52 protein-coding genes and 1 pseudogene are annotated in these 53162 nt (G+C 38.5%); 37 read left to right on the top strand and 16 right to left on the bottom strand.

Annotated elements, in window-relative coordinates; all coding sequences use genetic code 11:
* The 5 genes and pseudogenes from ABU914_RS10360 to ABU914_RS10340 form a co-directional block, all read left to right on the top strand.
* Positions 1-201 (top strand): annotated as a pseudogene (locus tag ABU914_RS10360) (hypothetical protein); the annotation flags it as partial.
* 9 nt (positions 202-210) lie between these two features.
* Complete coding sequence (locus ABU914_RS10355) at positions 211-438, top strand: TAXI family TRAP transporter solute-binding subunit (RefSeq protein WP_379669657.1); 228 nt, start codon at positions 211-213, stop codon at positions 436-438.
* 194 nt (positions 439-632) lie between these two features.
* Positions 633-1055: an AMP-binding protein gene (locus ABU914_RS10350; protein WP_379669656.1), complete on the top strand. Its 423-nt coding sequence runs from the start codon at positions 633-635 to the stop codon at positions 1053-1055.
* On the top strand, positions 1025-1780 hold the full coding sequence (locus tag ABU914_RS10345; RefSeq protein WP_379669655.1) for an AMP-binding protein: 756 nt from the start codon (positions 1025-1027) through the stop codon (positions 1778-1780). Before ABU914_RS10350 ends, ABU914_RS10345 begins: the two co-directional genes overlap by 31 nt.
* Before the next feature lie 32 nt (positions 1781-1812).
* Entirely contained in the window at positions 1813-2196 is a 384-nt protein-coding gene (locus tag ABU914_RS10340; RefSeq protein ID WP_379669652.1) for an AMP-binding enzyme, read from the top strand.
* 80 nt (positions 2197-2276) lie between these two features.
* Here ABU914_RS10340 and ABU914_RS10335 read toward each other — a convergent pair whose 3' ends face one another.
* Positions 2277-2441 (bottom strand): anti-repressor SinI family protein, encoded by a 165-nt coding sequence (locus tag ABU914_RS10335; protein ID WP_379669651.1) that lies wholly within the window; start codon positions 2439-2441, stop codon positions 2277-2279.
* 264 nt (positions 2442-2705) lie between these two features.
* Between ABU914_RS10335 and ABU914_RS10330 the strand changes: the two genes are divergently transcribed.
* Positions 2706-3170 (top strand): flavin reductase family protein, encoded by a 465-nt coding sequence (locus ABU914_RS10330; RefSeq protein ID WP_379669650.1) that lies wholly within the window; start codon positions 2706-2708, stop codon positions 3168-3170.
* A 73-nt stretch (positions 3171-3243) separates the two neighbouring features.
* On the opposite strand, the gene ABU914_RS10325 is transcribed toward ABU914_RS10330, so the two are convergent.
* Positions 3244-3765, bottom strand: coding sequence for a gamma carbonic anhydrase (locus ABU914_RS10325; RefSeq protein ID WP_379669649.1), 522 nt, complete (start codon positions 3763-3765; stop codon positions 3244-3246).
* Between the two features lie 98 nt (positions 3766-3863).
* Between ABU914_RS10325 and ABU914_RS10320 the strand changes: the two genes are divergently transcribed.
* Together ABU914_RS10320 and ABU914_RS10315 are read left to right on the top strand one after the other, a co-directional pair.
* A complete protein-coding gene (locus ABU914_RS10320) occupies positions 3864-4652 on the top strand; it encodes an alpha/beta hydrolase (protein WP_379669648.1) in 789 nt (262 codons plus the stop codon).
* A gap of 23 nt (positions 4653-4675) precedes the next feature.
* Positions 4676-5737 (top strand): tetraprenyl-beta-curcumene synthase family protein, encoded by a 1062-nt coding sequence (locus ABU914_RS10315; RefSeq protein WP_379669647.1) that lies wholly within the window; start codon positions 4676-4678, stop codon positions 5735-5737.
* A 639-nt stretch (positions 5738-6376) separates the two neighbouring features.
* Here ABU914_RS10315 and mnmM read toward each other — a convergent pair.
* Together mnmM and mnmL are read right to left on the bottom strand one after the other, a co-directional pair.
* Positions 6377-6949, bottom strand: a complete 573-nt coding sequence (gene mnmM / locus ABU914_RS10310) for a tRNA 5-(aminomethyl)-2-thiouridylate-methyltransferase MnmM (RefSeq protein WP_379669646.1) — start codon at positions 6947-6949, stop codon at positions 6377-6379.
* Positions 6946-7902, bottom strand: a complete 957-nt coding sequence (gene mnmL / locus ABU914_RS10305) for a tRNA modification radical SAM protein MnmL/YtqA (RefSeq protein WP_379669645.1) — start codon at positions 7900-7902, stop codon at positions 6946-6948. Before mnmL ends, mnmM begins: the two co-directional genes overlap by 4 nt.
* Before the next feature lie 280 nt (positions 7903-8182).
* Here mnmL and ABU914_RS10300 point away from each other — a divergent pair, with 280 nt between their 5' ends.
* From ABU914_RS10300 to ABU914_RS10260, 9 genes are all read left to right on the top strand, one after another.
* Entirely contained in the window at positions 8183-9358 is a 1176-nt protein-coding gene (locus ABU914_RS10300; protein ID WP_379669644.1) for a KamA family radical SAM protein, read from the top strand.
* Between the two features lie 337 nt (positions 9359-9695).
* Positions 9696-12113: a leucine--tRNA ligase gene (gene leuS / locus ABU914_RS10295; RefSeq protein WP_379669643.1), complete on the top strand. Its 2418-nt coding sequence runs from the start codon at positions 9696-9698 to the stop codon at positions 12111-12113.
* 218 nt (positions 12114-12331) lie between these two features.
* A complete protein-coding gene (locus tag ABU914_RS10290; RefSeq protein WP_379669642.1) occupies positions 12332-13342 on the top strand; it encodes an NAD(P)/FAD-dependent oxidoreductase in 1011 nt (336 codons plus the stop codon).
* 292 nt (positions 13343-13634) lie between these two features.
* On the top strand, positions 13635-14096 hold the full coding sequence (locus ABU914_RS10285; protein WP_379669641.1) for a MarR family winged helix-turn-helix transcriptional regulator: 462 nt from the start codon (positions 13635-13637) through the stop codon (positions 14094-14096).
* Positions 14083-17322, top strand: a complete 3240-nt coding sequence (locus tag ABU914_RS10280; RefSeq protein ID WP_379669640.1) for an efflux RND transporter permease subunit — start codon at positions 14083-14085, stop codon at positions 17320-17322. Before ABU914_RS10285 ends, ABU914_RS10280 begins: the two co-directional genes overlap by 14 nt.
* Before the next feature lie 25 nt (positions 17323-17347).
* A complete protein-coding gene (locus ABU914_RS10275) occupies positions 17348-17668 on the top strand; it encodes a rhodanese-like domain-containing protein (protein WP_379669654.1) in 321 nt (106 codons plus the stop codon).
* Positions 17669-17722: 54 nt separating this feature from the next.
* A complete protein-coding gene (locus ABU914_RS10270) occupies positions 17723-17908 on the top strand; it encodes a sporulation protein Cse60 (protein WP_379669639.1) in 186 nt (61 codons plus the stop codon).
* Positions 17909-17965: 57 nt separating this feature from the next.
* Positions 17966-19618, top strand: a complete 1653-nt coding sequence (locus ABU914_RS10265; protein ID WP_379669638.1) for a putative polysaccharide biosynthesis protein — start codon at positions 17966-17968, stop codon at positions 19616-19618.
* Between the two features lie 24 nt (positions 19619-19642).
* A complete protein-coding gene (locus ABU914_RS10260; RefSeq protein ID WP_379669637.1) occupies positions 19643-19819 on the top strand; it encodes a hypothetical protein in 177 nt (58 codons plus the stop codon).
* Between the two features lie 280 nt (positions 19820-20099).
* Here the strand turns inward: ABU914_RS10260 and cysK are convergent, their stop codons facing one another.
* On the bottom strand, positions 20100-21032 hold the full coding sequence (gene cysK / locus ABU914_RS10255; RefSeq protein ID WP_379669636.1) for a cysteine synthase A: 933 nt from the start codon (positions 21030-21032) through the stop codon (positions 20100-20102).
* Between the two features lie 430 nt (positions 21033-21462).
* On the opposite strand from cysK, the gene ABU914_RS10250 reads away from it, so the two are divergent.
* Genes ABU914_RS10250 through ABU914_RS10240 form a run of 3 tightly spaced genes read left to right on the top strand, consistent with a single transcriptional unit; the run spans position 21463 to position 23313 of the window.
* Positions 21463-21837, top strand: coding sequence for a CidA/LrgA family protein (locus ABU914_RS10250; RefSeq protein ID WP_379669635.1), 375 nt, complete (start codon positions 21463-21465; stop codon positions 21835-21837).
* On the top strand, positions 21834-22505 hold the full coding sequence (locus ABU914_RS10245) for an LrgB family protein (protein ID WP_379669634.1): 672 nt from the start codon (positions 21834-21836) through the stop codon (positions 22503-22505). Before ABU914_RS10250 ends, ABU914_RS10245 begins: the two co-directional genes overlap by 4 nt.
* A 19-nt stretch (positions 22506-22524) precedes the next feature.
* Positions 22525-23313 carry a hypothetical protein gene (locus ABU914_RS10240; protein ID WP_379669633.1) on the top strand — a complete coding sequence of 263 codons (789 nt, stop codon included), beginning with the start codon at positions 22525-22527 and terminating at the stop codon, positions 23311-23313.
* Here the strand turns inward: ABU914_RS10240 and ABU914_RS10235 are convergent.
* On the bottom strand, positions 23310-24011 hold the full coding sequence (locus tag ABU914_RS10235; RefSeq protein ID WP_379669632.1) for a DUF3891 family protein: 702 nt from the start codon (positions 24009-24011) through the stop codon (positions 23310-23312). The two genes, ABU914_RS10240 and ABU914_RS10235, sit on opposite strands and share 4 nt — an antisense overlap.
* An 88-nt stretch (positions 24012-24099) precedes the next feature.
* On the opposite strand from ABU914_RS10235, the gene trmB reads away from it, so the two are divergent.
* From trmB to ABU914_RS10220, 3 genes are all read left to right on the top strand, one after another.
* Positions 24100-24741: a tRNA (guanosine(46)-N7)-methyltransferase TrmB gene (trmB, locus tag ABU914_RS10230; protein WP_379669631.1), complete on the top strand. Its 642-nt coding sequence runs from the start codon at positions 24100-24102 to the stop codon at positions 24739-24741.
* A 116-nt stretch (positions 24742-24857) separates the two neighbouring features.
* Positions 24858-25397, top strand: a complete 540-nt coding sequence (locus ABU914_RS10225) for a hypothetical protein (protein WP_379669630.1) — start codon at positions 24858-24860, stop codon at positions 25395-25397.
* Between the two features lie 325 nt (positions 25398-25722).
* Positions 25723-27216, top strand: coding sequence for a carboxylesterase/lipase family protein (locus ABU914_RS10220; protein WP_379669629.1), 1494 nt, complete (start codon positions 25723-25725; stop codon positions 27214-27216).
* A 130-nt stretch (positions 27217-27346) separates the two neighbouring features.
* Here the strand turns inward: ABU914_RS10220 and ABU914_RS10215 are convergent, their stop codons facing one another.
* Positions 27347-27652 carry a PepSY domain-containing protein gene (locus tag ABU914_RS10215; RefSeq protein ID WP_379669628.1) on the bottom strand — a complete coding sequence of 102 codons (306 nt, stop codon included), beginning with the start codon at positions 27650-27652 and terminating at the stop codon, positions 27347-27349.
* 164 nt (positions 27653-27816) lie between these two features.
* Between ABU914_RS10215 and ABU914_RS10210 the strand changes: the two genes are divergently transcribed.
* Both ABU914_RS10210 and ABU914_RS10205 read left to right on the top strand, forming a co-directional pair.
* A complete protein-coding gene (locus ABU914_RS10210) occupies positions 27817-28881 on the top strand; it encodes a M42 family metallopeptidase (RefSeq protein WP_379669627.1) in 1065 nt (354 codons plus the stop codon).
* Positions 28882-28895: 14 nt separating this feature from the next.
* Positions 28896-29405 (top strand): DUF84 family protein, encoded by a 510-nt coding sequence (locus ABU914_RS10205; protein ID WP_379669626.1) that lies wholly within the window; start codon positions 28896-28898, stop codon positions 29403-29405.
* 27 nt (positions 29406-29432) lie between these two features.
* Here the strand turns inward: ABU914_RS10205 and ABU914_RS10200 are convergent, their stop codons facing one another.
* Complete coding sequence (locus ABU914_RS10200; RefSeq protein WP_379669625.1) at positions 29433-29882, bottom strand: YtoQ family protein; 450 nt, start codon at positions 29880-29882, stop codon at positions 29433-29435.
* Positions 29883-30344: 462 nt separating this feature from the next.
* On the opposite strand from ABU914_RS10200, the gene ABU914_RS10195 reads away from it, so the two are divergent.
* From ABU914_RS10195 to murC, 6 genes are all read left to right on the top strand, one after another.
* Positions 30345-30527, top strand: coding sequence for a hypothetical protein (locus ABU914_RS10195; protein WP_379669624.1), 183 nt, complete (start codon positions 30345-30347; stop codon positions 30525-30527).
* Between the two features lie 2 nt (positions 30528-30529).
* Complete coding sequence (locus tag ABU914_RS10190; RefSeq protein ID WP_379669623.1) at positions 30530-32011, top strand: sodium:solute symporter family protein; 1482 nt, start codon at positions 30530-30532, stop codon at positions 32009-32011.
* A 164-nt stretch (positions 32012-32175) separates the two neighbouring features.
* Complete coding sequence (locus ABU914_RS10185) at positions 32176-32973, top strand: DUF1444 domain-containing protein (RefSeq protein WP_379669653.1); 798 nt, start codon at positions 32176-32178, stop codon at positions 32971-32973.
* Positions 32974-33094: 121 nt separating this feature from the next.
* Entirely contained in the window at positions 33095-35218 is a 2124-nt protein-coding gene (locus ABU914_RS10180; protein WP_379669622.1) for a DNA translocase FtsK, read from the top strand.
* A gap of 515 nt (positions 35219-35733) precedes the next feature.
* Positions 35734-36852 (top strand): nicotinate phosphoribosyltransferase, encoded by a 1119-nt coding sequence (locus ABU914_RS10175; RefSeq protein WP_379669621.1) that lies wholly within the window; start codon positions 35734-35736, stop codon positions 36850-36852.
* Between the two features lie 238 nt (positions 36853-37090).
* Positions 37091-38389, top strand: a complete 1299-nt coding sequence (gene murC / locus ABU914_RS10170; protein ID WP_379669620.1) for a UDP-N-acetylmuramate--L-alanine ligase — start codon at positions 37091-37093, stop codon at positions 38387-38389.
* 51 nt (positions 38390-38440) lie between these two features.
* Here murC and ABU914_RS10165 read toward each other — a convergent pair whose 3' ends face one another.
* Positions 38441-39556, bottom strand: coding sequence for an aminopeptidase (locus ABU914_RS10165; protein WP_379669619.1), 1116 nt, complete (start codon positions 39554-39556; stop codon positions 38441-38443).
* A 177-nt stretch (positions 39557-39733) separates the two neighbouring features.
* Between ABU914_RS10165 and ABU914_RS10160 the strand changes: the two genes are divergently transcribed.
* The 3 genes from ABU914_RS10160 (at position 39734) to ABU914_RS10150 (ending at position 42176) form a co-directional block, all read left to right on the top strand.
* A complete protein-coding gene (locus ABU914_RS10160) occupies positions 39734-40177 on the top strand; it encodes a DUF948 domain-containing protein (RefSeq protein WP_379669618.1) in 444 nt (147 codons plus the stop codon).
* Positions 40178-40553: 376 nt separating this feature from the next.
* Positions 40554-40907 carry a YtxH domain-containing protein gene (locus ABU914_RS10155; protein ID WP_379669617.1) on the top strand — a complete coding sequence of 118 codons (354 nt, stop codon included), beginning with the start codon at positions 40554-40556 and terminating at the stop codon, positions 40905-40907.
* 177 nt (positions 40908-41084) lie between these two features.
* Positions 41085-42176, top strand: a complete 1092-nt coding sequence (locus ABU914_RS10150; protein WP_379669616.1) for a bifunctional 3-deoxy-7-phosphoheptulonate synthase/chorismate mutase — start codon at positions 41085-41087, stop codon at positions 42174-42176.
* Between the two features lie 101 nt (positions 42177-42277).
* Here the strand turns inward: ABU914_RS10150 and ABU914_RS10145 are convergent, their stop codons facing one another.
* From ABU914_RS10145 to ABU914_RS10135, 3 genes are all read right to left on the bottom strand, one after another.
* Positions 42278-42652 carry a hypothetical protein gene (locus ABU914_RS10145; RefSeq protein WP_379669615.1) on the bottom strand — a complete coding sequence of 125 codons (375 nt, stop codon included), beginning with the start codon at positions 42650-42652 and terminating at the stop codon, positions 42278-42280.
* 161 nt (positions 42653-42813) lie between these two features.
* Positions 42814-42960, bottom strand: coding sequence for an immunoglobulin-like domain-containing protein (locus tag ABU914_RS10140; RefSeq protein ID WP_379669614.1), 147 nt, complete (start codon positions 42958-42960; stop codon positions 42814-42816).
* 20 nt (positions 42961-42980) lie between these two features.
* A complete protein-coding gene (locus ABU914_RS10135; protein WP_379669613.1) occupies positions 42981-43241 on the bottom strand; it encodes a hypothetical protein in 261 nt (86 codons plus the stop codon).
* Between the two features lie 689 nt (positions 43242-43930).
* Between ABU914_RS10135 and ccpA the strand changes: the two genes are divergently transcribed.
* A complete protein-coding gene (gene ccpA, locus ABU914_RS10130; protein WP_379669612.1) occupies positions 43931-44929 on the top strand; it encodes a catabolite control protein A in 999 nt (332 codons plus the stop codon).
* Positions 44930-44994: 65 nt separating this feature from the next.
* Here the strand turns inward: ccpA and ABU914_RS10125 are convergent, their stop codons facing one another.
* From ABU914_RS10125 to ABU914_RS10115, 3 genes are all read right to left on the bottom strand, one after another.
* Positions 44995-46143 (bottom strand): acetoin utilization protein AcuC, encoded by a 1149-nt coding sequence (locus ABU914_RS10125; RefSeq protein ID WP_379669611.1) that lies wholly within the window; start codon positions 46141-46143, stop codon positions 44995-44997.
* Entirely contained in the window at positions 46140-46778 is a 639-nt protein-coding gene (locus ABU914_RS10120; protein WP_379669610.1) for a CBS and ACT domain-containing protein, read from the bottom strand. Before ABU914_RS10120 ends, ABU914_RS10125 begins: the two co-directional genes overlap by 4 nt.
* A 155-nt stretch (positions 46779-46933) precedes the next feature.
* Entirely contained in the window at positions 46934-47566 is a 633-nt protein-coding gene (locus ABU914_RS10115) for a GNAT family N-acetyltransferase (RefSeq protein ID WP_379669609.1), read from the bottom strand.
* A gap of 423 nt (positions 47567-47989) precedes the next feature.
* Here ABU914_RS10115 and acsA point away from each other — a divergent pair, with 423 nt between their 5' ends.
* Positions 47990-49702 carry an acetate--CoA ligase gene (gene acsA, locus ABU914_RS10110; RefSeq protein WP_379669608.1) on the top strand — a complete coding sequence of 571 codons (1713 nt, stop codon included), beginning with the start codon at positions 47990-47992 and terminating at the stop codon, positions 49700-49702.
* 50 nt (positions 49703-49752) lie between these two features.
* Here acsA and ABU914_RS10105 read toward each other — a convergent pair whose 3' ends face one another.
* Complete coding sequence (locus ABU914_RS10105; RefSeq protein WP_379669607.1) at positions 49753-52569, bottom strand: transglycosylase domain-containing protein; 2817 nt, start codon at positions 52567-52569, stop codon at positions 49753-49755.
* 149 nt (positions 52570-52718) lie between these two features.
* Here ABU914_RS10105 and ABU914_RS10100 point away from each other — a divergent pair.
* Positions 52719-53162, top strand: a 444-nt coding sequence (locus ABU914_RS10100) for a UPF0236 family transposase-like protein (protein WP_379669606.1), incomplete at its 3' end; no start/stop codon positions are given.

Raw genomic sequence — 53162 nt, 5'->3', positions numbered from 1 at the left:
GTTTTTTTCACAGATGTCAAAGATAGGTTCACATGCATAAAGACTGTCACCCAAAAGACAGATAGGCAGGCGTTTGAGGAAATTGATGTTACGAATCCGATAAGAATTCTTCCATTTGATGAAAACAAGCTTGAAAGTTTAGTCGAAAAAGGTTATGGAATTACAGCTGGATCGTTACCAGCAAATACGTATAAAAACTAAACAGAAGAAATCCCAACGTATGTCATGGTGACAATGGTAACGATGCGTAGTGACTTACCGGAAGATTACGCTTATAATTTAACGAAATTCTTATGGGAAGCTCACGATGAATTTGAAAGGCAAGTTCCGACTCGTGCTGCTGATATGACACTTGATACAGCATTAGAAGGTTTAGAAAAAGAATATTTACATCCTGGAGCATTGAAATGTTATGAAGAAGTTGGAGCTATAGAATAATAGTAAATGAAGACATAAAAGCGGGGTTTTTGGTGATTGCCCCGCTTTTCTTTTTCTTACATGCTTTGAATAATTAGTCACAATGAAAAGGGAGGTTTGATTCATTTGCATACAATAGAAAATCGTCCGTGGCTTAAATTTTGTAGTGAAAAAAATAAAGATTTACTCAAAATTCCAAACCGGTCTTTGTATTAATCTTAGAAAAAATATGCGATGAATACCCCGAATCAACGGCGATTATTTATGAGGAGAAGAAAACGACGTATCGTGAGTTAAAAGAGAAAGTTGATCGTCTAGAAAATGCATGGAAGAACATAGGGGTGAAGCAAGGAGACCGAATTGGTTTAATGCTCGCCAATCATCCTGATTACATTGTTTCTAATTATGCGGCGCAAATGTTAGGAGCTATCGTTGTTCAAGTACATCCGATGTATACGGTGAGAGAACTTCAAGAAATTGTTGCAGACGTAGAGATGCGGTTTATTGTTGTGTCTGATTCGAACCGCAGTTCAATTGAAGAGTTAGGTTCAGAATCACATTTTGATGCAGTCTTTCTTTCCGACGATCCTGAGTCGGGTCGGAAAATATTACACTATCTGCACCTGTTTATTCTCTAAAAGACTTAATCGACAATGCAACACCGCTTGAAAATTATGCCGAAATTGATGTTCATGATGATGTTGCGGTCATTCAGTATACTGGCGGGACAACGGGAAAAGTTAATGGTGTGATGCTCACTCACTACAATTTGTTAGCAAATGTTGTTCAAAGTTATGCTATGTACAGCGACCTCCTTGAAAATGGCAAAGAAGTGACCTTAGCAGCAACACCTTTTTATCACGTCTACGCGATGACTGCTGCGATGAACGTTTCTATTTTTTCTGCACAAGCGATTTTAATCGTACGTAAATTTGATGTTGATCACGTACTTGAATTAATTAAAAAGTACCAGCCTAGTTTTTTTCCTGGTGTACCGACGATGTATAATGCGTTTGTGAATCATCCGAACGTTGAAGACTTTGGTCTTGATAGCTTAAAAGTTTGTTCAAGCGGATCAGCTCCCTTACCATTAGAAATTTTGCGGCGATTTGAAAAAATTACAGGAGTGCCTATTTTAGAAGGATTTGGACTGTCTGAGACGTCACCTTCCACACATCGAAATCAGATTAACGCACCGAGAAAGATTGGAAGTATTGGTCTTCCAATCCCGTTGATTGATAGTAAAGTAGTGGATGATGACGGGAATGAAGTTGAGGTTGGAGAGATCGGGGAACTGATCATTAAAGGACCTCAAGTGATGAAAGGTTACCGAGAAAACCAGATGAAACAGTCCAAGCTTTAAAAGACGGTTGGCTCTATACAGGTGATATTTCTATGATGGATGAGGAAGGGTACTTTTATATTGTCGGTCGCAAAAAAGAATTAATCATTTCAGGTGGATTTAATATTTATCCCGAGGAAGTTGAAGGTGTACTTTACGATCATCCTGCTGTAAAAGAGGCAGCCGTTGTTGGCATTCCGCATGAATATAGTGGAGAGCGTGTGAAGGTATTTGTCGTTTTTAAGGATGGGCAATCAACTACAATCCAAGAACTTATTGATCATTGCTATCTTAACTTAACCCGTTATAAAGTGGCGAAAGAAATTGAAATTCGCGAAGAATTGCCAAGAAATACGGTAGGAAAGCTATTAAAAAGAATTGTTGTTGAAGAAGAAGTGAACAAGAGGAAAGATTATCTAGTATTTATATCTATGTAAGAGAAAGAAAATAAAAAGAAGGGCTTGACTTAAGGACAGATTAATAGATTAAGGTTAAAGCCCTTTTATGTTGTGAATTTTTATAGCCATCCGTTCTCTTGATTACGAATGGTTTTTTTCTTTGTTACAGAGTTTGATCCTTGGTGAATAAAGTGACGTATTTCTTCTGGTGTGATGTTCATTTTTTTTGCCGTAAGCATTAACGAGATCCATTCCTGATCAATTTCTTTTGTTTTTGCGTCCATAAAATCCCCCTTAAAATAACTTTCCGAACGTCAATCATACGGCTAAATACCTACAATATGTATGGTCGATCGGTCGCTAACTGATTTTGACTATGATTATAAGTCCAAACTTTTAAAAAGGTTGTCGCATCGTGACTATTGTGTAAATTTATTTTAATGTCAACGAATAACCAAAAGGTTTTATAAAAAGCAAATCAATCATTTGTCTTTGCGATAAAAAAAAGTCATAATGAAAATGTAGTGGATTATGTAGGAGGGATCCGATTGGATAATACAACGTTTCGTAATGCGATGAGCAAGTTTGCTACAGGGATCACCGTAGTAACGACAGAAATAGATGATCGTGCTCATGGAATGACGGTAAATGCGTTTATGTCCGTTTCACTTGACCCAAAGCTTGTCGTCGTATCGATAGATAAAAAAGCAGGAATGTTAAGTCTTTTACAAAAGGCAAAAAAATATGCCGTTAGTATTTTAAATAATGAACAACAAGAATATTCAATGATTTTTGCTGGACAAATGAAAGATAAGCAAGCTGTAGATTTTGAACGCATAAACGGTTTACCTGTTTTAAAAGATGCGGTCGTGACATTGACGTGTGATGTTTATGAAGAGCATGAAGTTGGTGACCATATTTTGTTTTTTGGGGAAGTGACTGGTGGAGAAGTAAAAGAACGAGAGCCTCTCGTATATTTCAATCGAAAGTATGGGGAATTTAGAGCAGAATAATAAAAAAGGACTTCCGGTCAGTTTTTCAAAAAATTAACCGAAAGTCCTTTTTTAATTAAGGCAATGCACACGTTTAATCTTTTTGTACTTGTAAAGACTTATAATATTGCCCTTTTTCGACATATTCCCGTCGAACCCGTTCCATTTCTTTTAAATCGTACTCATTGATTTCACGGATCACTTTCGCAGGGCTGCCAAAAGCGAGCGTATTCGGAGGGATTTTTTTCCCTTGGGGTACGAGGCTGCCTGCTCCGATAAAAGCGCCTTCGCCGATTTCAGCTTGGTCGAGAATGATCGCCCCCATGCCGATTAACGCATTTTTTTTAATGATACAACTATGCAAAATGACTTGATGACCGACCGTGACGTCATCTTCAATGATAAGTGGGTTGTTTGGGCTTTGATGCAAAACGGAATTGTCTTGAATGTTGACACGTTTCCCGATTTTTGTCGGTGCAACATCTCCACGGATCGTTGTATTAAACCAAATGCTTGACATTTCATCAATTGAGACATCACCCGTTATCGTACAATAGTCTGCAACGAAAACGGTTTCGTGTATGTTTGGTTTTGCGTTATGATAAGGATATATCATCTTGATGTTCCCTGCTTTCTATATCGTTGTACATTATAAAGTTTACCAAATGTATGCTAATTTTCATACTGAATTTGATTTATTTTGAGAGGTGCTTTATGGATATAAAGATGGCAAAAGGGGAGGCCTACGCAGTCATTGTAATGGTCCACGGGGCTGGTGAGCATTCCGGACGCTATGAATGGTTAACGGAAAAGTGGAATGAAAATGGCTGTCATGTCGTATTGGGAGATTTACCAGGCCAAGGCAAAACGAATGGGTTACGAGGATACATTAAGTCTTTTGATGATTATATACGCACGGTTGTAATATGGATAAATGAAGCGAAAAAGGCGGGACTGCCAATAATTCTGTTTGGACACAGTATGGGAGGTCTAGTCTTAATCCGGACGTTAATGATCCGAACGTTGCCTGTTAAAGCGGTGATTTTGTCTTCTCCGTGCTTAGGGTTAGTGAATAATCCGCCAAAGTTGTTAGAAGAGTTTTCAAAACTACTAAATTTATTCTCACCAAAGTTTAGACTGGACACAAATATTGCTCCGGGATTAGGAACACGTAACGAAGAGTTAAAGGCAAAGGATGCTATTGATCCGCTTTATAATCGAAAAGTGTCAATACGTTGGTACCGTGAACTTCGCAAAGCAATGAATATCGCCCACAAAGAACCAGAGCAATTCCCAAATGTGCCTCTTCTCGTATTACAAGGTGGTGACGACCGAATTGTAAATAAACACGATGTCAAAGCATGGTTCGATCGTTTGACCATTCATGAGAAAATATATAAAGAATGGGATGGGCTCTTTCATGAAGTGTTTAATGAGCCTGAACGGGAGCAAGTGTTTCAATTTGCATTACATTTTGTTCAAAAAAAATTAGTGAATGGGTGATAGTTATTGAAAGGAGTATATCATTGGCAGTTCCATCTTCAGCATTTTCACTAATGGGCCAAGTTTACAAACATGTTTTGCCAAAAGTTCATGAGGAATTGAATGAATGGAAGGCAATGGCTGAGGCTATTCCAGATAAAGAATTACGAACACAAGCGCTTGCAAGTATTTCAACAAAAACATTTCATTGTGAGGGAGGAGCGATCTTAGGTTTACTCGCGTTGGATAGAAGAGAAGAAGCGATTCGATTTATAGTCGCTTATCAAACGATAAGCGACTATTTAGATAATTTATGTGACCGAAGCACATCCCTTAATCCGAATGATTTTCGTTCGTTGCATGAAGCCATGTATCATGCACTGACACCAGAGGAATCCCCAATTAATTATTATCAATTTCGGACTGAGCAAGACGATGGTGGATATTTACAACAACTCGTCCAGACGTGTCAATCTATCATTCGAACTCTTCCATATCGGAAAAAAATCACTTCATTTACTCACGAACTTGCTACATATTACATTGATTTGCAAGTGCATAAGCATGTGAAAGTGGAAGAGCGCGTACCTCGATTAGTGGCATGGTTTGAACGATACAAAGGCAAGTTTCCCAACATGAGTTGGTACGAATTTTCTGCTTGCGCCGGTTCAACACTCGGGATTTTTTGTCTTATTTCGTATTCGTTGCGTAAACAATGTTCAGAAGATTTGTTTTCACAAGTTGTAAAAAGTTATTTCCCATGGGTTCAAGGTTTACATATTTTGCTTGATTATTTTATTGATCAGCAAGAAGATCGCGATGGTGGTGATTTAAATTTTTGCTTTTATTATGATGATGAGGAACAGCTTAAAAAACGGTTTGCCTTTTTTATAAGACAAGCGGATGAAAGTGTTCAGCAATTACCAGATGTCAAATTTCATCAAATGATTAATGATGGGATGCTCGGTATTTATTTAGCAGATCGAAAGGTAAGCGAGCAAAAAGACGTTGCCGAGGTTTCAAAGTATATTCGAAAGCAAGGGGGTCGTTGGACAAACTTTTTTTACATCAATGGATTAATTTATCGTCGTTTAAAAAGAAGATAACTTATTTTTTATTTCACGTTGTTGAAAAAATTTTACAAAAGAAATGTGTATAATGGTTGACTTTTATGGTATCATTAGCATACAAAGATAAATAGTGTATAAATTAATAAAGACCACTCTATCTAGAACATAGAATGGTCAATAGACTGAACCCCGTCAAGAGGGGTAGGCTGCTTAGGAAAATAATCCCTCACATACCTGTGCATGAGGGATTATTTTTTCTGGCTATGATTAGATACGATAAACGCTACTAACATCCCGAACGATATCATGAGCGTTAACGCACTAACAATATCCAAAGGCAACACCTCCCTCCCGGGAAGTCTCCAATAAAAGACTAACGGCAGATCGACAGTGCTACCCAACCCCTCATGCGAAGCCATTCTATTGAATTTATTATATCACAGTTTTCATTTTATAAAGAAAAGATTTACAAAATTCGAACAACTACAGTTAACGCGTATGACAGAGGAGTTAAAGAAATTTTAGGGTTACTTTTAAGTAGGGTTAAATTAAGTAAGTGAAAGGCTGTTAATTTGGTCATAAGCTACCAAAGTTAAGTTTAAGGACCCCCTTTAGGAAGTCCTTTTTATAATCAAAATAAAACAAATGGTGGAACTGTATTTCAACAGTCGGGGGTTATCTTTTTTCAATTGCAATCATAAAAGGAGGGTTATTTTTTTGGTTAATAAATTGATATTGAAGAACGTTTGCTGAGTGTTGGTCGATTTTCTTTACATAAGTTAAAAGTGCATCACGTTCCGTTTTACCTTCATCATGACCGTGATAAATAACGATAATGATAAGCCCTCTAGGTTGGAGAACAGTGAGGAGTTGTTTGATCGCTGAGATTGTTGTCGCTGCTTTCGTTACGATGCTTTTATTTCCACCAGGCAAATAGCCGAGGTTGAAGACTGCTGCTTTTACATGTCCATGAACGGAAGGTGGCAATGTTTCAAGTAGTGCGGAATGGCTGTTGTGCAGTAATGTGACACGTTCTAAAAGTTGTTCGTTAAGTAGCTTTTCCTTTGTGTTTTCAAGCGCTTTTGCTTGAATGTCGTAGCCAAACACTTTTCCCGATCTGCCAACTTGTTTTGCTAAAAAAACTGTATCATGACCGTTTCCAACCGTTGCATCAATTGCGATATCTCCATCAGTTAGAATAGAGCGAAGCAACGTTTTAGAAAATGGTAAAATACGTTGCAAAGTCATTTGATTGCCACTGCTTTTTTGTAATATTTTCCTTGCCAGCTGTTCCGTCTTTCTAATTCGGCTTCGATACGATTTAAAATGCTCCATTTTTTTGTACTCCACATCGGACCAATTAATAGCTCGATCGGACCGTCGCCCGTAAGTCGATGGATGACCATATTTGGAGGCAAGATTTCAAGCTGATCGACGACGAGATTGATATAAGTGTCGAAGTCCATAAATTCAAGCAGTCCTTTTTCGTACTGTTTTACCATTGCTGTTTTATGCAATAGATGAAGCAGATGAATTTTAATTCCTTGAACGTCGAGGTTTGCAACTGCCTTTGCGGTTTCTAGCATCATGTCAGGTGTTTCTTGAGGGAGCCCATTAATGATATGTGATACGACTTCAATGTTATGTTTTCGAAGTTTATTCACTGCATCTACATAGCACGCGTAATCATGAGCACGATTAACGAGCTCTGCTGTTTCTTCATGAATCGTTTGTAGTCCAAGTTCAACGATCAAATATGTGCGCTCATTTAGCTCTGCTAAATATTCAACGACATCATCAGGCAAACAATCTGGTCTCGTCGCAATAGACAGCCCTACGACTCCATCTTGTTTTAAAATAACTTCGTATTTTTCACGTAATTCTTCAACTGGTGCGTACGTGTTTGTATACGCTTGAAAATATCCGAGGTATTTTCCTTCAGGCCATTTTTTGTGCATTCGAGTTTTAATTTTCATAAACTGGGTCTCAAGGTTGTCCCGTCGATCGCCAGCGAAGTCGCCCGAACCGCTCACACTACAAAATGTACAGCCACCATAGGCGACTTTCCCATCTCGGTTCGGACAGTCAAATCCGCCGTCAAGTGGGATCTTAAACACTTTTGTTTTAAATTTATTTCGTAAATATCGATTCAAGGAGTAATAGCGTTTATCTCCAAAATGAGTAGGCATTGTATTTGTCATTCTTGTTCATCCTTTTGTTAACTAACATCTTGTTTGATTTTATCACGTTGCCATCGTTCGTAAAACCCCTACATCAAATCAAGAGGTGTAAATAAAATTTTGCTTTTAGTGAGCATGTGAGATTCTACTTCTTTTCTTTTAAGAGTTTTACGAGCTGTTCTTTCTTGTCAATTGGTGCTTAAAATTTCATGTTCACAACTCTGAAACTAGTGAAATTAGTAAGTTTATGTTAGCATAAGGATAAATCAAATTTTATTAAAGAGGTGGGGATACGATTAATATGCAACCAAAATATATTACTGATATCGATAGAATTACGCAAATTCCTGAAGAAGAGCGAAAGAAATTAAAACAGATTACAGACAAATTTGTCTTTCGAGTGAATGATTATTACTTAAATTTAATTGATTGGGACGACCCGAATGATCCAATTCGGAAACTCGTAATTCCGAATGAGAATGAATTGTCTGATTACGGAAGATGGGACGCTTCAGATGAAGATACGAACTATGTTGTTCCTGGTTGTCAGCATAAGTACAAAACGACAGCGTTGTTAATTTGTTCGGAAGTGTGTGGAGCTTACTGCCGTTATTGTTTCCGCAAGCGTCTATTTAGAAACGACGTAAAAGAAGCGATGTCTGATGTCGAACCAGGTTTAAAATATATTGCCGAGCATCCGGAAATTAATAACGTGTTACTAACGGGTGGAGACCCGCTCATATTATCGGCAAAACGATTGGACATGATCTTAGGACGGCTACGAGAAATTGATCATGTTAAAATCATTCGTATCGGCTCAAAACTTCCTGTCTTTAACCCAATGAGAATTTACAACGATGAAGAATTATTGAATGTTATTCGTAAGTATTCGACACCGGAAAAGCGTGTCTACATTATGGCGCACGTGAATCATCCAAGAGAAATTACGGAAGAAGCGCGTAAAGGATTTCAAGCGCTCCATGAAGCAGGAGCGATTGTCGTTAACCAAACACCGGTACTTAAAGGGATTAATAGTGATCCGAAAGTGCTTGGAGAGCTGTTAGATAAACTTTCTTGGGCTGGAGTGACGCCTTATTATTTCTTTGTTAACCGTCCGGTCCGAGGAAATGAAGACTTCGTCTTAACATTAGAGGAAGTGTACAACATTGTTGAAGAGGCGAAAGCGATGACATCGGGACTGGGTAAACGCGTACGCCTTTCGATGAGTCATACTTCTGGTAAGATTGAAATTCTTGCAATTGAAGATGGGAAAGCTTATTTAAAATATCATCAATCGAGAGATGGAAATTACGGTAAATTTATGGTGCTTGATTGTCCGAAAGATGCAGCTTGGTTTGACGATCTACCTGAAAATGAAAAATATTGGATTCAGCCAGAGAAAAAGGTTAAAGAAGTTGTATCTGTAAATGAGATGAGTGACATCCCAGAAAAGCGCAGACGGAGAGCTAGAGCTTAACATCTGTATAAAATAAATCGTAAGTAAAAGAGTAAAACTCTCGTCCCTTGTTGAAATATGCTTGGGATGGGAGTTTTTTGTTATACTATAGAAAAAGATCATTTACGTGAGAATTTTTTGTTAAACGATATTTAAAGGCAATGAAGCAACTGCTTACGTTATTAAAGCTTACCAGTCGACAAATTTCCTTGTAATATAGAGAAGTTAAACGAATGACGTGTTATTATAGATGGTAGGTCTGAAGGGACAATTTTAAAAAGCGCTCGCCGAACGTCGAGTTTATTACATCATATATTGCTACATATATAGTCTGTTACTGAATAAAGGAGGGTAACAAATGAGTTATGATCATCGTACCATTGAAGCGAAATGGCAGAATTATTGGGATGAGAATAAAACATTTAAAACCGAAGATAACAATGAAAAACCAAAATTTTATGCGTTAGACATGTTTCCGTATCCGTCTGGATCAGGGCTACACGTTGGTCACCCTGAAGGGTATACGGCGACAGATATTTTGTCCCGGATGAAACGAATGCAAGGATGGAATGTGCTTCATCCGATGGGATGGGATGCATTTGGGCTTCCAGCAGAGCAGTATGCGCTCGATACTGGCAATAATCCACGTGATTTCACGAATGAGAACATTGAAACGTTTAAACGACAAATTAAGTCGCTCGGATTTTCGTACGATTGGGATCGGGAAATTAATACAACAGATCCGAATTATTATAAATGGACACAATGGATTTTCATTCAATTGTACAAAAAAGGACTAGCTTATGTTGATGAAGTGCCTGTTAATTGGTGTCCAGCTTTGGGAACAGTATTAGCAAATGAAGAAGTGATTGATGGAAAAAGTGAACGCGGTGGACATCCTGTTATTCGAAAGCCAATGAGGCAATGGATGTTAAAAATTACCGAGTATGCTGATCGCTTGCTGGAAGATTTAGAAGAATTGGATTGGCCCGAAAGCATTAAAGAAATGCAACGGAATTGGATTGGTCGATCTGAAGGAGCAGAAATTAATTTTAGAATCGATGGTCATGATGAATCATTTACTGTTTTTACGACGCGACCAGACACATTATTCGGTGCTACGTATTGTGTATTATCGCCTGAGCATCCGCTCGTAACGAAAATTATGACGAATGAGCAAGCAGCGCAAGTAAATGCGTATAAAAAAGAGATTGAAAGTAAAAGCGATCTCGAACGGACCGAATTGTCAAAAGAAAAAACGGGTGTGTTCACTGGAGCGTATGCACTTCACCCAATTACAGGCAATAAGCTACCAATTTGGATTGCTGATTACGTATTAATGGGGTATGGAACAGGTGCAATCATGGCAGTCCCTGCGCATGATGAACGAGATTGGGAGTTTGCGAAAAAGTTCGATCTTAAGATTATCGAAGTTGTTTCTGGTGGAGATGTAACGAAAGAAGCTTACGTGGATGACGGAACGCTTGTAAATTCTGATTTCCTTAATGGGCTTTCGAAGCAGGAAGCGATTAAAAAAATGATTCAATGGCTTGAGGATAATGGGAAAGGCACTCGAAAAATCTCGTATCGTTTACGCGATTGGCTCTTTAGTCGCCAACGTTATTGGGGCGAACCAATACCGATTGTTCATTACGAAGATGGTACGATGAAGCCTGTTCCTGAAGAAGAATTGCCGCTCGTTTTGCCAGAAATGGATGAAATTAAACCGTCTGGAACCGGCGAGTCTCCATTAGCGAATGCGACAGACTGGCTCAATGTAACAGATCCAGAAACTGGCTTAAAAGGGAAGCGTGAAACAAATACGATGCCGCAATGGGCGGGAAGTTGTTGGTATTACTTACGCTTTATTGATCCGTACAATGATGAGGCGCTTGCCGATCCGCAAAAGTTAAAAGATTGGCTACCTGTTGATATTTACATCGGTGGTGCAGAGCATGCTGTTCTACATTTGCTTTACGCTCGTTTTTGGCATAAAGTTCTATATGATTTAGGGGTTGTACCGACGAAAGAGCCGTTCCAAAAACTGTTTAACCAAGGAATGATTCTTGGGGAAAATAATGAAAAAATGAGTAAATCGAAAGGAAATGTCGTCAATCCAGATGATATTGTTGAATCTCATGGTGCTGACACACTTCGGCTCTATGAAATGTTTATGGGACCTCTTGATGCATCAAAAGCTTGGTCAGAAAGCGGTCTAGACGGCTCAAGGCGATTCCTCGATCGAGTTTGGCGTCTGTTTGTAACAGATGACGGAAACTTAAACCCAAAAATTAAAGATGCACAAGGCGCAAAAGAGTTTGAAATTGTTTATCATCAAACAGTGAAAAAAGTGACAGAAGACTTTGAGATTCTGCATTTTAACGTAGGGATTTCTCAATTAATGGTCTTCGTAAATGAGGCGAATAAACAAGAAGTGTTACCGAAAGAATATATGGAAGGCTTCGTTAAATTAATTTCTCCAATTGCTCCTCATATCGGTGAGGAATTGTGGGAAAAACTTGGACATACAGACACGATTGCATATGAGCCGTGGCCGACATATGATGAAACGAAACTCGTAGAAGATGAAATCGAAATCGTCGTACAAGTGAACGGTAAAATTAGAGCTAAACTCAATGTTCCGACGAATGCAACAAAAGAAGAAATGGAGAACATTGTCATGGCGAATGATGATGTTCAATCCCAAATTGAAGGTAAAACCGTTCGTAAAGTCATCGCTGTACCAGGGAAACTTGTGAATATCGTTGCGAATTAATAGATATAACCAAAAAAGATGAGTGTATCACGTTTCACATGTCAATCATGTGAACATGCTTTTAAACATCGAACTGTGCTAACCATCAGTGGGGATGATAATCCCCCTGATGGTATCCTTGCTTTTATTAAAGATTGAACATTTAAAGAGGTTAACCTCGTCCGTAGTCTTCTTTTTGAATACGCACTGACAGGGTACAAAAATTCGGAGGTGGATGTATGCCCTCACAAGATGATCGATACGACATAACAATTATTGGCGGTGGCCCAACAGGATTGTTTGCTGCTTTTTACGGCGGAATGCGACAAATGAAAGTAAAAATTATCGAAAGTTTGCCAGAGCTAGGCGGACAGCTTGCTGTTTTATATCCGGAAAAATACATTTATGATGTCGCAGGTTTTCCGAAAATAAAATCACAAGCGCTCGTTGATGGTTTAATTGAACAGGCGATGCAATTTAAACCTACTGTCATTTTAGGGCAATCAGTAGAAAAAGTTGAAAAACTTCCTGACGATTCGTTTAAATTATCGTTAGCGAATGGAGAAGAACACTTTTCAAAAACGATTTTAATCACAGCTGGTGTCGGAGCATTTAAGCCGAGGTTATTACAAGTTCCTGGTTGCGAACGATACGAGGAAAACAATTTGCATTATTTTGTAAACGATATGAATGTTTTTCAAAATAAGAAAGTTGTCATATGTGGTGGTGGCGATTCAGCTGTTGACTGGGCACTCATGCTTGAACCGATCGCAAAAGAAGTGACGATCGTTCATCGTCGGGATAAATTTAGAGCTCATGAACATAGTGTTGAGCAAATGATGAATTCAAAAGTGAACGTGAAAACACCGTTCGAAGTCGTTGATTTAAAAGGTGAAGATAACTATATTCATGAAGTGATTATTCAAGAACCAAAAGGAGAAAGTAAAGAATCCATACCTGTCGATGCGTTAATTGTAAATTATGGCTTCGTCTCCAACCTCGGTCCAATAAAAAATTGGGGTCTTGAAATTGAGCGAAATTCGATCGTTGTCAATACGAAAATGGAAACGAATATTAAAGGAATCTATGCAGCGGGAGATGTGACAACGTATGATGGTAAGGTGAAGCTCATTGCGACAGGATTTGGTGAGGCCCCTACTGCAGTGAACAATGCAAAATCCTACATTGATCCGAAAGCGAGAACACAACCGCTTCATAGTACAAGCATTATGGGGGAAAAGAATAAATAATAACGTAGCCTGCTCTCAAAAATGGAGCAGGTTCTTTTATGCTCCTAGAGGATGAAGGTAAAAATTAACGCAACTACCTAAGATTAATATCCACGATTCGTACTTTTACAAAGAAAGTAAAATGCTTGTATGTTGAACACTTCCACACGCCTAACTTTACTTACCTTTCGTTATAAAAAATTTATATTTTAATGAATTATATGTCAATTTGTTCATAATTTCTTAATTCATTGACTCAATTAATTAAGAATGTTAACAATTAAGTATCTTAACGAATTAGTGGGGGCTTAAAATGAATGACACGGTAAACTATACTCAAGTCATTGAAGAGTATATGATGGATATTTTGATCTCATTAAATCAAAAATTCAGTTCAGCTTATACGAATGAACTTTCAGCTAATCAGCAGCTTGTCCTGACGTTACTGGATAAAAATGAAACGTTAACGATAAGAAAAATAGCAGAAAAAATCAATGTATCGACGAGTGCGGTTAGCCAAATGCTCTCTAAAATGGAACGAATGAATTTTGTTAAGAGAGTGACAAGTCATCATGATCGCAGACTTATACATATACATTTAACTGGAAAAGGAAAACGAGTAATACATTGTATGGAAAAGACTCGCCATGAAATTATCACTCATTATTTATTTAAAATGAATCTTGATGATCTACGCTTATTAAGTGAAATAATAAAGAATTTACGCAATCTTATTTGGATGGAAGGAGAGGGACGGAACGATGAAATTAAGTGATTTTTCGATTCGCAGGCCGGTTTTTACGATCGTTACGATGGTTTTATTTTTACTTTTAGGAGCGGTTTCTTACCTTAATATTCCGTTAAAGCTAATTCCGGATATCGATCCACCGATTGGAGCTGTCGTCGTTTCATATGATGGAGCGAACCCGACTGAAGTTGTCGAAAAAGTAACAAAGCCAGTTGAAGCAAGATTATCAACATTGCCAGGCTTGAAGATGATTCAATCGATTTCTCAAGAAGGCTCAAGTTTAACCATTTTACAGTTTTCATGGACGACATCGATTGATGACGTTCAAGATGAAATTAATAGTGCATTAAACCAAGTTCAAGTACCGGACGACGCTGGCGAACCGAGGTTTTTAAAATTTGATCCGTCTCAATTTCCTGTTATTCAAATGGCGATTTCAGCGGATGAAAAAAATGAAGACTTTGAAAATCTAGTCGCTGATCTTGAACAAGAATTAAACAAAATCGATGGTGTTGCTAATGTCGACGTTGATGGCATTCGCGTTGACGAAATTCAAATTGCGTTAGATCAAGACAAACTTGAAAAATATCATCTCTCTCAACAAGAAATTGTCGATGTTATACAAAGCAATAACATTTCAATGCCTGGTTCACCAGTGACGAATGAAGAAGAACGATTAACGACGAGAGTCATTAGTACACTTACATCTGTCAATGATGTGAAAAATTTAATCGTTACGAAAAAACCGAACGGCGATAATGTGACACTTAGTGAAGTGGCAGAAGTAAAAAAAGCTAAAGAGAAACAAAATATTATTACACGAGCAAATGAAGAGCCTGCCGTTTTAATTAGTGTCCTTCAACAATCGGATGCGAATACTGCGGAAGTTTCGACTCTTTTTAATGAAGGGTTAAATGATTTACTAGAAAAAGAAAAATATAAAGATATTGATACTGCGGTTTTATTTGACCAAGGTGATTTTATTCATCTTGCGATCGATAGTGTGACGAGCGCATTAATCATCGGAGGTTTACTCGCGATGATCGTTTTGTTCCTTTTCTTACGGAACGTACGCAGTCCGCTAATTATTGGAATTGCAATTCCATTTTCCGTTATCGTTACGTTCGTGCTTCTTTATTTCTCTAATTACAGCTTGAATATTATGACTCTTGGTGGGCTAGCGCTCGGAATCGGGATGCTTGTTGACAACTCGATCGTCGTAATTGAAAGTATTTATCGCCATCTCCAAATGGGGAAAGAACCGAAAGAAGCTGCATCGATCGGTACGAAAGAAGTAGCTGGAGCAATTACAGCTTCTACATTAACGACTGTTGCCGTTTTTGTGCCTGTTTTATTTATTCAAGGCTTAATCGGAAACTTATTTAAAGAGCTCGGATTTACGGTTGCATTTAGCTTATTCGCATCGTTGTTTGTTGCGTTAACCGTCGTTCCAATGATTGCGAGCAGAGTATTGAAAGCACCGTCTGAAAATGTCGAAGAAAAACGGAGAGAAGGAAAAATACTTACGTCGATAGAAAAAGCGACACGTTGGGTGCTCGGTCACCGCTTGACGGTCATTATGATTACGCTCTTGCTTTTAGTATTAGGCGGTTTAGGACTAACGACCGTCGGGACGCAGTTTTTACCAGCGACAGACGAAGGCTTTTTCACGATTAACGTAACGCATGAACATGGGACACCGCTTAATGTTACGGAAGAAACCGTGAAAAGCATTGAAGAAGTGCTTGCGGATGAAAATGATATTCAAGATTTTCTTAGTTTAATTGGAAGTACGACACAACAAGGTCCGTTCGGAACCCCAGTAGAAAATGAAGCAGAAATTTTTGTATCGATGGTCGATTTAGATAAACGAGATCGCTCAACACTTGAAGTGAGTGAAGCGATAAAATCAAAAGTAGAACGGGCTGCGGGAGATGCGGACGTATCATTCAGCCAGCATGGCTCTATGGGATCTGAACCGAATACTTTAACGTTTTTTATTCAAGCGGATACAGAGAAAAACTTAGAAAATTATGCTGCACAAATTGAAGAAAAACTTGAAGATTTAAGCAACGTTAATGAAGTGACAAATGATAAGAGTGAGAAACAGGAAGAAATTCAGATTACAGTTGATCGGAAAAAAGCATTAGATGAAGGGCTTGCACCTGCACAAGTTGCTTCAATCGTTAATCACGTTACGCGCGGTCAGCAAGCTTCACAATTGACGACCGAGGATGAAGAAGTTCTCCCGATTTTTATCCAGTATGATGAAGAAGTTATCAAAAATATTAGCAGTTTAAAAAAGCTATTGATTAAAAAGCCAGATGGCACATACACTACGTTAGGTGATGTTACAAACATCGAACGGGCAGATGGTGCTGTAAGCATTCAACGTTCTGAACAATTGCCAGCTGTCCAGTTTACAGTGAAATATAGTACAAATACGACGTTAGGTGATGTGACGTCTGACGTAAATGCGGAAATTGATGATCTTGATTTACCTGATGATTTTTCAATGTCTTACACAGGAGATCAAGAACTTCTTCAAGATGCGATGGATGATTTAGCATTAGCTTTCATTTTGGCTATTTTGTTTGTGTATCTCGTTATGGCCGCACAATTTGAATCATTCAAGCATCCGTTTGTCATTATCTTTACGGTACCGCTTATCGTTATCGGTGTCATGATCGCGTTAACAACGACGCGTACTCCATTAGGAGTAACAGCGATAATCGGCCTTATCGTTCTTGCAGGGATCGTCGTTAACAACGCGATTGTACTCGTAGATTATATCAATCAGAAAAAAGCGGAAGGCTGGAGAACGTACGACGCGATTGTAGAAGCTGTAAAAGTACGGACACGCCCAATCTTAATGACGGCATTGACGACGATATTAGGGCTTGTTCCGTTGGCATTAGGGATAGGTGAAGGTGCTGAAATTCAACAACCGTTAGGGATTACAGTCATTGGAGGACTGATTAGTAGTACGTTTTTAACGTTGTTCCTCATTCCAGTTATATATAGTTTATTTGATAAAGAAACACGGAATTTAAATAAAAAGTATGTGACGCCAGACGGTCAATTAATCCCAGCATACTTGCTCGATAGTCAAGATGAGTCCGAAGTAAATAAGTCAGAAGAAGAGAAAAAAGAGCTTCTAGAAATCGAAGGTGATGAACTTTCGAAAGATGATGTGATTGCGCTATTAGAAAACATTATCGACATTTCGAAAAAGAAAAAAGATGATGAATAACGATGTCAAGAAAGGAAGGTTGATGTTGCAGCCGATTAAAATAATTACTTCGAAAGAACTTGAAATGCTCTTGGAAAAAGAACAAACGGTATCCTTAATCGATGTCCGCGAAAATGAAGAGGTGATACAAGGTATCATTCCTGGAGCGAGACATATTCGAATGGGTGAAATTCCCGCTCGAAAAGAAGAGCTTGACAAAAATATTATACATTTTATCATTTGTCGGTCTGGAGCACGAAGTGGACGTGTTTGTGAGTATTTGCAATCGCTCGGATATGACGTTGTCAATGTTGAAGGTGGCATGCTTGATTGGGAAGGCGAAGTAAAAATAATGTTCACGTACTGAAACGGACAGCGACCTCCTAGTGCGTATATAATTAGAGCACTAGGAGGTATTTTTATGTTGCAAGTAAAATTATTTGATTTTGAACACGAAGAAGATTTAGAAGAAGCAGTTAACGAATTTTTGCAAACATTGAAAGAATCTCAAGTCGTAGATATTAAGTTTCAAGTAGCTTTAACAGATAGTTCGATTCAATCGGAAGCCATTTTTTGCTTTTCCGCAATGGTCTTATACCGCACGTAAATTATGGTACAATTAAGGACATGCAATTAAGTAGATTTAATGTAGGTGATCGGAGACATGAACGACTCGCGTCTCGTAAGAGGCACATTTTTGTTAACAGCAGCAACGATGATTTCACGAATATTAGGGTTAGTTTATTATTTTCCTTTTATTTGGCTTGTTGGGATTCAAGGTGCTGCGCTATATGCTTACGCATACAATCCGTATGTCATTTTATTAAGTGTGGCGACAGTTGGGTTACCGCTAGCTGTTTCAAAATTTGTCTCAAAATATAATGCATTAGGCGATTATAAAACGGGAAGAAAGCTATTCCGTTCAGGAATTTTTGTTATGCTCGGAACGGGTTTTGCTACGTTCTTATTGTTGTTTTTGTCCGCTGATGCGATTGCACCTCTTTTTATCGGAGAAGGTGACCCGACAGGAAATAGTTTAGAAGATGTTGCTTTCGTGATTCGAGTTGTTAGTTTCGCGTTGATCGTTGTTCCCGTCATGAGCTTAATTCGTGGATATTTTCAAGGGTTTGAATCGATGGGACCAACTGCTGTTTCGCAAGTCGTTGAACAAATTGTCCGCATCGCTTTCATATTAGTATCTGGGTTTATTATTATTGTTTTATTAAAAGGGGATCGGACAACAGCGGTTGCGTTCGCTGTGTTTGCAGCGTTCATCGGTGCATTAGGTGGACTTGTAGTTCTATTCATGTATTGGCGGAAACGAAAACCTCATCTCGATAAATTAGTGTCTGAAAGCACGGTAGAACATAACATTTCGTTGCCAGCCATGTACAGAGAATTGCTTTCATATGCGATTCCGTTCGTGCTCGTTGGGCTTGCGATCCCGATTTATCAACAAATTGATACGATTACGCTGGTGAAAACGTTAACGTTTGAAGGGATGACACAAGCAGAAGCGGAAGCAGTGTATGCGACGGTAAACCAAACTACGAATAAGATTATTATGATACCAGTGTCGCTTGCGACAGCTTTAGGTTTAACGCTCATCCCGACAATAACAAAAACATATACGGAACGGAATCGTGTGAAACTCCAGCAACAAATTACACAAACGTTTCAAATGTTGCTTTATTTAACGCTTCCGGCTGCTGTTGGCTTGGCAGTGCTTGCGTATTCAGTCTACGGTACACTTTATGGTACGACTGATATTACGTTAGGCGGTGAAATTTTAAGATGGTATGCTCCGACAGCAATTTTATTCGCAATGTTTACGGCTGTTGCTGCAATTTTACAAGGAATAAATCAACAAAAGTTAGCCGTTCTTGGACTGTTAATTGGGATATTAATTAAAATGTTGTTGAATCGGTCATTTATTGCAAAGTGGGGAGGAATCGGCGCAATACTAGCTACAGATGCTGGATATTTATTTTCCGTCATTTTCTGTTTGCTTGTCATTAAGAAGTATACGACTTTTAAATTGACGTTTATTGCCAAACGAACATTGCTTATCATACTGTTTACAGCAATTATGGGTATTATCGTTTGGTTAGTGAAATGGCCGATTGAACAGTTATTAGTAAACGGTTACTCTGGTGAATCTAGTTATTTTGTCGTTATGTTAATTTTGATTATAGGGGTTACAATCGGTGGGGCCGTCTATTTATGGTTAGGCGTACGATCTGGTTTATTCACACGCATTTTTGGAGGACGAATAGTAAGAAAAAGCAGCAGCAAGCGTAACTTTAGGAGAACGTGATTTAACAGTAAAATTATTGCAACGGTGAAAGGCGAAAAAGTTAAAGTAAGCGATATTCTTACTCCGTATCCGCTCGAAGATGAGTATATTGACGTTTATTTAAAAGAAGAAATCGTCATCTATGAAGCGAAAAATCTAGGAATTACAGTTTCGAAAGAGATGATTCGAGGAGGTTACACAAAATCATTATCCAGACTTTGAAAACGAAATGGAACAAGTAAAGGACTTCTCGACAACAAGCGGAGAAGTTAAAGATGTCGGATGAGGAATATTATCAAATCTGGTCTCGAACACATATAGAAAGAAACGAATATATCCAAGAATATACTAAATTGAAGCTCGATGAACTATTGTCTTATGAAAAGGTAAAAAATAGGGGGCACGAAATCGAAGTCCACATAAACCACCCGTTTACTATTAATAAAGATAACTATGATTTAATCTTGAAATGAGAAAAACGCTTGGTCAAAATCCAAGCGTTTTAAAGGTTTCGGAATAAATCGGTAGATAAGTATCGTTCTCCTGAATCAGCAGTCATACAGATGACAATTTCACCTTTTTTTAACCGCTTTGCAACGCTTAAAGCAGCATAAACAGATGCTCCCGAAGATGGACCGATGAGAATACCTTCTTCTTTTGCAAGGCGATGAGTCACTTCATAGGCTTGTTCATCTTGAATTTGAATAATCTCATCATAAATGTCGGTATTTAGCGTATTTGGAATAAAGCCGGGACTTGTTCCAACGAGCTTATGTTTTCCGGGTTTTCCGCCTGACAATACAGGTGATCCAGACGGCTCTACGACATGAATTGTTAAATTTGGATATTTTTCTTTTAACACTTCTCCCGTGCCTGTAATCGTCCCGCCAGTTCCAGCTGTTGCAACGAAAGCGGAAGGGGTTTTATTCAAGTTTTCCATATCGTTTATAATTTCACGTGCAGTTGTTTTCCTATGGGCGTTCGGATTGTGATCGTTGTCAAATTGCATCGGAATGAAGCTATTCGGGATATCTTTCGCTAACTCATTCGCTTTTTCGATCGCACCAGGCATTTTTTTATCACCAGGAGTCAGTACTACTTTCGCTCCATACGCTTTTAATAAATTAATACGTTCTTCAGTCATCGTATCAGGCATGACAATAATCGCGTTGTATCCTTTTGCAGCAGCGTTCATTGCGATGCCAATTCCAGTATTTCCGGATGTTGGTTCAATGATTGTTGCACCAGGCTTTAATATTCCTTCTCGTTCAGCAGCGGCAATCATTTCATATGCAGCACGGTCTTTCACACTACGACTCGGATTGAAAAATTCAAGCTTTACGTAAACATCAGCGCCATCACGTTCAGGCAAGTGCTGTAATTTCACAAGTGGCGTATTTCCTATTAAGTCAGCAATGTTTGTAACAATCTTCATTTAGACACTTCCTTTAAGTAAAGTTTTACGTAAGGTCTGTTGATTTTAAATTTCTCGCAATCGAACAAAACTGCGCGGTAAATTTGATGCTGAGAAACTACTCCAGAAGAATATTTCGCTTTCCGAGTCAGGTGAGTACGTGATGTTCTGCCACAACACCTGCACTTGCACGTTCTATGTTTCGGAAGTTGAGGCGTTGCTAGTGGAAAGCGACTGCCTGAAGTGTAAATTAACATAGCACTTACGTCGTAGCTAATAGAAATTGTTCAATAACAATCTTTTAGAAAACAATTATTTATTCCATTATAACAAAACATATATAACTAATCTAATCACTTGGATTAATATTACTTCTCATAATTCTTAACAATCTGTTAAAATAAGATACAATTAATCATATTTTACTAGAATGTATGGAAGGGCTAAGAGAATGCTTAAAAATATTGTTTACACCGTTGCTCAAATCGGAATTTTGTATTTGTTTTATCTTATCGGTTCATATATTCAAGACGTCTTTCGTTTATTTATTCCAGGAAGTATTATAGGAATGCTTCTTTTTTTTATTGTATTAATGGTTTGGAAACCGTTCGAACGATTTGTGGAGAAAGGAACAAGCTTTATATTAGCCCATCTGCCGATCTTCTTTACTCCAGCGACAGTAGGAGTCATAGTATATTTTGATTTATTTAAAGGGAAGGGCGTATGGCTTGTTGTCATCACAATCGTGAGCACGATAATTGTACTAATTAGTTCAGCGTATACAACCCGTATCGTTCAAAAGGTCAAGGAGCGTGTAAAAGGATGAAAATAGGCTTTATATTAACGTTGTTTGTGTATATCATTGCACGAAAGTTTTATCAGCGCTTCCCGTATCCATTTTTCGTTCCTGTATTAACGTCAACGGTTGTTATCGTGACGGTACTACTTTTATTTCAATACTCTTACGAACAATATATGAAAGACGTGTCACTCATTACAGAGTTGTTAGGGACAGCGATAGTTGCATTAGGTTATCCACTTTATAAGCAATGGCATGTGATTAAAACGTATTTCGTTCCTATTATATCTGGAGTCATTGTCGGGACATGGCTTGGAATTGAAAGTGGTCGTTTACTTTCGAAGGCTTTGAAAATAGATAACGAATTAACTTATTCGTTACTACCAAAATCAGTGACAACACCGGTAGCGATGGAAATAGCTGAGGAAATTGGTGGGTTTCCTCCACTCGCGGCGGTGTTCGTTATGGTCGCAGGGATTAGTTGTGTCGTCATTGGGCCATATCTTTTAAAATGGTTTCGCATTGACAGTCCTTTAGAAGTTGGAATCGGATATGGTAGTGCTGCCCATGTACTAGGAACGTCAAAGTCACTTGAATTTGGTGAAGAAGCGGCAGCGATAAGTTCTGTGTCCATGACGATGTGTGCGGTTATCGCCTCATTTTTGGCACCAGTTATCATTGCACTTTTTGGTTAAAGTATAGAGGGTGGTTTGAATGGCTCAATTAATTAAGCTACAAGATTATGTTTCTCGTTATGAACAAGAATTAACGAAATATAGTAATCAGTTTGTTAGGTTAAAACAGCAAAGGTGGCAAGAGAAAAAGGAAGATAACGGAATTAACGATAATACAGAGAGAACGCGTATTCAAAGAGTGAAAGCTGACTTTTTAGATAATATGTTTCTGAATCAGCTTCGCTGGGCGAGTGCGACACCAACGGAAAAGTCACAACTCTCTCCACAATATGAAACTGATCGATTGTTACGACAATTGCTACAAGATTTGCCAGACACATATTTACTTATGTACGATCCAGTATTTCAAATTGAGCAAGCACCAATTGAGCTTGAAGCTGTCCTCATTACCCCTTTAGAAGTCTATTGTCTTGCATTTTTAAAAGGTGAAAAAGACGACATCTATCAAGCGAACAGTGAGAGGTTCTGGAATGTGTGGCGAGGTGAACAAAGAATTAAAGTCATTAACCCGAAGATTTCAGTGCAACGGACATATCATATCGTTTCACGCATAGTAAAAAATCTTATGCCTATTAAACAAATGATCATTGCACACAATGGGTATGTTGATCATTTTCATGATTGGCAGATTGAATGCATTGATAAACGTCATTTACATCAATGGTTTCATCAACATAAGATAAACCCAACACCGATGAAGTCGTTACAAATTAAAGCCGCTCGCACATTGTTACACAATACGCGAACGGTGTATTACGAAAGAATTGATGATTCGACAATTTCCTGGGAAATAAATAAAAGCGATTAAATTTCGACAAATGTAATGGTTCTTTTTCGTCGCTCAAGAGAACGAGACTTTTTATCATATACGATAAAAGGATAAGTTGTTTTCCAAGCTTTCATAAAAGGAAATGGATCAAATCCGACTGTTGATTTATCGAGCCATTCGCCTTGAACGGTTATCGGTTCACCAGTAGCGGTGACAGCTCGAATTCCATTTTTAAACCATAAATGCTCGTCTTTTTTTTGAACACCTGGCTTGTTTAGACAAACATATAAAGAAAAGTTGTCCCACATTTTTAACTGTTCATGTACAAGCTCGATATTCTCGTTCGGATATAACGCTTTCAATCTTCGTTGTCGTTGTTTTTCATCGTTTAAAAATTTTTGCGTTTCCTCAGGTCCATTAGGATGAAAGAAGGCTGTGTAATGGACTGATGTTAATAAAGCAACGAATTCATCGATCTGTTCAAGTTCGTCAATTCCAGTTTTATAAAGCTTAAGTTTTTCATTCATTGGATAATCGGTAAAATGATACGGAACCTTTTGAAATTGGTTGTCGCTTTGTCTCCAACTTGAATCATGAAGCGCTACTGTTAGTATCGTACGCAAGCTAGAATGTTGAAAAGGTGGTTTTCCTGAATGCATGGCCATTTCACCAGCTAATAGTGCATGGTCGTGTTGTGTAATTAATTCATAATAATTGTCATATTCGATGACGATCAAAGCAAATCACCTCTTTAAATACTTCGCTCTGTACGTTCTTTATTTTTCATGGTAGAATTCTTTCTTGTAGATGTAAGGAAGTGACTAAATGAGATTACGTTACAAACCGTGGGCTCAAGATAAGCTGAAAGAACATGCGACAATTGTAATTGAAGAGCCTGAAGCGAAAAAAGGAAATTGGGCATCGTGTTTTCCTAATAAAAATCCGATTCATATTGAAATCGGTACAGGAAAAGGTCAATTCATTACCGAAATGGCAAAACAAAATCCAAACATCAATTTTATTGGATTGGAAAAACAGGATCGCGTGCTCGTATCTGCTCTTGATAAAATTCTCTCTGAACAACATCTTACTAATGTAAAGCTTTTAAATGCAAATGCGGATTACTTACTAGCGTATTTTTCAAAGCAAGAAGTGAATCGAATTTATTTGAACTTTTCTGATCCATGGCCGAAAAACCGACATGAAAAAAGAAGATTGACGTATGAAAAATATCTAAAGTTATATGAAGCGATATTAGTTAAAGATGGAGAAATCCATTTTAAAACAGATAATCGTAAATTATTCGAATACTCGTTGGAAAGCTTTTCTGCATACGGCATGCGGTTAAAAAATATTAGTCTTCATCTACATGCAGATGATGATGGCAAAAATATAATGACTGAATACGAGGAAAAGTTTTCGCGTAAAGGTAATCGAATTTATCGGTGCGAAGCTAGATTTCAATAGAATTAATAAAGTTCACATTTTTACCTAAAAGTTCAGTAAACGAATGAATTATTTTATGTTATGATAGAATTATAGTGTGTTAGATTTTTTATGTTTATGGATGAGGAGGAACGATGTTGAAAAAGAAATTTATCGCCATTATAACGTTAGTGTTATTAATCTCTAGTATGGCTGGAGTTGTTTCAGCTGCTGAAGCTTCGGCAGATATGCTAAATGCAATTGAAGCCGAGAAAAAAGAAGAGTTCAGTAATTATAAAGCGGGTTCGTTAAAGCTTACTGATGTTCAAGAAGTATCTGTTAATGAACCAGAATTGAATACGAACACGGTTCAAATGGCGTTAGCTGAATATACGACAGTACGCGACAGCATTTTCCCAACGGTTCGTAAAGAAGTCGTCTTCTTTGACCCAGAAAATGGTGAAGTGCTACATGAAGGTCAACTTGCTACGGTTGATGAGGTCGTAACGTATAAAGAGTCTTATGACAATGTTACTGGTGCAAAACTTCAAATGGGACTTATCATTACGTTGCTAATCGTACTACCGATTGTTTATGTATTACTCATCGTGCTCGTTTGGGAGCCACGTCAATATTCAGTATCAAAGTTTAAAATTGCAAATAGACTTTACCACGGTCAGACAGAAACGTTTCAATAATTGAATTTAAAACGTCCTTTCGACGCATTCTCGAAAGGACGTTTTATATTTTAAACATGAGAAGTTTTTATTTTGTATACAATCATGACGCCTGAATTAAATATGCTTGTTGAGAATTTAATAACAATCACTTTTCAATGGATTGATTTTCTTCCAAAAAACGATTGACTTTCAGATTCATTTATACTTCGAACTGTTTTATTTTCTTGTATTTCCCTCTTAGGTGAACATTTGATTAAAAAAAGTATTGCATTAAATAAAATAAAAGCATTATTTTCCGAATTATGCGATAATAAATATAACTTTAAGTGGAAAGGGGTTAAGTGTGTTGTCTAAATTAATCGTGAAGACACAATATGGACAAGTGCAAGGTAAGAAAAGTGAAGATGTGTTTGTATGGAAAGGAATTCCATACGCAAAGCCGCCTGTCGGTCGTTTGCGTTTTCGCCGACCGGAACGACCTGATGATTGGAATGGAATAAGGGATGCAACAGAGTTTGGACCTTCAGCGATGCAACCGAAAAGTGAGATGATGCGTTTTTTAGGGGACTCTCCCGAAGGTTCAAACGAAGATTGTTTATATTTAAACATATGGTCTCCTGGAGCAGATGATCAGCGCCGTCCCGTTATGGTCTGGATTCATGGTGGCGCATTTATGTACGGATCGGGCTCAAGTGAAGCGTATGATGGTACGTCGTTTGCACGAACGGGAGATGTCGTTGTTGTCACGCTTAATTATCGCCTCGGGGCATTCGGTTTTCTTCACTTAGAAGAAATTGGGGGTCAATCATTTGCAGGTTCTGGAAACTGTGGCATTCTCGATCAAATAGCAGCATTAAAATGGGTTCAAGAAAATATTGAAGCGTTCGGAGGTGATCCGAATAACGTTACTCTATTTGGAGAATCAGCGGGGGCTATGAGTGTTGGTACATTGCTAGCAACGAAGGAAGCAGAAGGACTCTTTCATAAAGCGATCTTGCAAAGCGGGGCAGCGAGTAATGTGTTACCATCAAAGATCGGAACTAATATAGCAACTCAAATTCTTTCAGAACTTGGTATTCAACATGATGAGCTTGAAAAACTGTTTGACGTGCCTGCGGAAGAACTTGTAAAAGTATCTGAGACTGTTCCACCGATGACGTTAGTGCCAGTCGTAGACGAGTCAGTCATTCATACCCATCCTCTACAAGCGCTTGCGCTAGGAAGTGCGAAAAATATTCCGATATTAATTGGGACGACAGAACATGAATATCGCTTATTTACGTTTGTAGATCCAACGTGGAGTAAGCTTGATGAAGAAGGAATAAAAAAACGTTTCAAAGCCGCATTTGGAAAAAGTTGGTCGCATATGTCCGAGCTGTTGAGAGGTGAACGACTTACAAAAGAATTATTTGAAAAACTCATGACATGGCAAATGTTTACATATCCTGCGATCGCGTTAAGTGAAATGAGAATTAAACGAGGTGAAAAGGTTTGGATGTATCGCTTTGACTATAAAAGTACAGCTTTTGGAGGTGGTCTGAAATCGTGTCATGCTCTTGAACTACCATTCGTTTGGAACACCGTTAAAAATAAAAGAACGACAGCATTTACTGGCGACGTCCCAGAACGATTTAAGATTGCTGAGCAAATGCACCATGCTTGGATTGCATTTGTAAAAAATGGAAACCCGTCAATCCCGCAATTGCCGGATTGGCCTGAATATGAGCTAAATTCAAGAGCAACTATGCATTTTAATCTTGAATCGACAGTAAAACATGATCCGGCGAAAGAGGACCGATTATTTTGGGAACGAATCGTTTCTGAGCTAGATCAATAAGAAGATGAGCAAAAAGAAAAACCACATTTACACTAAAAAGGAAAAAAGTTTACGATTGTCCTTCATTTTGAATACGTACCCTCAAAATGTAATAGAAATGGCCACCTCATCATGTGATGGGTGGCATCAATTATTTTAATTCAATAATGGCTCCTGTTTCCGCATCAACAGTAAAGTCATAATGTTGGATGCGATTATGTTCGTTTGAAGTGACTCCTCCACGATAAACCGTATATTCAAGCAGGTCGTTTTTCTCCATTTTTTCAGGAAACATTTGAATCCATGAACCTTCGATAGCGAGTTTATCTTTTAATGCATGTTTGACGTTATGTAAAGCTTTTTCAGGTGTAATTTCTCTTTTGTTTATTTGATTTGCAACGATAAAGCCAGCGGCTAGCCCAACGATGGCACCCGTAACGTATTTATTAATTCTCATTGTAAACCCCTTTCATTTTAAACGACAACTTAGCGTATCGTTTATTACTATGTATTATACTAGAAACAGTGATATTGGAACAACATTTGACGATGAGAATGTGGAACATTAAGAGTAACTTCGTTATGATTAGGTTAGCAAAAACGTAATGAGAGGGGATCATTATGAATACCGAAACAGTTAACATGTTTAAAATCTTAACGGAGCTTCGCGGACCATCTGGTTTTGAGCATAATGTACGTAAATACATGCAAACTGAACTTGAAAAATATGCTGACGAGATTGTTCGCGATCGGCTCGGAAGTATTTTCGGTGTGAAAAAAGGTGACGGACCACGAGTAATGGTTGCAGGGCATATGGATGAAGTTGGGTTTATGGTGACGAGCATTACGAAAGAAGGACTTATTCGCTTTCAAACGCTCGGCGGATGGTGGAGTCAAGTTTTGCTCTCTCAACGGGTCGAAGTTGAAACGGAAAAAGGTGTTGTCCCCGGCGTAATTGCTTCGATACCACCTCATTTGTTAGACGAAAATCAACGAAAAAAACCGATGAAAATTACAAATATGCTTATCGATATCGGTGCAGATGATAAAGATGATGCGATAAAAATTGGCATTCGTCCCGGACAACCGATTACACCAGTATGCCCATTTACTCCGATGGCGAATGTGAAAAAAATTCTCGCTAAAGCATGGGATAATCGGTATGGTTGTGGTTTAGCGATTGAATTATTAAAAGAGCTAAAAGATGAAAAGCTACCAAATGAATTATATTCGGGTGCGACCGTTCAAGAAGAAGTTGGCTTGCGCGGAGCAGCAACAGCTGCAAATCTCATTAAGCCGGATATCTTTTACGCGCTTGATGCCAGTCCTGCAAACGATATGTCGGGTGAAAAACAAGCGTTCGGAAAGTTAGGAGAAGGAGCGTTACTGCGGATTTATGACGGTTCGATGGTAACCCATCGTGGCATGCGTGAGTTCGTTTTAGATATTGCTGAAACGAACAATATCCCGTATCAATATTTCGTTTCTTCTGGCGGAACTGATGCTGGTCGAGTTCATACGTCACTAGAAGGAATTCCGTCAGCTGTTATTGGGATTTGCTCTCGTTACATACATACATCGTCTTCGATTGTACACGTTGATGATTATGCGGCGGCAAAAGAATTATTAGTGAAACTTGTTCAACAAACGGATCAATCAATGGTTGATACAATTCGCCAAAGCTAAAGGATGGGAACGCTATGAAAGTTGCAATCGGTTCGACAAATCGAGCAAAAGTTCATGCGTTGGAAAAACTCTCAACGTCGATTGGTTTTACTGTAATCGCTCGTTCTGTACCTACTCATGTATCAAATCAGCCTCAATCGGATTCCGAAACGATACAAGGAGCAGTAAACCGTGCCCGCGAAGTTTTAATGGCTACGAATAGTGATGTTGGGATCGGTTTAGAAGGCGGAATATCGAAAATCGGAACGGTGTGGTTCGTTTGTAATTGGGGTGCACTTATCGATCGGAAAGGTTATGAATGTGTGAGTAGTGGTGGGCACTTCATGTTGCCAGAAACGTTTCTGCATGAACTTGAATGTGGTAAAGAGCTTGGCGAGGTTATAAAAGCACAAACGCAACTTGAGAATCAAAGTGAAGGTGCGATCGGACTGTTAACAAACGGTTTCGTTACTCGTCAATCCATTTATGAACAGTTGTTAAATATTTTATTCGGCCAATATTTTTATTATAAAAAACGCCTCTGAACCATTTTCAGAAGCGTTTTTTACTATTTATTCTGTTTCAAAAATGTAGGACAAGGCTTTCACTGCTTGTTCTGGTGTTTCACAAACGACGTTTGCTTTGTTGTCAATTTCTTTTAATGGATGAACGAGTGATTCAGGGCGAATAACAATGAGCGGTTTATTTTTTGAAATTGCTGTTGATGCATCCATCGCTGTATTCCATTGTTTATATTTTTCTCCGAAGCATGCGATGACGATGTCGGATTTTTCAAGTAATACTTCTGTTCGTAAATTGTTGAAATCCGAAGCAGCGTCATCAACTAAAATTTTATTCAGTTGCTCACCATAGATTTCTTCTCCAATTTGATCAGAGCGGTCATGATTTTCCATCGGGCCGACAAATGTAATCGGTAAATTTAAATCTCTTGATCTATTACGAATTTCATCTCTCCAGTCATTGTCATGAATTTGACCAGCTAAATACACGACTAATTCCATTCTATTCTATCTCCTTTATAAGATGATCTATGCATTAGTATAAAACGGTTGTATAAAAAACACAATGAACGCGAGACTATCTTCAAGAGGATGTTTGAAAATTTTTAATGTGGACAACACACATTATTTGTCGCATGTTTGAAATCCTCCCAATCAAGAGAAATTTCGTTCGTATTTTTCCGTTGAAATTGCCTACGTCCTGAAAGTATAGATGTGCAAATTGTGCCGAATATAAACTGGTTTCTGAATAAGTATCAGGAAATAGGATAAACCGTTCAATCCACTACATTGAAATTAAGCCCAAAGGCTATGATTGTACTGGTATTTTTCATAAAACGTTAGTCTTAGACGGCGGTTCCTTTGCATGAACTCAATAATATTAATGTAAAAACATAATTATTTACATGTGTCTTTACACAATAGTATACTAGTATTGAAGTTTGAAAAAAATGAGGTGACGATGTGGAGAAAAAAGAGATTGGCTGGGCACTTTTCTTAACAATAGCCATGTTGCTGGCTTACATTGTGCCATATACATTGCTTCGAAATGTCGATGAGTGGTATGGCAGTTTTTTATATTGGTCTGTATTTGCAATAGTAATTATTGCAGTTAACGTACTAATTACGAGAAAGTGGAGTGATTAAAATTGAATGCAACAATGGTTTGGATAGGGGTAGTTATATACGTTATTTCATCTTTAATTCTTGCTTATTATTCACGCACAGGTAAAGCCAAAGATATGACCGACTATTTTCTTGGAAATCGAAAAATGGGCGGGTTCGTATCAGCTTTAAGTTATAGCGCAACAACCTTTAGTGCGTTTATGCTCGTCGGTTTGGCGGGATTAACATATGCTGGTGGGGTTGGTGCATTAGGTTTTGAGCTTATCTATTTTGCAGGAGTTAGTTTAATTGCCTTTTTCGGACCACGATATTGGGTTGCAGGAAAAAAATACGGTTATGTGACTCCGACTGAAATGTTAGGTGATCGGTATGAAAGTAAAACGGTTGCTGTTGTTACAGCATTAGCAAGTTGTCTTTTTCTTATCCCTTATAGTGCTGTTCAATTAACAGGAGTCGGTTATTTACTATCGAGCATGTCTAACAACGCAATTACATTCACGACAGGGGTAACGATTGCAACGGTTTTAGCGATTGTTTTTACAATTATTGCAGGAATTCGCTCTGTCATGTGGACGGATGCATTCCAAGCGTTAGTTATGATTGTTACAGCAACGCTTGTCGTTTTAATTGTTGTTAGTCGATTAGGTGGCTTTGGAAGCTTTTTCGAAACATTGGCAACAGAACATCCAGGTTCATTATCTGTACCAGGAAATGGTTTTTTTAGTTTTCCTGCTTTTTTAAGCTTAACGTTACCGTGGATCTTTTTTAGTATTTCGAACCCACAAGTAAGTCAACGATTATACATGCCGTCTTCATTTACAAGTTTACGAAGAATGCTAATAGGTTTTCTCGTTTTTGGTTTTATTTATACGCTAGTATCAATTTTGTGGGGATTTGCTGCGCTCATACAATTTCCAGGCTTGGATAACGCTGACTTGGCAACCCCGACGTTGCTGTCATCTGATTTAGTTCCGCCAATTTTAGGAGTTATCGTAATGATTGGAATTATGGCGGCGGCAATTTCGACGATTGACTCGATCATTTTAACGTTGTCGTCAATCGTAGCTCGTGATGTGTATGGAAATGCGAAAAGAAACCCGAGTGAACAACGCCAGTTGCTCGTCGGTAAAATTGTCATTCCAGTTATCGCAGTCCTCGCCTACTTATTTGCTCAGTTGCAACTTGATCTGATCGCTGTTTTATCTGTCTCAGCTTCTGCAGGACTACTTGTCATCGTTCCAGCGTATTTTGGTGTGTTCTTCTGGAAACGGGGCACAGCAGCTGGTGTGATTGCTAGTGTTGTCATTAGTGGAACACTTGTTTCTGTCTTAGAGTTGACAAAGTTTAAACCGCTCGGATACGGTTCAGGTGTATGGGGCCTCTTGCTTTCGATTGCTCTCTTCATTGGGGTGAGTATAGTGACGAAAGCACCGAAAGAAAAAGCAACTGAATTTATACAGTTTGTAAAAAGCGAACTGAAAAAACATCAAAAAACAAATGTATGAAAAAGTAGTATACAAACGTTTTCGTTCGTTCAATCGGCAATTAGTGGAATTGTTGTCTTGATGATAGTAAAATAAGTAGTATAATCTACCTCCATTTATTAAAATGGAGGTATTTCTTTCGGTGTAGAAACGATACGAGGTGGAAAATCGTGAAACCAGTTGACATGAAAAGAAAAATTGAAGAAAGTTTAAATCGTCCAGAGTGGCAATTTATATATAATTATAAAGAAGAGTCATTACGAATCGAAGAAAAAGAATCAAAAGTTGGAATGACACTACATTTAAACGGTTTAATTCAAAAATGGGAAGCAAATAAAGCTACGTATTTTACGGAGCTTATTGAATATATCGAAGAAGCAATGAATGCTATGCTAGGAGAACAACGACTGAGAGGGAAAGAGGCAAATATTTACCCTGTCATCCGCTCGACTTCATTTCCGACTGAAGCGAAATCAGGCAAGAAATTAATTTTCGATGAGCATACAGCCGAGACGAGGATCTTTTATGCTTTAGATTTAGGCAAGTCGTATCGATTAATTGATACTAGCTTGTTACGAGAAGAAGATTGGGATGAACAAGTCGTTAAAGAAGCAGCACGTTTTAATTTACGTTCATTAACAGAAGAAATGAAAGAAGATGTCGTCGCGGATAACACATTTTATTTCATTAATACGAATGATGGATACGATGCGAGCAGAATTTTAAATCAATCGTTGCTTGAAAAAATGGCGTCTCAAACGAAAGGAACGTTAGCAGTGGCTGTACCGCATCAAGATGTTCTCATTTTTGCCGATATTGTAAATAATACGGGTTATGATGTTCTTGGCCAAATGACAATGTCTTTTTTTGCAAATGGTCGAGTTCCGATTACAGCACTGCCTTTTTTATACGATGACGGCAAGCTTGAACCCATTTTTATTTTAGCAAAAAATCGTCCTGAGCGTGACGATTTGGAAAAATAAGAAACGGATTGGAACAAGTTCAAAAAGCGGACACAACTTTCGTCAAAATTCTATATTAATTCAGTCAATGAGCCTCCGAACTTTTTGAATTCATTTTTTGCTATATGTGGGGGTGTATACAATGGAAAATTGGTTAAAACGTTTGTTCAATCGGATATTTAATGAAGACATCCATGAAGAAGTGAAAGATGAGTACACAAGCTTACGTCCAGGTCGCTTTCCTAGTTCTGAACATGAAGAAAATGCTCGAGTGATTCATCAATACCCGAAAACAGGTAACTTTCGTTTTCCACTGATCCCAGACGACGAACAGCCTGGTTCAGTTGAACGTACAAGTAGGCGTCATTCAGAGAAGCAAGAACGGCAAGCCCGATCTGAACGAGAGAAGTTTACTGGCGTGAACTTTAAAGCATCTGATGTCCCATCCCCTGTATATGGTTTTCGCACACGAACAGATAAATCCAGTGAACGGTATCAAAACGATGGTAGTTCCGAAACAGAGAATGCAGCTTCAATAGAGGCTGTACGAGATTGTGATGAGAAGCCTACTGAAGAACCTCTAACATCAATTCCAGCTGTAGTTGAGCAAGCGTTAGATGAACAACAAATGGATCATGAAATAGAGAGTGAATCGCTAATCGAATCAACTGTTCAACAAAAGAATGAAGAACGTGAGCGATCGAGACAAACAGTCATTGAATCGAGTGAGCAGATTGAAAAATCTGATGTCCAAATGACAGACCCTTTAACAGAAAATAGTCATGTTCATAAACAAACCCCTGAAATAAAACAAAACAACGTCATGCCCTTTACTGCCGAACGCCAGCGTACATATTATTATCCGAAACTTTCTTTGCTAGATAAACCATTAAAAAAACAAACAGAAAGTGATGAATGGTTACAAGAGCAAAAGAATTTATTAAATGAAACATTGAAAAACTTTAATGTTCGTGCTTTAGTAACCAATGTCGTTAAAGGACCTACTGTTACACGGTTTGAAGTCCAGCCAAAGCCAGGCGTGAAAGTGAGTAAAATTACAAATTTAACAGATGATATTAAGCTAAATTTATCCGCAAAAGAAATTCGTATTGAAGCCCCAATTCCAGGGAAAAATGCGATTGGAATTGAAGTGCCTAATAGAATGAGTCAACCAGTCGCGTTACGAGATATACTAGAAAGCTCGTCATTTCAGGAGGCGCATTCACCGTTATCGGCAGCTCTTGGTGTAGATATTACCGGAAAACCTGTTGTGACCGATTTAAAAAAGATGCCACACGGTTTAATCGCAGGAGCAACGGGTTCAGGAAAAAGTGTTTGTATTAACTCGATTTTAACAAGCATTTTATATAAAGCGAATCCGGATGATGTTAAGCTGATGCTCATTGATCCGAAAGTTGTTGAATTAGCGCCATATAACGATTTGCCACATCTTGTTACACCAGTAATTACAGATGTCAAAGAAGCAACTGCAGCGTTAAAATGGGCAGTCGATGAAATGGAAGAACGATATAAAAGATTTGCGAACACGAAAGTACGTGATATCGAGCGGTACAATGAAAATGTATCAGATACAATGCCGTATATCGTCGTTATTATTGATGAGCTCGCGGACTTAATGATGGTATCGCCACAAGAAGTAGAAGATGCGATTTGCCGAATTGCTCAAAAAGCGAGAGCGTGTGGGATTCACCTTTTAGTTGCGACACAACGCCCGTCAGTCGATGTAATAACCGGCTTAATTAAAGCGAATATCCCTACGAGAATTGCATTTTCTGTTTCGTCCCAAGTCGATTCACGCACGATTCTTGATTCAGGTGGTGCGGAAAAACTACTCGGAAAAGGAGATATGCTTTTTCTTGAAAACGGAGCATCAAAGCCTGTTCGTTTACAAGGAAATTTCGTTTCCGATGGTGAAATTGAGCGGATTACAGATTATATTAAAAGACAGCGGAAACCAAACTATTTAATCGAGGCAGAAGATTTATCATCGCAAACGATTGAACAATTTGAAGATGAGCTTTTTTATGAAGCGTGCGAGTTTATTTTTGAGCAAGGTGCTGCATCATCCTCAAGCTTGCAACGCCGATTCCGAATCGGGTATAACCGTGCCGCTAGGTTAATCGACATGATGGAGGATCATGGTCTTGTGTCAAAAGCAAATGGGAGTAAGCCTCGGAAGCTGCTAATGACGAAACAGGAATTCAATGAGGCTGTACAAAAAGTCTCGGGACTCAACAAGATGTGAGTACGTGTCAAGCATTCACAATCCATTCAGAGTATGCATGGATTAGTTATGCTCTATCACAAGACTTAAATAAGCCTTATTGAACATGTTTGTCTTGAACATGAGGTGTTAGGTGGTCTACCAAAATCGTAGAAGTCAATACGTCCGGCGAAAGTTCACAAATTTTTCACACTGTGCTTTTAGAAGCACATGAATCGCAAAGTAACACTGAAGTTTAATTATGGAGTAGTTTTGCTAGTGTCGTAGTAGCAAGAAGATAGCTCCTTTGAATAAGCTTCTCTATAATTTCACGACGAAGAATTGCTTCGATTGAATCGACCTTGCTTTTCTTTGCTTCCTCATTTTGAACACGCAAATAAAAAAGTTTGGTGAGGATGCATATGAAAAAGACCTTGTCTTCTGATTCGTCGTTTACTATGATAGAGAAGAAAATAAATAAGCATAATTGGAAAATTAATCTTAAGAAAATGGAAATGCGACATGGCAGTAAAATCGAATAAGGAGAACTTGTAAGCATGAAAGAAATTGAGTTGAAACTTCAAGGGAAACTTAAACGTTTAACAAATAAAACGTTTAAGTTTGATGAACGTGTTCGAGAAGGCTGGTTTTCAGCCGTTTATTTTTTAAAAACGAGTGAAATTGCGAAACGTTATAAATCAGATGCAGTCGTAACGATGCAATTTTTTCAAAAAACGGATGATGCTGTTTTATGTGGAACAGACGAAGCCATTGCGCTCGTCCATACGTTTGCCAAAAACCCTGAAGAATTAGAAATTATGTCATTAAAAGATGGGGATAAAATTTCTGCGTTTGAATCGGTTCTCACGATTACAGGTCCTTATCAAAGCTTTGGTTTTCTTGAAGGTATGATCGATGGGATTTTGGCAAGACGAACTTCGGTAGCGACGAATGTGTATAATGTTGTTAAAGCTGCTTCTTACTCTGGTAAGCAGAAACCGATTATATTTATGGGTGATCGAGATGATCATTTCAGCCAGCAAGCGGGTGACGGTTATTCTGCTTACATTGGCGGATCAACGGCCCAAGCGACACATGCGATGAGCGAATGGTGGGGGAAGAAAGGGATGGGCACGATGCCTCATGCACTCATTCAACTATTTAATGGGGATGTCGTTGCTGCGACAAAAGCATATTATGAAACGTTTCCTGAAGATGAGATAATGGCACTTGTTGATTATAACAATGATGTGATTACAGACTCCTTACGTGTCGCTCGTGAATTTAAAGATAAACTAAATGCCGTTCGATTAGATACATCTCGAACAATGGTTGATCAATACTTTTTCCGAAACCAACATGTATTAGGCGATTTTGATCCTCGAGGAGTAAATCCACAACTCATATTTGCGTTACGCAAAGCTCTTGATAACGAAGGCTTTAACCATGTGAAAATCGTCGCTAGTGGCGGCTTTACGAAAGAGAGAATTTTAGAATTTGAGCAACAGAACGTACCGGTTGATATGTATGGTGTTGGAAGTAGTCTTTTAAATATACATATTGGGTTTACTGGGGATAATGTATTACTAAACGGTAAACCAGAAGCGAAAGCAGGAAGAAGATACCGACCGAATCCAAGATTAGAAAAAGTTGAATATGATAAACCATCGCATTAGCCGATTAGCCATTTTTTTGCTATAATGGTCCTCGTCGATGAAACGAGATTACCATCAGCGGTAATCCGCTGATGACTAGCGAGACTTATTAGGTTTTTAGCGTCTGTTGTCTGAAGGGTTAGACGGACGGTTGACAAGTCAAAACATAGACATTAGCAATTTTAAGTAAGTAACCATATAATAACCACATATATATGGCAGCGGAGACATGTAACACAATTGATTGTGGAGGTTCATTATGACAACATTCCATTTTGTTGGAATAAAAGGCACAGGAATGAGTGCACTTGCGCAAATTCTACATGATATGAACGAACGGGTTCAAGGGTCTGATATTAATAAATATTTTTTTACACAAAAAGCATTAGAAGACAAAAATATCCCAATTCTTCCATTCAATAAAGAGAACATTACGAATGGATTAACTGTTATTGCTGGGAATGCGTTTAAAGAAGATCACATAGAAATTGCAGAAGCGAAAGAAAAAAATTTACCAGTTTATCGCTATCATGAATTTCTTGGTGATTTTTCCCGAAAATTTACGAGTATTGCTGTTACAGGTAGTCACGGAAAAACATCAACGACGGGTTTATTGACTCACGTATTGTCACATGCGAAACCGACATCATTTCTTATCGGTGATGGCACGGGATGTGGAAAAGAAAATAGTGAATATTTCGTTTTTGAAGCGTGTGAATATCGGCGCCATTTTCTCGCTTATTATCCTGATTATGCAGTGATGACCAACATTGACTTCGATCATCCCGATTATTTTAAAAATGTTGATGACGTATTCGATGCATTTCAACAAATGGCAAAGCAAGTAAAAAAAGCGATAATCGCATATGGGGACGACCCATATTTACAAAAAATTCAAGCGAACGTTCCTGTCGTTTTCTATGGATTTGATGAAGAAAATGATTTTCAAGCTAGTAACATTACCGTAACTTCTGAAGGGACAACGTTTGACGTATCTGTAAGAAATACGTTTTATGGTTCGTTTTTTATTCCAATGCATGGAAGTCATAATGTACAAAATGCACTTGCAGTTATTGCCATTTGTCATTATGAAAATATTTCGATTGAAACGATTCAAGCTCATCTGCACGATTATACTGGAGTGAAGAGGCGTTTTAATGAAAAGAAATTCAATAATCAAATTTTGATAGACGATTATGCTCATCATCCGACGGAAGTTACAGCAACGATTGAGTCTGCAAGACAAAAGTATCCTAATCGTGAAGTTGTAGCAATTTTTCAGCCACATACGTACTCGCGAACAAAAACGTTTTTAAATGAATTTGCAGAGAGTTTAGCTGAAGCGGATACTGTTTATTTATTGGATATTTTCGGTTCAGCACGAGAAGAACAAGGCAATTTGACAGTTGAAGATTTATGCAGTAAAATTGAAAATTGTGTTTTAATCGATGAAGATACGGTTCATATGTTGGGTAAGCATGATGAGGCTGTACTCATTTTCATGGGTGCAGGTGATATTCAAAAGTACCAGGAAGCATATGAAAAAAGTAGAATGTAAAAAAGCTCGACAACAATTGTCGAGCTCGATTTGTTGCCAACCGTGAAACAATTATTTTAGGCTTTCGGGATTCAACGGCTGGAGTGCCTCAGGAACGAATAGCCCGTCTTTGCGAATTAACATTCCATCGAAGTAAATCTCGCCTCCACCGTATTCAGGACGCTGGATATTGACGAGATCCCAATGAATCGCTGAATGGTTTCCGTTATAAGCATTCTCATAGCACTGGCCAGGTGTAAAATGGAAGCTCCCAGCAATTTTCTCATCGAATAAAATATCGTTCATTGGTTTTAAAATATGTGGATTAAACCCAATCGCAAACTCACCGATATAACGAGCGCCTTCGTCTATATCCAAGATGCGGTTTATTCGTTCAGTGTCGTTTGCATTTGCATCAATAATTTTTCCATCTTTAAACGTAAATTCAACGTGCTCGAACGTAAAGCTTTGATATGGAGAAGGTGTGTTAAATGAAATTACACCATTAACGGACTCCCTTACTGGTGCTGTATACACTTCTCCGTCTGGAATGTTTAGCCGTCCGTCACATTTAATCGCTGGAATGTTTTTAATCGAAAAGTGCAAATCAGTTCCTGGACCTTTAATTTCAACGACATCTGTACGATTCATCCATTCAACGAGCGGTTCCATCGCTTTGCTCATGTGCTGATAATCTAAGTTACATACGTCGAAATAAAAGTTTTCAAATGCTTCCGTGCTCATGTTTGCTAATTGGGCCATTGAAGGTGTTGGATAACGAAGCACACACCACTTTGTTTTTGGCACGCGAATGTCACGATGTACTTTGTTTCCGACTGTTTTTTCATACATCGTTTGTTTATCATGAGGGACGTCAGACAGCTCTGAAATATTGCTTCCAGATCGCAAGCCGATGTACGCATCCATTTCTTTCATAACATGAGATTCAAATTTAGCTTGCATGTCAAATTGCTCGTGAGTGCCTTTTGTTAGCAGTGCACGATTAACGCGATAATCTTTAATGGAGACGAATGGAAGACCACCTCGTTCATACGCTTTTTCTACTAATGCTAGGACAAGTTCTCTTTCAAAGCCAAAGTTTTCAATTAATACTTTTTCCCCTTTTTGCAAGTTTAGTGAATAGCTAATTAAATTTTCAGCTAACTGGTTGATTCTGGGGTCTCTCATAGTCATATCCTCCTTTTACCAATTGTCGAATAGTTTACATTAAACTTGTGAAAAATACTATTGAAAAATATAATGAATACGATGCTATGTTTTATTTTACCTATTTTTATAAAAAATGGTATGGTTTACTTGAAGGAATTACGGGAATGAATTTCTAAGAAGGAGGTGTTTTGGTACGTGACTTGGATACTTTATATTAGTGCATTAATCGCAGCAATCGCTTTTGCAGTTTTAGTTGGCTATCTCGTCCAAACGTTGAAAGCGTTACGCACAACGCTTGATAACGTCGCTTCAACAGTCGACAGTCTTGAACAGCAAATGACTGGAATAACGAGAGAAACAGAACGACTCCTTAACAATACGAATAAATTGACAGAAGATATTCAAGGAAAATCACAAGCACTTGATATTGTTTTTGATCAAGTTAAAGAGGTTGGAACTTCATTAGGGACGTTAAACGAATCATTTAAAAACATTTCAAACCAAGTCGTGTCAGGAACTGAACGATATTCTGATCAAGTTGAAAAAGTTGTTGAGTGGAGTAGCGCTTTAATGAAAATATGGCAAAAGTGGAAAGTGAAGCAAAAAGCGACTGAGGAGTATTTAGAACATAAGGATTAGTAACGTGAACGACTCCCATTTCCAATTAAGTGTATTTCCAGCGGACAGTTATTTAGGAATCTCTATGGTTCGCTACTTTAGTACGTGTAAGATGGTGAGTATATTTGAAAAATTTTACACAGCAGGCGTATTCTCTGCTAGAACCTCATATCTTAAGTATTTAAAGAGCAACTTGCACATCGGATAGGTATTAGGCTTCTAACGTCAATTCTCCGTTATTTACAATTATGTCTTGAGTGAATGACGGGCAGTTGTGACGTAAATTCGTGAAAATTGTTCGACAATCATTAAATTTCATCGTTTCTATTGCACACATATGCTAGAATGCAAATAGTAATGTACGTTTACAAATAAATTATAAAAAGGAGGGTTTTTGATGAGCGATAAAAGTAACAATTCAAGTAAAAACTTTCTTCTCGGTGCAGTAGTCGGAGGCATTGTTGGTGCAGTGACTGCTTTACTTTTAGCGCCGAAATCAGGTAAAGAAATGCGTACTGATTTAAATCAACAAGCATCAGCATTAAAAGAACGTTCGTTGGAGTTAAAAGATACAGCCGTAGAACGTGGAAGTGAATGGATTGCGGTAGCGAAAGAACAATCACAACAAGTGGCTAGCAAAGTGAAAGGTATGACGGAACAAATGAAATCAGAGAATACAGGGCCATTAACGAATAAGAACCCTTTTCTCGAAGAAAATACAACAACGTCTTCTGCGAAAATTGAAGAATAGTCAAAGCTGGGGTCGAAGGCATTTTTGCAAATCGACTCCTTTTTATGTTATGCTTACTTTAGTGCTTAAAAGCGTCTAATCATTAAAGAAAAAGATCGTGACATTCTGAACGATATCATTTATAATAAGTCCTAATCTTAAAAATCGTTACTGAAATCATAAAAGGAGTGGAAAGTAATGGGGAATGTTGAACAATTGCGGGAACAGCTTGATGAAGTGAATCTTCAACTTTTAGAGTTGATTAATAAGCGGGCCGAGTTAGTTCAAGAAATTGGTCAAGTGAAAAAAGTGCAAGGTGTAAATCGTTTTGACCCTGTTCGTGAGCGAAATATGCTTGATTTGATTGCGGAAAAAAATACAGGTCCATTTGAAACGTCAACGTTACAGCATATTTTTAAAGAAATTTTTAAAGCGAGTTTAGAACTTCAAGAAGATGACCATCGAAAAGCACTGCTCGTATCAAGAAAGCGAAAATCAGAAAATACAATTGTTAACATTAAAGGTGAGACAGTAGGTGACGGAGTCCAACGGATTATGGCGGGTCCTTGTTCAGTTGAAAGCTATGAGCAAGTAAGTGAAGTTGCAAAAGCTGTGAAGAAACAAGGCTTTAAATTTTTGCGTGGCGGGGCTTACAAACCGAGAACGTCTCCGTACGATTTCCAAGGTCTTGGCGAAGAAGGCTTAAAAATTTTAAAGCAAGTTGCAGATGAGCATGATCTTGCAGTTATTAGTGAAATTGTAACACCTACAGACATTGAAAAAGCGCTTGATTATATTGATGTTATCCAAATCGGAGCGCGCAACATGCATAATTTTGAATTGCTAAAAGCTGCAGGAGCTGTAAAGAAGCCTGTTCTACTTAAACGTGGGTTATCAGCTACGATCGAGGAGTTTATTAATGCAGCGGAGTACATTATGTCAAATGGTAACGACCAGATTATGCTTTGTGAACGTGGAATTCGAACTTACGAAAAAGCAACTCGAAATACGCTTGATATTTCGGCCGTTCCAATCTTAAAACAAGAGACACACTTACCAGTTGTCGTTGATGTTACGCATTCGACAGGTAGACGTGATTTGTTACTCCCGACAGCAAAAGCAGCATTAGCAATTGGCGCTGATATCGTCATGGCTGAAGTGCATCCAGATCCCGCTGTTGCCCTCTCAGATTCAGCTCAGCAAATGGATATTCCGCAATTTGAAGCATTTATGGATGAGCTACGTGCATCAGGATTATTTAAAGATGTTGCAAAACCTTCTACCCTATAAGGTGGAAGGTTTTCTACTTTAAACGGTATAAAAACGATTGAAAAAGACGATGAAGGCTTGAGAAAAAACCCCGTTAGAACATAAGGGGACATTAATCATAATTATAGTATGTTTTTTACGTGATTAACTCGATTAAGGTTATTCGATAGTTTTTTTGTCTTAACAATACGCCTCCTCTCATTGTGGCAAAAAGCTCCAATAAGCATCAATGTAGGAAGGGTTGACGCGGTTTTCGGTAACTTGACACCGGTTGTAGCTTTGCTGTTATTATCTCCACTTGTATTGTTACCTCCACCTGCATTCACGGTCTTGTGGTCCTTGCCACCATTTTCGTTTTTTTCGAATACGTCCCCGGTTTTCGTATCAAGATATAAGTCGCCTACATTACTAGTATCTGCTTTTGGTGCGCCTGGCCGGTGTGGATAGAAGAACTTTGTTTGCCGTCGTTTCCTTTCAAGTTGTCGATTTTTGTCCATGTATTCGGATCACGTTTGTAGATGTCGCCAGTTGTTACATCAAGGTATAAATCCCCATTATCTCCCCGAGATGATCACTTAGCGCTCCTTCTCCTGTATACCATGAATCAAAGGGTTCAACGATATTTACTGTCCGTACGACGCTTGTTTCATTTCATACATTATCGCTGACCGTAATATGTCACTGTATAGGTTCCGACTGTGTTCGTATCAACATTACATGAAACTTCGATACGTTCGAAAACATAACTTCCGAGGTTATCTTTAGCCGTTGCACCATGGTCCTCGAAGGAATCACTTTGCTTCACGGTTAGTGGAATGCCTCTATTTAATGTAATAATGGGTGCTTCGTTATCGATCGGAATGGTAGCTTTATGGTGGTGATTAAAGCATTTTCTTCATCGTGTAATATACATGTAAAAGCAACAGGCAACTCAATATTAACATTCATTCCAACTTCATCTGCTTTAATGATGACATGTCCATCTTCACCTTGTCTAAATGGTCCAACTTCTACTCCACTAGTTGGAATGAAGAGTGATCCTTCACCTGGTCTAGGGATTTCTAGATTGCTAAAAGGACCTTTCATAATTGATGTGGTCGTAATTTTAGATCTTAATTTGAATATTGGTGATTCAGCCATACTGCCAATTGGAAAGAAATTAGATGGAAGATCTTTGGGAATGATAATTTCTATCGATGATTTGTTATATTAAAATTTTGATTGGGGGCAACCCAATTTGGAATTCTGCTTTAATGAACGGGAAAAAAGTTAGATCGGTTACGACTCTGCCAGGTAAAGTAACGATGGTACAAGCAAAATTAACACCCACTTCTAGACTGCTGTATTTGCTTAATTCGTACTAAATAATAAAAGAAAGCTCATTGACAAACTAAACATTGCAACAACTATGTTTTTAATAAAACTATTAATTTTAGAACACCTTTTTTATAGGTTGGTCTACGTAGATGTACGTGTTCTTAGTTACTGAGTTAAAGATTTATTTTTCTTTTAACAATCTCGAAAAATATCGGGTCTTCATCATTTACTTTTACATGATACCTACATTTGTCGGGTCGATGGATAAAAAAACATGATATGAACGCATTTTAAATGTTATGTAAAGAACGGAAAATGACATGATCGTGATTGAACAAATGTCTTTTTAAAAATTGGTGTTCACATTTGCCGTTGCAAACATAGTGAAGTATGATAGACAATAGAATAGGAAATCATGAGTAATGTGTGATGGTTTTGGCTAAGGAGGTAGCACGACTGTGAGTGCGACAATCTATGATGTTGCGAGAGAGGCAAATGTTTCGATGGCGACCGTCTCTCGTGTAGTTAATGGAAACCCAAATGTAAAGCCTTCAACACGAAAAAAAGTGCTTGAAGCAATTGAGCGACTCGGTTATCGACCGAACGCTGTAGCTCGTGGGTTAGCGAGCAAAAAGACGACGACAGTTGGTGTGATCATACCTGATATTGCAAGTATTCTTTTTGCTGAACTTGCACGTGGGATCGAAGATATTGCGACAATGTATGAATACAATATTATTTTAAGCAACTCCGATCAAAATAAGGAAAAAGAAATGCGTCTTATGGAAACGATGCTTGGAAAACAAGTAGACGGAGTAATTTTTATGGGTGGCAAGCTTAGTGATGAACTTATTGAAGAATTTAAAAAATCGCCTGTACCTGTAGTTTTAGCAGCAACAGTTGACGAAGATCGCGGAACACCGTCGGTTAATATCGATTATGAAGTGGCCAGCTTTGAAGCCGTCCAATCACTGATTGAAAAGGGGCATAAACATGTCGCTGCTGTTATCGGTCCATTAGAAGATCCGATTAATGGACAACTTAAGTTTTCGGGTTATCGTAAAGCAATGGAAGAAGCAGGTGTCGGAATAAAAGACGGGTACGTGTCTGTTGGCGATCTATCGTACGATTCTGGGTTGCAAGCAGCTGAAGCATTTTTGCAATTACCGGAAAAACCGACTGCGATTTTCGTCGGTACAGATGAAATGGCACTCGGTGTCATTCACGGTATTCAAGATGCGAAATTGTCTGTCCCTGACGACATTGAAATTGTCGGGTTTGATAATACGAGATTAGCGACGATGGTTCGTCCGACATTAACGACTGTTGTACTGCCAATGTATGATATTGGTGCAGTTGCAATGCGTTTATTAACGAAGTTTATGAATAAAGAAGAAGTGGAAGAACGAAACGTCATCTTACCGCATCGCATTGAATATCGTGAATCGACGAAATAAAAACCGAATAGGCGAGAGCTGGTCTCAGCCTTTTCGGTTTTTGGCGTTAAAACTATGAGAAGTTGTCACACGTAGCGAATGATGGATAGCGCTTTTTCGAGCATCGCTGCATTTTTTTCAGTAATTTCAGCCTTTCTCGGAATCGGTTCATATAAGTCCGGCGGGTCTTCCCATGTTGTTGGAAGTTCATAAGGAGATAGCGCTTGCCAGCGGTCGAGCCAACTCTCGGGAAGTTGACCAGACAATTCAATTTCGTTCATATTAAGCCATACTTTCCCCCATGCTCTTGGAACGACTCGCCAAATGTCATAGCCTCCGCCACCAACTGCAATCCAGCGCCCTTCACAATATTCGTGTGCGAGTTCGTGGGCAAGCTTAGGAATGACATCATAGCTTTTCATCGTTAACGATAAATGAGTGAGTGGGTCATAGTAGTGTGCATCAACACCGTTTTGCGTCAAAATGATATCAGGTCGGAAATGTTCTGCGACTTCTCTCACTAATGTTTCATAAATATTCAACCATGATTCGTCTTCAGTAAATGCATCGACAGGAACATTGAAAGAAGAACCGTAGCCAGTCCCTTGTCCTCTTTCAGAATAGTTACCTGTCCCAGGAAATAAATAGCGACCTGTTTCGTGTATTGAAATTGTACAAACATGCGGATCATCGTAAAATGTCCATTGTACACCGTCACCGTGATGTGCATCTGTATCAATATAGAGAACTCGTGCATCATAATGTTCCCTTAACCATTTAATTGCGATAGAACAGTCATTGTAAACGCAAAATCCTGATGCTTTACCTCGAAACCCGTGATGCAAGCCTCCACCTAGATTTAACGCATGATGAACATGACCTTCCATCACTTGTTCGGCAGCGAGGAGCGTTCCTCCGACGAGAAGTGAACTCGCTTCGTGCATATGTTGAAAGATCGGTGTGTCTTCGGTACCTAAACCAAAACTTTCTGCTGTATCCACGTCAAGGTTCCCTTCACCTGCTCGTTTGACAACATCGATAAATTCTTTATCATGAACTAACGCAATTTCGTTATCCGTTGCGATTTTTGGTGCAATAATTTGATGCTTATTAATAACTTTGCATTCTTTTAGTAAATCAAGTGTCATTTTTACTCGTTGTTGATTAAACGGATGATCATCACTAAACTTATAAGCCAGCATGTCGTCAGAATAAATAAATATTGTTTTCTTCATTCGGCTATCCCCGGGAATGACGGCCATACAACGGAAAAGCCTTTTTCTTCTAATTTTTTTATAATTGTCGTTGGATCCATCGTTTGAACCCGAATCACGAGTCGTTTAAAATGATGATTCGGATAAACGAGAACGCTTGTGATGTTAACGTTTTCTTCACTAATGAGGTGAGCAACGCTTGCAAGAGTGCCAGCTTTATTTTCTACCTTCACTTCTACAACTGAACTCGGTTGATCGGCACCTGTTAGTTGAACGAGTGTATAGAGCATATCCGTTTCAGTAACGAGGCCAATGACACGCTTTTGTTGTACGATAGGGATACAGCCAATTTTATGTTCATATAGCATTGCTGCTAAATCTTCTACGAAATCTAAGCGATGACCTGTAATAAGATCTGTGACCATAAACTGAGTAACAGGTTTTGAAAAGAATGTTTCATCTGTTAGTTTTTGAAAAGAGGAAGGTAGTGCATCTTTAATATTTCTTTCTGCAATCATACCAACAAGTTCCTCATTTTTATTAACAATAGGCAAATGCCGAATTTTATGGTTTTTCATAAGTTGTAATGCGTAATAAATCGACTCATCTTCTGGACACGTTATCACATCTGTTTTCATAATTTCTTCGACGAGCATACTAGACCTCCTTCATGGAATTATATGTGACGAGCGGAACGCTTTATTTCTAAACGAAGTTACGTTGTTTTTTCTCATTTTCGATCTGGCTTCTGATATCTTATCTCTCGGCTTTCAGTTTTCAACCAATCTTGTAGCCAGCTTCTGAGTTTTAACTAGTACATAAATCGATTTTTAAACCGAAGCTGATCAAATTGTTCAATGGATTCTTGATCAACACGTTTTCCAATCCGTGCCATTAAACAGTTAGCTGGATGTGAGCTAATTTCTGGATCGTCGGTCGCATACCATTCGAGACCGCCTGCATTCATCATTTTTTCCATCACTTTTCGGTATTCCCAGACAGATAATTTCGTACCTTTTAAATCCCAATGCCAATAATATTCGGTTGTAATAATAATGTAGTCTTCCATGGCGTCATCCATCATGGAAACACGTAATAAATTTTTTCCAACACCGAAGCGGCGAAATTTTGGGATGATTTCAATGGCTCCTAATTCAATTAAGTTTTCCATGTTTCCCTCCGACCACCGTTCTAGCGGATCTGGATACACATATGTTACATAGCCAACAACCATATTTTCATGGCGGGCTACGATAATTCTTCCTTCTGGGAGTTTCGCAATTTCGACAAGTGCTTTATGTTGTTGTTCGGATGGACGAAACGCGATGAGGTCTTCATGGAAATCATGACTAGCTAGTTGTTTCGAAGAAATTGGACCTTCGATTATCACTTCACCGTGGGTTGTTTCAAGTGTCATGGAGTGATACGTCTTTTTATGTTCCATCTGGCACCACCTTTTTAAAAAACGTCATTGGTAATTTTTCCGAAAATGCGTGTTCAAAAAGAAGGTCAACTATTCTACATCGTATAATTGCAAAGGGATTTATTTTAAATAGTGGCTTGTTACATAATCGACATTAGTAAGCTATACCTATACGATATACGCTTTTTTTGTTTTTGTCTTATGGAAATGTCATCTCTTGAGGAATGACAGGATAACTTTCCGAGCATGCGTCATCCTAATGACATCTTGGGTGTAAAAGCTTCAACTCTTTTTGAACAAAATTCTTGTATACGTCCTATTATACATAAGAAATGGTGTTGAAACCGTTTGTTATTCAAGTTACCCTAAAAAGTAAAAATTTTGTTTATGGGCTTAATAGTTGTATACTTTGATTATATAGTAAAAGGTGAAAGGGGAAATTCCATGCGAGTGGAGATGCTTCCCGCTTTACAAGGGGATTATAATTTGCATGATTATGCTTCGTTGAAACGATCATTTTCATGGGACGAGGCACAAGCTTATTTTAGCTGGAACCAAACAAACAAAGTGAATATCGCTTATGAAGCTATTGACAAGCACGCTGAATCTGATAAAAAAGACAAGATTGCACTTCTTTTTTCCGATGTTACCCGGAATGAAAGCTATACATTCTTAGAGATGAAACGACAATCGAACAAAGTCGCCAATGTGCTGAAAGAAATTGGGATTAACAAAGGTGATCGTGTATTTACATTTATGCCGCGTTGTCCTGAACTTTACTTTTCATTGTTCGGTATTTTAAAGGTCGGTGCCATTGTCGGTCCGATGTTTCAAGCGTTTCAAGAAGAAGCTGTTCGCGAACGGCTTTTTGACAGTGGAGCGAAGGCAGTTTTTACGACGCCTCAGTTGCTTTCGCGTATTCCGGTTCACACGTTGCCAAATTTAGAGCATATTATTGTTATCGGTGAAAATGTTAACGAAGAAGGTCCGATTCTCGACTACTCTAAGCGAGTAAATACGGCTGACGATGAATTCGAGATCGAATGGGTCGATTTAGAAGACGGAATGATTTTACATTATACGTCTGAATCAATAGGGGAACCGAAAGGGATTTATCATGTTCATCATGCGATGCTTCAGCTTTACATGACTGCTAAATGGGTACTTGATTTAAAAGAAAATGATGTGTATTGGTGTACGGCTGATCCAGGCTGGATAACCGGTACGGCTTATGGTGTATTTGCTCCATGGTTATTAGGGACGACAAATGTTATCCTCGGGGGTCGATTTAATCCAAGTAAATGGTATGAAGCGATTGAAACGTATGACATCTCTGTTTGGTATAGTGCACCAACGGCATTTCGGATGTTAATGGGAGCAGGGGATGAACTTGCGAAACAGTATAATCTTCATTCGCTAAGACACATTTTAACTGTCGGTGAGCCACTAAATCCAGAAGTGATTCGCTGGGGCATGAAAGTATTGAAGCAGAGGATTCATGATACGTGGTGGATGACGGAAACAGGTGCAATTATGATTTCCAATTTTCCAAGTATGAACATTAAGCCAGGTTCTATGGGAAAGCCGTTGCCGGGAATTACAGCTGCAATTGTTGATGACTTCGGAGAAGAGGTTCCGCCGAATCATATGGGCAATATTGCTATCAAACGCGGTTGGCCGGCGATGATGCGAAAAATTTGGAATGACGAAGAAAATAAATACACGGCATATTTCACGAAAAATGATTGGTTTCTAACGGGTGATTCAGGTTATATGGATGATGAAGGTTATTTTTGGTTTCAAGGTCGGATTGACGATGTCATCATGACGTCTGGTGAAAGAGTAGGACCGTTTGAAGTTGAAAGTAAACTACTGGAACATCCGGCAGTTGCGGAAGCGGGGGTGATTGGAAAACCTGATCCTGCTCGAGGTGAAGTGATTAAAGCGTTCGTTTCACTAAAAAAAGGCTATCACGGTTCACCTGAATTAGAAGAAGAGATTAAGCGTTTCGTTCAAAAAGCACTATCTGTTCATGCTGCCCCACGTGAAATCGAATTTCGTGAAAAACTTCCAAAAACGAAAAGTGGAAAGATTATTCGCCGTGTATTAAAAGCATGGGAGCTAAACTTACCAACAGATGACGTAGAAAAAAAATAAGAATGAAAGAAATCCCTCTAACGCACAAAATGATAGAGGGATTTTCAATTTCATTCATGAAATGACACGATTTGTGATGGTGATGATTCGTTACCAGCAACATCAACAGCAGTGACAAAATAATTACCTTTCGCTGAGAGTTCAAACGTGTTTTTGTTTGAAAAGGTTGCAACACTACCAATTACGGTATAGGAATCGTTATCCACTCTGTAAATACGGTAGCCGACGATATCGTGTTCAGGGTGGGGAGCCCAAATGATGGATGTGCCTTTTATCGTTACGCCATGGACTTCTCCAGGTATACTACCATTTTCCTTCGCTTGCTTTGCTGCAACCCCATCAACGGCTGAGAAATCAAACGAGGTAGCACCTTGAAATTGTTCGATATTAAGTTGAACACCTTGTTTCGTAAATTCTTTTGGTGTTGAGTCAAGGGCAATATAATTTCTCCCGTTCATTACAACGTATCGAATGAGATCTAAATGAGCATCTTCGTCTGTCGGTGCAAACTTTGCGTTATACAAGTCGGTAGTTACAAGTCCGGCTCGTTCACACGCTTCAGACGGTAAGTTACCTGTAACCCCGCAAAGAGTTCGTTTCACAATTCCACTAGGCATCGCAAATCGCTGTTTTGGTGCGACGACATCAGGTTTAATGTCATACGTTGCATTCATGAGTAACGCCCATAGCCGTTGTGTCCGATGAGCATAGTTGCTTCGGTCAAGACTCATCGGTTTTTCGTATCCTGTCCAAATACCGAAAGTAACGTTCGGATTTGATGCGACGAACCATGAATCGTGCCAATCTTGAGACGTTCCCGTTTTTCCAGCCCAGTCTGCATTAAATTTTAAATAGCTAGGCAACCTTCCAGCCGTTCCGTTTTTTAGAACATCTCTCATCATATCAAGCGTTAAATAAGCGGTTTGTGGGCTAAAGACGTCAACAGGTTGAGACTCATGTTCATACACGATCTCACCATCGTTAGAAACGATTTTTTCGATCATATAAGCATCGACAAATTTTCCGCCATTTGCAAAGGTAACGAACGCATTTGTATTTTCTTCAACGGTAACTCCTCGCGTTAATCCGCCGAGCGACATTGATTTATTATATCGATCAGCTCCATGGACGAGCGATGTAAAGCCCATTTTCTCTAAGTATGCTGTTGCTTCATAAGGCTCCATGAGTAAAAAAGCTCGGGCAGCAGGCAAGTTAATTGAGTCTTTAAGCGCTTCACGGACAGTGACTGGTCCACGGTGGCTACCTCCATAGTTTTTTGGATTCCAATCTTTTACTTCGGTGAGAGGAGAATCCATCAAGATCGAGCCAGGTTGTAGCTTACCTAACTCCATCGCTGGAGCATAGTCGAGCAACGGTTTCATTGTTGAACCGTTTGAACGATAAGCTTGTGTAGCGTAATTTAACTGGGATTCCTCATAGTCTCTACCACCAACGAAACTTAAAATTTTTCCAGTTTTATTTTCAATAAGAATACCGCCGAGTTGCATCGGGAATTGCTTTGAAATTTTCCCGCTTGCGTCTGAATCGTTTATTAACGCTGTTTTAGGAGATTGAAAATATGCACTGTTAGCAAGGACATTATTTTTCGCCTTTTCCATTGCATCATATATGTCTTTGTCGATCGTTGTGTAGATCTGATAGCCTTTGCGACGAATTAAGTCATCTGCGTTTTTAACGTATTCATTGAAAAGCTCATAGTCTTTTTTGACTTGTTGAAAATCAAGTTTTTGTGCTTTTGTTATATCTTCAATCGGTTTACCGAAAAATCGTGCTTCAAACTCTAAGTTGTTATATAGTCGATGATGATGAGCAAGCTCATCTCCATCAAGTTTGTCTTCATTTGCAAATGTTTTGGCAAGGACTTCTATTGCGCGACGTTCGACTTCAAAATGAACGTATGGATATTCTTTTTGAGGAACAGGATGTTGTTTTGCTAAATTTGCTTTAATATCATAATCCAATGCTTCTTTGTACTGCTTTTCGTCGATCAATCCAGAAACTCGCATTCTTTTTAAGACTGTTTCCATTCGGTTAAGCCCAACTTCAATTGAATCTTTCACTGTCCCATCGTTGTTAAACGGTGTATAACGATAAGGATTTTGTGGTAAACCAGCTATAAAAGCGGATTGCGGTAAATTTAGTTCTTTTGCAGAGACGCCAAAAATTCCTTGAGCTGCCGCTTCGATTCCTGCTACATTTTGTCCAGAAGCACTTCGACCAAATGAAACGATATTTAAATATGCTTCTAAAATTTCTTCTTTTTGGAGAAAACGTTCGAGTCTCATCGCAAGTAAAATTTCTTTTGCTTTTCTTTTAAAGGATACTTCGCTCGTAAGCAACTGATTTTTGACAAGTTGCTGAGTCAACGTACTTCCCCCTGTTTGCACAGAAGCGTTTGTTAATTCTTGATAGGTCGCGCGAAAGAGCGCTTTCGGGACGATCCCATTATGCTCATAGAAATAATTGTCTTCAGTAGCAAGTAGGGCATTAATGACATGTTCTGATACATCGTCTAACGCAATTTCTTTTCGTTCGAGGTCCGACTGTAAGTTGCCGAGCAACGTATTGTTAGCAAAGTACACTTGGCTCGTTACATCATAGTTATAAATGTCCGATTTCATTTCCTCCTCAGTCAGTATTTTTTCATCTTTCACTAACGAAGCGAAATAACCGGCCCCGATACCAACTCCGAAAAATACCGCCATTAAACTGAATACAATAAAAATAAGCAAAAGATTCCAGGCTACTTTGTAGGCAATATTTAGTTTTCGAAAGATGCCACATTCGTTTGCAGTTTGAATAAACTTTTGGTATGTTTCAAAAACTTTTCTTATATAATCTTTCATAGACATACCCTCCATCAAAAACAAGTGCTAAATATGTGTAAAATTTTACTCGGGGGATATTTAGGTTATTTTATTAGATAAAAAAAGGGAGGCACTCTATCATAAATGTATGCTTACGATGGCAAATACATTTAGAAAGAGACCTTCCCATGGAACGTATTATAACAAGAATTTATGAATTATTAAAGGAAACAACTAACCTCATTGAATTTGAAGAACAGTTACAATTACTTATGTATGACACTTTTACGGATTTAGTTGGAGAAGTGTTTACTAAAATAAACCAAGTCATCAAAGAACAAAAACAAGAAGAGAACTGGAAAGTAGGACGAAATGATGAAAAAGGAATCCAATTTATTTTTGGAAATGTAAGATATAAACGTACGCTCATGTATGATGATAAATGTAATCCTAGATATCCTTTGGATGAATGGCTAGGGCTCAGAAAGCGCCAACGTCAAAGTCCATTGGTTGAAGTGAAGGTGGCTGAATTAGCTAGTAAGAGTGACTATCGTCAATCAGCACGTATTTTAAAGGAATGGATGGCCGTTGATATAAGTCACACAACGGTTGGAAGTATTGTAAGGCGAGTA

Origin of the sequence: Pueribacillus sp. YX66, assembly GCF_041725775.1 — a bacterium.
Lineage (GTDB): Bacteria > Bacillota > Bacilli > Bacillales > UBA6769 > Pueribacillus.
The sequence above is the reverse complement of the archived record's forward strand: the minus strand, read 5'-3'. Positions and strand labels throughout refer to the sequence as shown.

Bases quoted from the DNA above. Each gene is read 5' to 3' on its own strand.
- ABU914_RS10340 (WP_379669652.1), top strand. From the start codon at position 1,813: ATGATGGATGAGGAAGGGTACTTTTATATTGTCGGTCGCAAAAAAGAA.
- ABU914_RS10335 (WP_379669651.1), bottom strand. From the start codon at position 2,441: ATGGACGCAAAAACAAAAGAAATTGATCAGGAATGGATCTCGTTAATG.
- ABU914_RS10325 (WP_379669649.1), bottom strand. From the start codon at position 3,765: ATGATATATCCTTATCATAACGCAAAACCAAACATACACGAAACCGTT.
- ABU914_RS10320 (WP_379669648.1), top strand. From the start codon at position 3,864: ATGGATATAAAGATGGCAAAAGGGGAGGCCTACGCAGTCATTGTAATG.
- mnmM (WP_379669646.1), bottom strand. From the start codon at position 6,949: ATGACTTTGCAACGTATTTTACCATTTTCTAAAACGTTGCTTCGCTCT.
- mnmL (WP_379669645.1), bottom strand. From the start codon at position 7,902: ATGACAAATACAATGCCTACTCATTTTGGAGATAAACGCTATTACTCC.
- ABU914_RS10300 (WP_379669644.1), top strand. From the start codon at position 8,183: ATGCAACCAAAATATATTACTGATATCGATAGAATTACGCAAATTCCT.
- leuS (WP_379669643.1), top strand. From the start codon at position 9,696: ATGAGTTATGATCATCGTACCATTGAAGCGAAATGGCAGAATTATTGG.
- ABU914_RS10290 (WP_379669642.1), top strand. From the start codon at position 12,332: ATGCCCTCACAAGATGATCGATACGACATAACAATTATTGGCGGTGGC.
- ABU914_RS10285 (WP_379669641.1), top strand. From the start codon at position 13,635: ATGAATGACACGGTAAACTATACTCAAGTCATTGAAGAGTATATGATG.
- ABU914_RS10280 (WP_379669640.1), top strand. From the start codon at position 14,083: ATGAAATTAAGTGATTTTTCGATTCGCAGGCCGGTTTTTACGATCGTT.
- ABU914_RS10270 (WP_379669639.1), top strand. From the start codon at position 17,723: ATGTTGCAAGTAAAATTATTTGATTTTGAACACGAAGAAGATTTAGAA.
- ABU914_RS10265 (WP_379669638.1), top strand. From the start codon at position 17,966: ATGAACGACTCGCGTCTCGTAAGAGGCACATTTTTGTTAACAGCAGCA.
- cysK (WP_379669636.1), bottom strand. From the start codon at position 21,032: ATGAAGATTGTTACAAACATTGCTGACTTAATAGGAAATACGCCACTT.
- ABU914_RS10250 (WP_379669635.1), top strand. From the start codon at position 21,463: ATGCTTAAAAATATTGTTTACACCGTTGCTCAAATCGGAATTTTGTAT.
- ABU914_RS10245 (WP_379669634.1), top strand. From the start codon at position 21,834: ATGAAAATAGGCTTTATATTAACGTTGTTTGTGTATATCATTGCACGA.
- ABU914_RS10240 (WP_379669633.1), top strand. From the start codon at position 22,525: ATGGCTCAATTAATTAAGCTACAAGATTATGTTTCTCGTTATGAACAA.
- trmB (WP_379669631.1), top strand. From the start codon at position 24,100: ATGAGATTACGTTACAAACCGTGGGCTCAAGATAAGCTGAAAGAACAT.
- ABU914_RS10215 (WP_379669628.1), bottom strand. From the start codon at position 27,652: ATGAGAATTAATAAATACGTTACGGGTGCCATCGTTGGGCTAGCCGCT.
- ABU914_RS10210 (WP_379669627.1), top strand. From the start codon at position 27,817: ATGAATACCGAAACAGTTAACATGTTTAAAATCTTAACGGAGCTTCGC.
- ABU914_RS10205 (WP_379669626.1), top strand. From the start codon at position 28,896: ATGAAAGTTGCAATCGGTTCGACAAATCGAGCAAAAGTTCATGCGTTG.
- ABU914_RS10200 (WP_379669625.1), bottom strand. From the start codon at position 29,882: ATGGAATTAGTCGTGTATTTAGCTGGTCAAATTCATGACAATGACTGG.
- ABU914_RS10185 (WP_379669653.1), top strand. From the start codon at position 32,176: ATGAAAAGAAAAATTGAAGAAAGTTTAAATCGTCCAGAGTGGCAATTT.
- ABU914_RS10180 (WP_379669622.1), top strand. From the start codon at position 33,095: ATGGAAAATTGGTTAAAACGTTTGTTCAATCGGATATTTAATGAAGAC.
- ABU914_RS10175 (WP_379669621.1), top strand. From the start codon at position 35,734: ATGAAAGAAATTGAGTTGAAACTTCAAGGGAAACTTAAACGTTTAACA.
- murC (WP_379669620.1), top strand. From the start codon at position 37,091: ATGACAACATTCCATTTTGTTGGAATAAAAGGCACAGGAATGAGTGCA.
- ABU914_RS10165 (WP_379669619.1), bottom strand. From the start codon at position 39,556: ATGAGAGACCCCAGAATCAACCAGTTAGCTGAAAATTTAATTAGCTAT.
- ABU914_RS10155 (WP_379669617.1), top strand. From the start codon at position 40,554: ATGAGCGATAAAAGTAACAATTCAAGTAAAAACTTTCTTCTCGGTGCA.
- ABU914_RS10150 (WP_379669616.1), top strand. From the start codon at position 41,085: ATGGGGAATGTTGAACAATTGCGGGAACAGCTTGATGAAGTGAATCTT.
- ABU914_RS10145 (WP_379669615.1), bottom strand. From the start codon at position 42,652: ATGGACAAAAATCGACAACTTGAAAGGAAACGACGGCAAACAAAGTTC.
- ABU914_RS10135 (WP_379669613.1), bottom strand. From the start codon at position 43,241: ATGAAAGGTCCTTTTAGCAATCTAGAAATCCCTAGACCAGGTGAAGGA.
- ABU914_RS10125 (WP_379669611.1), bottom strand. From the start codon at position 46,143: ATGAAGAAAACAATATTTATTTATTCTGACGACATGCTGGCTTATAAG.
- ABU914_RS10120 (WP_379669610.1), bottom strand. From the start codon at position 46,778: ATGCTCGTCGAAGAAATTATGAAAACAGATGTGATAACGTGTCCAGAA.
- ABU914_RS10115 (WP_379669609.1), bottom strand. From the start codon at position 47,566: ATGGAACATAAAAAGACGTATCACTCCATGACACTTGAAACAACCCAC.
- acsA (WP_379669608.1), top strand. From the start codon at position 47,990: ATGCGAGTGGAGATGCTTCCCGCTTTACAAGGGGATTATAATTTGCAT.
- ABU914_RS10105 (WP_379669607.1), bottom strand. From the start codon at position 52,569: ATGAAAGATTATATAAGAAAAGTTTTTGAAACATACCAAAAGTTTATT.